Annotated in this window: 54 protein-coding genes; 29 read left to right on the forward strand and 25 right to left on the reverse strand. The window is 63.8% G+C overall.

Going from position 1 to position 48,862, the window contains the following annotated elements; translation table 11 throughout:
- Positions 1-1,122 (reverse strand): NAD(P)/FAD-dependent oxidoreductase (locus LB568_RS30790; RefSeq protein ID WP_224732147.1); only part of this gene is annotated, 1,122 nt, incomplete at its 3' end.
- Between the two features lie 502 nt (positions 1,123-1,624).
- On the opposite strand from LB568_RS30790, the gene LB568_RS30795 reads away from it, so the two are divergent.
- Complete coding sequence (locus LB568_RS30795; protein ID WP_224732148.1) at positions 1,625-2,011, forward strand: DUF2794 domain-containing protein; 387 nt, start codon at positions 1,625-1,627, stop codon at positions 2,009-2,011.
- Positions 2,012-2,159: 148 nt separating this feature from the next.
- On the opposite strand, the gene LB568_RS30800 is transcribed toward LB568_RS30795, so the two are convergent.
- The 4 genes from LB568_RS30800 to LB568_RS30815 all read right to left on the reverse strand — a co-directional run bounded on the left by LB568_RS30800 (position 2,160) and on the right by LB568_RS30815 (position 7,099).
- Positions 2,160-2,735, reverse strand: coding sequence for a GNAT family N-acetyltransferase (locus LB568_RS30800; RefSeq protein ID WP_224732149.1), 576 nt, complete (start codon positions 2,733-2,735; stop codon positions 2,160-2,162).
- 118 nt (positions 2,736-2,853) lie between these two features.
- Positions 2,854-3,627: a Bax inhibitor-1/YccA family protein gene (locus LB568_RS30805; protein ID WP_023768411.1), complete on the reverse strand. Its 774-nt coding sequence runs from the start codon at positions 3,625-3,627 to the stop codon at positions 2,854-2,856.
- Between the two features lie 227 nt (positions 3,628-3,854).
- Positions 3,855-6,404, reverse strand: a complete 2,550-nt coding sequence (locus LB568_RS30810; RefSeq protein WP_224732150.1) for an ABC transporter permease — start codon at positions 6,402-6,404, stop codon at positions 3,855-3,857.
- A complete protein-coding gene (locus LB568_RS30815; RefSeq protein ID WP_224732151.1) occupies positions 6,404-7,099 on the reverse strand; it encodes an ABC transporter ATP-binding protein in 696 nt (231 codons plus the stop codon). The genes LB568_RS30810 and LB568_RS30815 overlap by 1 nt, the downstream gene beginning before the upstream one ends.
- An 88-nt stretch (positions 7,100-7,187) precedes the next feature.
- Between LB568_RS30815 and LB568_RS30820 the strand changes: the two genes are divergently transcribed.
- Positions 7,188-7,832, forward strand: coding sequence for an arylesterase (locus LB568_RS30820; RefSeq protein ID WP_224732152.1), 645 nt, complete (start codon positions 7,188-7,190; stop codon positions 7,830-7,832).
- A 130-nt stretch (positions 7,833-7,962) separates the two neighbouring features.
- A complete protein-coding gene (thpR, locus tag LB568_RS30825) occupies positions 7,963-8,559 on the forward strand; it encodes an RNA 2',3'-cyclic phosphodiesterase (RefSeq protein ID WP_013892219.1) in 597 nt (198 codons plus the stop codon).
- Here thpR and LB568_RS30830 read toward each other — a convergent pair.
- Positions 8,463-8,981: a low molecular weight protein-tyrosine-phosphatase gene (locus LB568_RS30830; protein WP_140572214.1), complete on the reverse strand. Its 519-nt coding sequence runs from the start codon at positions 8,979-8,981 to the stop codon at positions 8,463-8,465. The genes thpR and LB568_RS30830 overlap by 97 nt on opposite strands.
- A gap of 106 nt (positions 8,982-9,087) precedes the next feature.
- On the opposite strand from LB568_RS30830, the gene LB568_RS30835 reads away from it, so the two are divergent.
- The 3 genes from LB568_RS30835 to LB568_RS30845 all read left to right on the forward strand — a co-directional run bounded on the left by LB568_RS30835 (position 9,088) and on the right by LB568_RS30845 (position 10,662).
- Positions 9,088-9,384 carry a 4a-hydroxytetrahydrobiopterin dehydratase gene (locus LB568_RS30835; RefSeq protein WP_140572215.1) on the forward strand — a complete coding sequence of 99 codons (297 nt, stop codon included), beginning with the start codon at positions 9,088-9,090 and terminating at the stop codon, positions 9,382-9,384.
- 138 nt (positions 9,385-9,522) lie between these two features.
- A complete protein-coding gene (locus tag LB568_RS30840) occupies positions 9,523-9,885 on the forward strand; it encodes a YkvA family protein (RefSeq protein WP_023778919.1) in 363 nt (120 codons plus the stop codon).
- A 273-nt stretch (positions 9,886-10,158) separates the two neighbouring features.
- Entirely contained in the window at positions 10,159-10,662 is a 504-nt protein-coding gene (locus LB568_RS30845) for an invasion associated locus B family protein (RefSeq protein WP_013892215.1), read from the forward strand.
- Positions 10,663-10,732: 70 nt separating this feature from the next.
- Here LB568_RS30845 and LB568_RS30850 read toward each other — a convergent pair whose 3' ends face one another.
- The 3 genes from LB568_RS30850 to LB568_RS30860 all read right to left on the reverse strand — a co-directional run bounded on the left by LB568_RS30850 (position 10,733) and on the right by LB568_RS30860 (position 12,838).
- Positions 10,733-12,085 carry a chloride channel protein gene (locus LB568_RS30850; protein WP_224732153.1) on the reverse strand — a complete coding sequence of 451 codons (1,353 nt, stop codon included), beginning with the start codon at positions 12,083-12,085 and terminating at the stop codon, positions 10,733-10,735.
- A 201-nt stretch (positions 12,086-12,286) separates the two neighbouring features.
- Positions 12,287-12,586, reverse strand: a complete 300-nt coding sequence (locus LB568_RS30855) for a hypothetical protein (protein ID WP_013892213.1) — start codon at positions 12,584-12,586, stop codon at positions 12,287-12,289.
- Positions 12,587-12,625: 39 nt separating this feature from the next.
- Positions 12,626-12,838 (reverse strand): hypothetical protein, encoded by a 213-nt coding sequence (locus LB568_RS30860; RefSeq protein WP_140572218.1) that lies wholly within the window; start codon positions 12,836-12,838, stop codon positions 12,626-12,628.
- Positions 12,839-12,935: 97 nt separating this feature from the next.
- Between LB568_RS30860 and rlmN the strand changes: the two genes are divergently transcribed.
- The 4 genes from rlmN to LB568_RS30880 all read left to right on the forward strand — a co-directional run bounded on the left by rlmN (position 12,936) and on the right by LB568_RS30880 (position 15,817).
- The gene (rlmN, locus tag LB568_RS30865) at positions 12,936-14,171 is read left to right on the forward strand and encodes a 23S rRNA (adenine(2503)-C(2))-methyltransferase RlmN (protein WP_041164530.1); all 1,236 of its coding nucleotides are present in this window, start codon (positions 12,936-12,938) and stop codon (positions 14,169-14,171) included.
- Positions 14,168-14,614 (forward strand): hypothetical protein, encoded by a 447-nt coding sequence (locus tag LB568_RS30870; protein WP_140572219.1) that lies wholly within the window; start codon positions 14,168-14,170, stop codon positions 14,612-14,614. The genes rlmN and LB568_RS30870 overlap by 4 nt, the downstream gene beginning before the upstream one ends.
- Positions 14,614-15,102, forward strand: coding sequence for a hypothetical protein (locus tag LB568_RS30875; RefSeq protein ID WP_140572220.1), 489 nt, complete (start codon positions 14,614-14,616; stop codon positions 15,100-15,102). The genes LB568_RS30870 and LB568_RS30875 overlap by 1 nt, the downstream gene beginning before the upstream one ends.
- A 157-nt stretch (positions 15,103-15,259) precedes the next feature.
- Entirely contained in the window at positions 15,260-15,817 is a 558-nt protein-coding gene (locus tag LB568_RS30880; RefSeq protein ID WP_181176805.1) for a GNAT family N-acetyltransferase, read from the forward strand.
- Between the two features lie 7 nt (positions 15,818-15,824).
- Here LB568_RS30880 and LB568_RS30885 read toward each other — a convergent pair whose 3' ends face one another.
- Both LB568_RS30885 and LB568_RS30890 read right to left on the reverse strand, forming a co-directional pair.
- Entirely contained in the window at positions 15,825-16,505 is a 681-nt protein-coding gene (locus LB568_RS30885) for an outer membrane protein (RefSeq protein ID WP_140572222.1), read from the reverse strand.
- Positions 16,506-16,604: 99 nt separating this feature from the next.
- Positions 16,605-17,246 carry a LysE family translocator gene (locus tag LB568_RS30890; protein ID WP_023778925.1) on the reverse strand — a complete coding sequence of 214 codons (642 nt, stop codon included), beginning with the start codon at positions 17,244-17,246 and terminating at the stop codon, positions 16,605-16,607.
- Positions 17,247-17,562: 316 nt separating this feature from the next.
- On the opposite strand from LB568_RS30890, the gene LB568_RS30895 reads away from it, so the two are divergent.
- The gene (locus tag LB568_RS30895) at positions 17,563-18,786 is read left to right on the forward strand and encodes an argininosuccinate synthase (protein ID WP_140572223.1); all 1,224 of its coding nucleotides are present in this window, start codon (positions 17,563-17,565) and stop codon (positions 18,784-18,786) included.
- A gap of 5 nt (positions 18,787-18,791) precedes the next feature.
- On the forward strand, positions 18,792-19,313 hold the full coding sequence (locus LB568_RS30900) for a hypothetical protein (RefSeq protein WP_224732154.1): 522 nt from the start codon (positions 18,792-18,794) through the stop codon (positions 19,311-19,313).
- Between the two features lie 86 nt (positions 19,314-19,399).
- Here the strand turns inward: LB568_RS30900 and LB568_RS30905 are convergent, their stop codons facing one another.
- Entirely contained in the window at positions 19,400-20,197 is a 798-nt protein-coding gene (locus LB568_RS30905) for a lytic transglycosylase domain-containing protein (RefSeq protein ID WP_013892205.1), read from the reverse strand.
- A 298-nt stretch (positions 20,198-20,495) separates the two neighbouring features.
- On the opposite strand from LB568_RS30905, the gene LB568_RS30910 reads away from it, so the two are divergent.
- The 6 genes from LB568_RS30910 to LB568_RS30935 all read left to right on the forward strand — a co-directional run bounded on the left by LB568_RS30910 (position 20,496) and on the right by LB568_RS30935 (position 26,198).
- Entirely contained in the window at positions 20,496-21,593 is a 1,098-nt protein-coding gene (locus LB568_RS30910; protein ID WP_224732155.1) for a putative zinc-binding metallopeptidase, read from the forward strand.
- Between the two features lie 63 nt (positions 21,594-21,656).
- Positions 21,657-22,259, forward strand: a complete 603-nt coding sequence (locus LB568_RS30915; protein ID WP_013892203.1) for a DUF1236 domain-containing protein — start codon at positions 21,657-21,659, stop codon at positions 22,257-22,259.
- A gap of 471 nt (positions 22,260-22,730) precedes the next feature.
- Positions 22,731-24,335 carry a signal recognition particle protein gene (gene ffh, locus LB568_RS30920; protein ID WP_023768384.1) on the forward strand — a complete coding sequence of 535 codons (1,605 nt, stop codon included), beginning with the start codon at positions 22,731-22,733 and terminating at the stop codon, positions 24,333-24,335.
- Positions 24,336-24,342: 7 nt separating this feature from the next.
- Complete coding sequence (locus tag LB568_RS30925) at positions 24,343-24,684, forward strand: chorismate mutase (protein WP_023768383.1); 342 nt, start codon at positions 24,343-24,345, stop codon at positions 24,682-24,684.
- Positions 24,685-24,752: 68 nt separating this feature from the next.
- Positions 24,753-25,154, forward strand: a complete 402-nt coding sequence (gene rpsP, locus LB568_RS30930) for a 30S ribosomal protein S16 (protein WP_010912392.1) — start codon at positions 24,753-24,755, stop codon at positions 25,152-25,154.
- A 198-nt stretch (positions 25,155-25,352) separates the two neighbouring features.
- Positions 25,353-26,198 carry an acyl-CoA thioester hydrolase/BAAT C-terminal domain-containing protein gene (locus tag LB568_RS30935; RefSeq protein WP_224732156.1) on the forward strand — a complete coding sequence of 282 codons (846 nt, stop codon included), beginning with the start codon at positions 25,353-25,355 and terminating at the stop codon, positions 26,196-26,198.
- A gap of 149 nt (positions 26,199-26,347) precedes the next feature.
- Here the strand turns inward: LB568_RS30935 and LB568_RS30940 are convergent, their stop codons facing one another.
- Positions 26,348-26,611 carry a YMGG-like glycine zipper-containing protein gene (locus tag LB568_RS30940; RefSeq protein ID WP_013892198.1) on the reverse strand — a complete coding sequence of 88 codons (264 nt, stop codon included), beginning with the start codon at positions 26,609-26,611 and terminating at the stop codon, positions 26,348-26,350.
- A 307-nt stretch (positions 26,612-26,918) separates the two neighbouring features.
- Between LB568_RS30940 and LB568_RS30945 the strand changes: the two genes are divergently transcribed.
- Positions 26,919-27,326, forward strand: coding sequence for an ACT domain-containing protein (locus tag LB568_RS30945; protein ID WP_224732157.1), 408 nt, complete (start codon positions 26,919-26,921; stop codon positions 27,324-27,326).
- 210 nt (positions 27,327-27,536) lie between these two features.
- Here LB568_RS30945 and LB568_RS30950 read toward each other — a convergent pair whose 3' ends face one another.
- Complete coding sequence (locus LB568_RS30950; protein ID WP_013892196.1) at positions 27,537-28,571, reverse strand: aspartate-semialdehyde dehydrogenase; 1,035 nt, start codon at positions 28,569-28,571, stop codon at positions 27,537-27,539.
- 579 nt (positions 28,572-29,150) lie between these two features.
- Here LB568_RS30950 and LB568_RS30955 point away from each other — a divergent pair.
- The gene (locus LB568_RS30955) at positions 29,151-31,013 is read left to right on the forward strand and encodes a DEAD/DEAH box helicase (RefSeq protein WP_224732158.1); all 1,863 of its coding nucleotides are present in this window, start codon (positions 29,151-29,153) and stop codon (positions 31,011-31,013) included.
- A gap of 332 nt (positions 31,014-31,345) precedes the next feature.
- Positions 31,346-32,230, forward strand: a complete 885-nt coding sequence (locus LB568_RS30960; protein WP_031250732.1) for an AraC family transcriptional regulator — start codon at positions 31,346-31,348, stop codon at positions 32,228-32,230.
- Between the two features lie 80 nt (positions 32,231-32,310).
- Here the strand turns inward: LB568_RS30960 and LB568_RS30965 are convergent, their stop codons facing one another.
- Positions 32,311-32,877, reverse strand: coding sequence for a DUF3291 domain-containing protein (locus LB568_RS30965; protein WP_224732159.1), 567 nt, complete (start codon positions 32,875-32,877; stop codon positions 32,311-32,313).
- Positions 32,878-32,959: 82 nt separating this feature from the next.
- Positions 32,960-34,408 carry a glycosyltransferase gene (locus LB568_RS30970; RefSeq protein WP_224732160.1) on the reverse strand — a complete coding sequence of 483 codons (1,449 nt, stop codon included), beginning with the start codon at positions 34,406-34,408 and terminating at the stop codon, positions 32,960-32,962.
- Between the two features lie 140 nt (positions 34,409-34,548).
- Between LB568_RS30970 and LB568_RS30975 the strand changes: the two genes are divergently transcribed.
- The 4 genes from LB568_RS30975 to LB568_RS30990 all read left to right on the forward strand — a co-directional run bounded on the left by LB568_RS30975 (position 34,549) and on the right by LB568_RS30990 (position 36,987).
- Positions 34,549-35,253: a DUF805 domain-containing protein gene (locus tag LB568_RS30975; protein ID WP_224732161.1), complete on the forward strand. Its 705-nt coding sequence runs from the start codon at positions 34,549-34,551 to the stop codon at positions 35,251-35,253.
- Positions 35,254-35,323: 70 nt separating this feature from the next.
- Positions 35,324-35,986, forward strand: coding sequence for a DUF805 domain-containing protein (locus tag LB568_RS30980; protein ID WP_224732162.1), 663 nt, complete (start codon positions 35,324-35,326; stop codon positions 35,984-35,986).
- 124 nt (positions 35,987-36,110) lie between these two features.
- On the forward strand, positions 36,111-36,539 hold the full coding sequence (locus LB568_RS30985) for a polyketide cyclase (RefSeq protein ID WP_224732163.1): 429 nt from the start codon (positions 36,111-36,113) through the stop codon (positions 36,537-36,539).
- On the forward strand, positions 36,532-36,987 hold the full coding sequence (locus LB568_RS30990; protein WP_412033938.1) for a MarR family winged helix-turn-helix transcriptional regulator: 456 nt from the start codon (positions 36,532-36,534) through the stop codon (positions 36,985-36,987). Before LB568_RS30985 ends, LB568_RS30990 begins: the two co-directional genes overlap by 8 nt.
- 16 nt (positions 36,988-37,003) lie before the next feature.
- Here the strand turns inward: LB568_RS30990 and leuB are convergent, their stop codons facing one another.
- From leuB to leuD, 5 genes are all read right to left on the reverse strand, one after another.
- Complete coding sequence (gene leuB / locus LB568_RS30995; protein ID WP_013892187.1) at positions 37,004-38,107, reverse strand: 3-isopropylmalate dehydrogenase; 1,104 nt, start codon at positions 38,105-38,107, stop codon at positions 37,004-37,006.
- A 306-nt stretch (positions 38,108-38,413) separates the two neighbouring features.
- Positions 38,414-38,764, reverse strand: a complete 351-nt coding sequence (locus LB568_RS31000) for a VOC family protein (RefSeq protein WP_224732165.1) — start codon at positions 38,762-38,764, stop codon at positions 38,414-38,416.
- A 118-nt stretch (positions 38,765-38,882) separates the two neighbouring features.
- Positions 38,883-39,266: a RidA family protein gene (locus LB568_RS31005; RefSeq protein ID WP_013892185.1), complete on the reverse strand. Its 384-nt coding sequence runs from the start codon at positions 39,264-39,266 to the stop codon at positions 38,883-38,885.
- Between the two features lie 308 nt (positions 39,267-39,574).
- Positions 39,575-40,456: a hypothetical protein gene (locus LB568_RS31010; RefSeq protein ID WP_263497335.1), complete on the reverse strand. Its 882-nt coding sequence runs from the start codon at positions 40,454-40,456 to the stop codon at positions 39,575-39,577.
- Between the two features lie 195 nt (positions 40,457-40,651).
- Entirely contained in the window at positions 40,652-41,257 is a 606-nt protein-coding gene (gene leuD, locus LB568_RS31015; RefSeq protein WP_127856909.1) for a 3-isopropylmalate dehydratase small subunit, read from the reverse strand.
- Between the two features lie 156 nt (positions 41,258-41,413).
- Between leuD and LB568_RS31020 the strand changes: the two genes are divergently transcribed.
- The 4 genes from LB568_RS31020 (at position 41,414) to LB568_RS31035 (ending at position 43,289) form a co-directional block, all read left to right on the forward strand.
- A complete protein-coding gene (locus LB568_RS31020) occupies positions 41,414-41,839 on the forward strand; it encodes a GNAT family N-acetyltransferase (protein ID WP_224732166.1) in 426 nt (141 codons plus the stop codon).
- 86 nt (positions 41,840-41,925) lie between these two features.
- Positions 41,926-42,243, forward strand: coding sequence for an ArsR/SmtB family transcription factor (locus tag LB568_RS31025; protein ID WP_224732167.1), 318 nt, complete (start codon positions 41,926-41,928; stop codon positions 42,241-42,243).
- Positions 42,243-42,689 (forward strand): SRPBCC family protein, encoded by a 447-nt coding sequence (locus tag LB568_RS31030; RefSeq protein WP_181176807.1) that lies wholly within the window; start codon positions 42,243-42,245, stop codon positions 42,687-42,689. The genes LB568_RS31025 and LB568_RS31030 overlap by 1 nt, the downstream gene beginning before the upstream one ends.
- Positions 42,690-42,704: 15 nt before the next feature.
- On the forward strand, positions 42,705-43,289 hold the full coding sequence (locus LB568_RS31035) for an SRPBCC family protein (RefSeq protein WP_224732168.1): 585 nt from the start codon (positions 42,705-42,707) through the stop codon (positions 43,287-43,289).
- A 144-nt stretch (positions 43,290-43,433) separates the two neighbouring features.
- On the opposite strand, the gene LB568_RS31040 is transcribed toward LB568_RS31035, so the two are convergent.
- From LB568_RS31040 to LB568_RS31055, 4 genes are all read right to left on the reverse strand, one after another.
- Entirely contained in the window at positions 43,434-44,600 is a 1,167-nt protein-coding gene (locus LB568_RS31040) for an NAD(P)/FAD-dependent oxidoreductase (protein ID WP_224732169.1), read from the reverse strand.
- A 74-nt stretch (positions 44,601-44,674) separates the two neighbouring features.
- On the reverse strand, positions 44,675-46,276 hold the full coding sequence (locus LB568_RS31045; RefSeq protein WP_224732170.1) for an ATP-binding protein: 1,602 nt from the start codon (positions 46,274-46,276) through the stop codon (positions 44,675-44,677).
- Positions 46,267-46,959: a response regulator transcription factor gene (locus LB568_RS31050; RefSeq protein ID WP_224732171.1), complete on the reverse strand. Its 693-nt coding sequence runs from the start codon at positions 46,957-46,959 to the stop codon at positions 46,267-46,269. The genes LB568_RS31045 and LB568_RS31050 overlap by 10 nt, the downstream gene beginning before the upstream one ends.
- 3 nt (positions 46,960-46,962) lie before the next feature.
- Positions 46,963-48,507, reverse strand: coding sequence for a DUF4173 domain-containing protein (locus tag LB568_RS31055; RefSeq protein WP_224732172.1), 1,545 nt, complete (start codon positions 48,505-48,507; stop codon positions 46,963-46,965).
- Between the last annotated feature and the right edge of the window lie 355 nt (positions 48,508-48,862).

Below are 48,862 nucleotides of genomic sequence, written 5' to 3' on the forward strand. Positions count from 1 at the left end.
CCAGCCGATGCCGGGCTCGCGATCGAAGCCGCAGGTGGGGCACCAGTCGCGCGGCACGCCGAGCGTCCCCCACCAGGCGTGGTCGAGGCGCACCCCCTTGGTCTGCGGCAACAGCCTGGTCAGGATCTCGTGCAACTGGTCGATGGTCGCCTGCTGGGTCTGGCCGCGCATGTCGGTGCGCGAGCCGAAACGGTAGGGCACGCCACGGCCTCCCATGGCGATCCGGCCTTCGCGCGTGCGCTGCGCATAGCAATAGGTGTGCGCGGCATCACCCAGCACCTCGTAGCCGCTCCAGCCGATCGTATCCCACAGCTTTTGCGGCAGCGGCTCGGTCACCACGATGGCGCTGTTCAACGGCAGCCAGAGGCGCTTGAGGCCGGAAATGCCGGCCGTGAACCCTTCCGTGGCACGCACGATCTTTTCGGCGCGCACGATGCCGCGATCGGTGGTCACCTTGCCTTTTTCGATCGCCAGAACCTGCGTCTGCTCATAGATCGGAACGCCTGATCGCACGACCGCCGCCGCCAGGCCCTGCACCAGCTTGGCCGGTTGCACGCGGGCGACGTTGCGGACGACGAAGCCGCCCAGCACCTTGTCGATGGCGATGCGCTCGCGCGCCTCCCCGGCGTCGAGGAAGGCCAGCCTCTCCGGTGGCATGTCCCAGTGCAGGAGCTCATCGTATTCCGCCCTGGCGCGCTGCAGCTGCGCGGTGTTGGTGGCCACGGTGATGTTGTCGACGCGGCGGATATCGGCATCGATACCCTCGGCCTGCGTCACCGAGATCACTTCGTCGACGGTGCCGAACATGGCGCGCTGCATGTCGATGACAGCGCCCCGCGACGAGGACGCCGCATATTTCTCGCGTGACCAGCTGAACCCGCCCGACAGCCAGCCGCCATTGCGGCCCGAGGCGCCGAAGCCTGCGAACTCCTTCTCGACGATGGCGATGCGCAGCGAGGGCTGCGCCTTCTTCAGGTAATAGGCCGTCCACAAGCCGGTGTAGCCGGCGCCGACGATGCAGATATCGGCCTCGATGTCGCCGGGCAGCGCAGGGCGATAGGCCGGGACGCCGCCTATATCGGCATACCAGAACGACACGTCGCCATTGTGCTTGGCTTGCATGGGGATGCTCTCGAATGGTTCAGGTGAGCGTGACAGGATTCGAGGCTGCGGTCGCGCCAATCATGACGTGGGTTGGCAAACAAGCTCTCGGTCGAGGGAAAGCCGCCGTCGCGGCGATGCGGGCATGAAAAAACCGACGTCAGCTTGCTTCTGACGTCGGTCATTTAGGTTTTGGGATCGTCGCACCCGGTTTTTCCAAGGAAAAACCGAGGTTGGTTCGATCCGACGCAGACCCGTGGGCGGGGGGCTTGGGGTTTACGAGCCGGTGCCGGACCGAACCGTCTCAGGCAACGCCGGTAAATTCGTCGGACATTGGGGCATGAGCGCGGATAAAAAAAGGCAGAAATGTGGCGAAGCATCACCAATTCCAACATGCGGTTCGCAAATGTGACTGGACGTGACCGAAACGGCGCGTCGCTGGCGCTGCTTCGCCGGCTCTTGCAATTCGATGGCGAAGGGGCCAACTTTGGTTGGCAAAGATTCATTTTCGAAGGATCGAGGCATGACCGATGACAGCGGCGGGATGGGGGATGGGGACGCATCCGCAATATTGATCCCGCTGCACGACGCGCGACGCGAACGCCTCGACCAGCCGGTGCGCTTCGAGCGCCGTGAACTCGACCAGATCCTCAGGCTCTACGGACGCATGGTCGCCGCCAATGAATGGCGCGACTACGCCATCGACCATCTCACGGACCGCGCCGTGTTTTCCGTCTTCCGCCGCGCCAGCGAAGTGCCGCTTTTCCAGATCGTCAAGGACCCGAAACTGGCGCGCAAGCAGGGCGCCTTCGCCGTCATCGCAGCCGGTGGCCGCATCCTCAAGCGAGGCCAGGAACTTGGCCGCGTGCTTGGCGTCTTCGACAGCAAGCTGAAGGTTGTAGAGGCCTGAGGCGGGATTTGGGGAATTGAGGAATTGAGGAATTGAGGAATTGAGGAATTGAGGAATTGAGGAATTGAGGAATTGAGGAGAAACAGATTCGGCGACTGATGTAACTGCCACCTTCTTTTGTTCTCCAGTTCTCCAGTTCCCCAATTCCTCAGTTCCCCCTGCCCTCGCGAAATCTCCGCTCCGGCAGCGAGCCCGGATCCGGCGGGAGCGATGCACCGCCATTCAGCGTCAGTTGCATGAACACCGTGTCGAGCCAGCGGCCGTGCTTGTAGCCGGAGCCCTCGAGGCGGCCCGAATGGCGGAAGCCGAGCCTTTCATGCAACTTGACCGAGGCGCTGTCGGGACGGCCGTCGCCGATGACCGCGATGATCTGGCGGAAGCCCGCCACCTCCACCGCCGCGATCAGGCTTTGCATCAGTCTGAGGCCGACGCCCTGGCCCTTGGCGTCAGGGGCGACATAGACCGAATCCTCGACGATGAAGCGATAGGCCGGGCGCGGGCGGAAGGCGCCGGCATAGGCATAGCCGAGCACGACGCCATCCTTTTCAGCCACCAGATAGGGGAAGCCGCCAGCCGTCAGCGTGTCGAATCGCTTGCCCATTTCGGCGCGGCCGGGCGGCTCCAGTTCGTAGCTCGCCGTGCCGTTCGTCACCGCGTCGGCATAGATTTCGGTGATGGTGTCGAGGTCGGCCGAGGTCGCCGTCCGTATCACGATACTGCTCATTCTTTATGCAAGCCTTTCATTTGCCTTCGATAACAGCAAAGACCGGCGCAAAAGAAAAGGGCGGCCGTTGGGCCGCCCTTTCCAAACTCGATGGTCCAGTCAGGCCATGACGCGTGCCTTAGCGGCGGTCGCCCATGAACTGCAGCAGGAACATGAACAGGTTGATGAAGTCGAGATAGAGCCTCAGCGCGCCCATGATGGCCTTGCGGCCGGCGACATCGGAAGCATCACCCTCGAAATACATCTCCTTGATCTTCTGCGTGTCATAGGCGGTGAGGCCGGCGAAAATCAGCACGCCGATCGCCGAAACGGCGAAGGACAGCGCCGACGACTGCAGGAAGATGTTGATCACCATCGCGATGATCAGGCCGAACACGCCCATGATCAGGAACGAGCCCATCGCGGTCAGGTCGCGCTTGGTCGTGTAGCCGTAGAGCGACAGCGCGCCGAAGCCGGCGGCGGTGGCAAAGAAGGTCTGCGCGATGCTTGCCGTGGTGTAGACCAGGAAGATCGACGACAGCGACAGGCCGACGAGGCCGGCATAGACCCAGAACGTCGTCTGCGCCGCCGAAACGCTCATCGATTGGACGCGGAACGACAGGAACATCACCGCGGCCAGCGGGGCTAGAATCACCACCCAGCGCAACGGCGAGCCGAAGATCGCGTAGCCGAAGGAGGTCAGCATTTCACCGCTCGGCAGCGTTGCGACAGCCGAGGCCGGATCGGTGGTGGTGGCCAGCATGATCGTGCCGACAGCGGCAAGGCCGGTGATGAGGAGGCCAAGCCCCATCAGATTGTAGACCTTGACCATGTAGGCGCGCAGGCCCTGATCGATATCGACGCCGGCGCCGGGCACGGCGCGCGTCTGATAATTGCGAATGGGTTCAGCCATTGTAGTCCTCTATTGCTTCTGCCCCGTCCGGTGTCAGGTCCACCCGGACCCAGGCGCCGCTGGCGGGGCTCCAGCATGCCTGTGGCGAAATATGATGGTTATTCGCGTCGAGAACAAGACCGTAACCGGATGTAACGGTTCGTGAGAGGCCGAAATGCCGATTCCCGGGCTTTCTGGCCGGCATCCTTACCAAGATTTAACCTGGGATAGCCGTTCCGGCCCTGAATTTACAGGTTGCGCAGCACTGGTGCCGCCTTGTGGCCGAGCACCCGCCAGGTGCCGGCAAGACCGATGCCGACCGTGATCACCAGCGCGAAGACGATGGTTGCGACCGCCACTTCCGGCATGAAATGCGATGGCAGGGTCATGATGCGGGCGACGATGTACCAGGCTGCGATGCCCCCGGCCGCCAGCGCGAAGAGTGCCGTGGCCAGTCCGATCAGCATGTACTCAAGCGAGAATGCCGTTATCAGCGTTCTCCTGGTCGCGCCAAGCGTCTTCAGCACCACCGCGTCATGGATGCGCGCCCGGTTGCCGGCGGCAAGCGCGCCGGCCAGCACCAGCACCGAGGCGATCAGCGCCACGCCGGCCGCGGCGCGGATCGCCGTGCCGAGCTGGCCGACCAGCCGGTTGACGACATCGAGCGCATCCTTGACGCGCACCGTCGTCACCGCCGGAAAGGCGCGGGTGACGGCATTGAGGATGCGCGCATCGTCGGCCGTCGTGGCGCTCTTTTCGGTCAGCGTCGCCATCCACCCATGCGGGGCTCCAGTGAATGTGTTGGGCGAGAACACCATGACGAAATTGATGCCCATCGTCTCCCATTCGACCTGGCGAAAACTGGCGATCCTGGCCGTGACGTTGCGGCCGAGAACATTGACGGTGACGGTGTCGCCGAGCTTCAGCCCGATTTCCTTGCCCTCCTGCGCCGAAAACGAGACCAGCGGCTCGCCGGAATAATTGTCCGGCCACCATTTGCCCTCGGTCAGCGTCGCGTTTTCAGGCTGTTTCGCATCATAGGTCAGGCCGCGATCGCCTTTCAGCACCCAGGCGCCTTCGGCCGGCACCTTGACCTTGTCGACATCGACGCCGTTCAGCGCCATCACCCGGCCGCGCAACATCGGCACCTTGGCCAGCGTGCCCAGCGGCGCCTCCTTGCCGATCAGGGCGGAGAACGCATCGACATCACTGCCCTGGATGTCGACGAAGAAGAAGTTCGGCGCCCGCTCGGGCAGGTTGCCGGATATCTGCCGCCGCAGATTGCCGTCGATCAGCGCCAGCGTCACCAATAGCGTCAGCCCGAGCCCCAGCGACAGCACCACCGAGGGAGTCAAGGCGCCGGGCCGGTGGATGTTGCCGACGGCAAGCCGGAGCGCCACGGAGCGCACACGCGGGCTCTTCCTCGCCGCCCACTGCACCAGCGCGCCGACGAGGCGCAGCACCAGGAAGGCGAAGATCGTGGCCCCGACAAAGATCGAGGCGATGCGCTGGTCGCCCGAGAACAGGATCGCCAACGCCGCCAGGAACAGCGCTATGCCAAGCGCCGAAGCGACGTAGACGAGGCGCGGCTGGCCGCGGCCTTCCAGCCCCATCTCCCGGAACAGCGCGGTCGCCGGCACGTCGCGGGCGCGGCCGAGCGGCAGCAGCGCGAAGGCCAGCGTCACCAGCAGCCCGAACAGCGCCGCGATGCCGAGCGCGCCGGGATAGAAGCCGCCTTGCGCCGGCACCGGAATGACGGACTGCAGGGCAGCGCTTGCCGCGAACGGCATCAGCGCCCCGATGACAAGGCCGAGCACGATGCCAAGGGCCGCGATGATCAGGATCTGCACCAGATAGACGGTAAAGACGAAGCCGCCGGAAGCGCCAAGGCTCTTGAAGGTGGCGATGACGCCGCGCTTGCCGTCGAGATAGGCGCGCACCGCATTGGCGACGCCGACGCCGCCGACCACCAGCGCCGTCAGCCCGACCAGCGTCAGAAACTGCGAGAACCGTTCGATGTTGGCCGACAGCGCCGGCGCGGCATTGCCGCGCGTCCGGATCGACCAGCCGGCCTCGGGAAAATCCTTGGCCGCCTGGTCCTGGATGGCTTTCAGCCGCGCCTCGTCGGCGTCAGCGGGCAACCGGATCCTGTAGGCGTTCTCGACCAGGCTGCCCGGCTGCACCAGCCCGGTGGCGGCCAGCGCCTCGGTCGAGATCATCAACCGCGGCGCGAAGCCGAAACCGTCGGACACGGCATCGGGCTCGCTGACCAGCCTGGCGCGCAGTTCGAACGTGGCGGTGCCGAGCTTCAGCCGGTCGCCGAGCTTGACATGCAGCCGTTCGAACAAAAGATCGGGCGCGGCCGCACCGAAAACGCCGAATTGCCTGCCGAACAATTCCTGTTCCGTCAGCGCCGGCTCGGTTTCCAGCGCGCCGTAGAGAGGGTAGGCATCGTCGACGGCCTTGGCCTCGACCAGCGCCTGGTCGGACCCGTCGGCCAGACGCGCCATCGAGCGCATGCTGGCGGTGCGCGAGACCGGACCCAGCCCGTCGAGGAAGCCGCGTTCGGCCGGGCTGGCGTCACGCTGGTTGATCTGGAAGCGAAGGTCGCCGCCAAGCAGCGTCTGGCCTTGGCTGGCGACGCCGGCACTGATCGAGCGCGCCACCGAATTGACGCCGCCGATCGCCGCGACGCCAAGCGCGATGCAGGCGAGGAAGATCAGGAAGCCGGAAAGGCCGCCGCGCATTTCGCGCAGCGAGAAGCGGACGGCAAGCTTTAGCGTCCGCGCCATCGGCATCAGGCGATCACCTTGACCGGCCCAGGCGTCTCGATCAGGCCGGAGCGCATCGAGACCTGGCGCGAGCAGCGCGCCGCAAGAGCCGGATCATGGGTGACCAGCACCAGCGTCATGCCGCGTTCGGCCGCCTTGGCGAACAGGAGATCGGCGATCTGCCGCCCCGTCGCCTGGTCGAGATTGCCGGTCGGCTCGTCGGCGATGAGGATGCGCGGCGACGGCGCCAGCGCCCGGGCGATCGCCACGCGCTGCTGTTCGCCGCCCGAAAGTTCGCCGGGATAATGGGTGACGCGGTCGCTGAGGCCAACCGCGGCCAGTTCCCGCTCCGCCACCGAAAACGGATCGGCGTGGCCGGCCAGCTCCAGCGGCACCGCGACGTTCTCGAGCGCCGTCATGTTGGGAATAAGATGAAAGGATTGGAACACGATGCCAATGTTTCGGCCACGAAACGAAGCAATCTGGTCCTCGCTTTTGCCGTTGAGCAGCTCGCCGGCGATCCGTACCGTGCCCGAATCGATCCGCTCCAGGCCTGCCAGCACCATCAGCAAGGTCGACTTGCCGGAGCCTGACGGGCCGACGATGCCGGTCGCTTCGCCGCGCGCCACCTCGAGGCTGATGCCCTTCAGCACATGGACGGACGAGGCGCCTTCACCGAGCGTCAGGGATACGTCTTTCAACTCGATGACGGCTTCTGTCAAAATGAAAGCGTCCTATATGGGAGGGGAAGGCTCTGCTTGCCGGAAGCCGTCGCCGGAAGAATTCGTTTGCTCATATGGGGCCTGCCGCATGTCTTTCAAACGCCGCATTGCCGCAGGCCTGATCGTTTTCCTTGCCATTTGCGGCGCCATTTCGTCGGCGCGTGCCGAGCCTTTCAAGATCGTCGGCTTCGGTGACAGCCTGATGGCGGGTTTCCGTCTCGGACCCGACGAGGGGTTTACCGACAAATTGCAGGCAGCTCTTCGTGCCAAGGGCCATGATGTGGCCGTCGCCAATGCCGGCGTTTCGGGCGACACCACCAGCGGCGGCCTGGCGCGGCTCGACTGGTCGGTGCCCGACGGCACGCAACTGGTCATCCTCGAACTTGGCGCCAACGACATGCTGCGCGGCGTCGCGCCCGACATCACCAGGAAGAACCTCGACGAGATGCTGGCCAAGCTGAAAGGGCGCAAGATCGCCGTGCTGCTGGCCGGCATGCGCGCCGCGCCCAATCTCGGCGCCGACTATCAGAATGCCTTCGACGCCATTTTCCCGGGCCTGGCGAAGAAATACGACATCGACCTTTATCCATTCTTCCTCGACGGCGTCGCCGGAGAGCCCGGCATGCAGCTCGAGGATGGCTTGCATCCGAGCGTCAAAGGCATCGACCGGATGGTCGAGCGCATCCTGCCGACGATCGAGAAGGCCATCGCGGCTGCCCCGAAAGCTTCGTAAGGACCGAACCGGAACAACTTCCGCTGCGGAAGCTTAGTTAAGGACCTGCGACCAACAAACCACTTGCTCCATTTGATTATCGATGATTCGCTACGGGTGACAGTTTCGATTCGAGGAAGGGAGGCTTTTCATGCCGCGTCTTTTCACCGCCCTCGAAATTCCGCGTGATGCCGCCCTTTCGCTGTCCCTTTTGAGGGGTGGCCTGCCCGGGGCGCGCTGGATCGATGTCGAAAACTATCATCTGACGCTGCGTTTCATCGGCGATGTCGAGGGCCATGTCGCCGACGAGATCGCTAACGCGCTCGACCGCGTCCACCGCCCGTCCTTCTCGCTGACCCTGACCGGCGTCGGCGCTTTCGGCCAGAAAAAACCGCATGCGGTGTGGGCCGGCGTGTCGGCTTCGCCCGATCTGGCGGCACTTCAGGGGGAAATCGATCGCATCTGCCAGCGGCTCGGCATCCCCGCCGATCCGCGCAAGTTCATGCCGCATGTCACACTTGCCAGGCTGCGCAATTCGAGCCCGCTGGACGTCGCCCAATATCTGTCGGCGCGCGGCAATTTCTCGACCCTGCCGTTCCGCATCGGCCGCTTCGTCTTGATGTCGTCGCGCGATTCGGTCGGCGGCGGACCCTATATCGTCGAGGAAGCCTGGCCGCTGTCGAGCACCGACGCCCGCCCGGCCAGCCGCGTCGCCAGCGCTTCCGACGCCTCGCGGATCATGCGGTAGACCTCGGCGAAAGCGTCCTCACCGTCGTAATAGGGATCCGGCACGTCGCGTGGTTTTCCCTCGGCGAAGTCCAGGAACAGGTGCACCCGGTCGCGCATCACCGCCGGCGCCAGCGCCTTCAGGTCGCGAACATTTGATCGGTCCATGCCCAGGATCAGGTCGAAGCGGTGAAAATCCTGTGGCGTGATCCGGCGTGCCCGCAGCGCGGAAATGTCGATGCCGTGATGCACGGCAATCGCCATAGAGCGCGGATCGGGAGCGGAGCCGATCTCCCAGCCGCTTGTGGCGGCCGAATCGAGCAGGATGTCCCGGCCGAGCCCGCGCTCAGCCAAGGCTGTGCGAAGCACGCCCTCGGCCAGTGGCGACCGGCAGATATTGCCGAGGCAAACGAACAGAATGGATTTTATCGGCTTCGCGCTCATCGATCCGGAATTTCCTTGCGCATGTCGTTATCCCAAAACCGCAACGCACTTTTGGGCGAGATGCATTATGGTGACGACTTCAATCGAGATAGCATGGGAAAAGAACATGGCGAGAGAGAAACTGGACAGGCAAGCCGCTGAAGCAGCGCTGACCGGGCTCGATGGCTGGGCACTGGCCGGGGATGCAGGATCCATCAGCCGCACCTTCACCTTCAAGAATTTCTCCGAGGCCTTTGCCTTCATGACCCGCGTCGCCCTTGCCGCGGAGAAGATGGACCATCATCCCGACTGGTCGAACGTCTACAAGACGGTCGAGGTCACGCTCAACACCCATGATGCCGGCGGCCTGACGGCACTCGACATCGAGTTGGCCAAGAAGATGAACCGCTTTGCCGGCGGCTGAACATTGCCTTTCCATGCCCGCAACCGGGCGCGGATCGCCAAATCCGCACCAGCATCTTGCAGCGGGGTTCGGCTTTCACCACATTTTCGCTCGCGAGGCATGCGCTGGGACGCGCATGAGGCCCGCGAGGAGTGATCGATGGCGCAAGAATCCGGTTTTGATTTCTTCGGCTTTGGCGACAAGCTCGCCGGCGAGGGCGAAGTGCGCGAAAAATTCTGGCGCACGGCCAAGAAGGCCGCGCGGCAGATTCCGTTCATGGAAGACGTCGTCGCTGCCTACTACTGCGCCATGGACAAGAACACGCCGCTGCGCGCCAAGGGCATATTGGTGGCGGCGCTTGGCTATTTCGTGCTGCCGGTCGATCTGATCCCCGACTTCATCTTCGGGCTCGGCTTCACCGACGACATTGCCGTGCTGACCGCCGCGATCACCGCCGTCAGCGCCCACATCACGCCGGCGCATCGACAGGCCGCCAGGGATGCCATCGCCGACAAGGGTTGAGCGTCCAGATGCCAGCCAGGCCTCTGGATACAGGCGTTCGGAGGCCCGGCAAAAAAGTCAAACTCTTGCCGCTTTCGTGGCCTCCAAGTCGCCGAAGGGACGTCGCGCCAACCGCTGACAAGGCGGCGGCGCGAAAATGGCGGCGGTTTCCTAGGGTGAGTGTCCTTTTCTCAAGGGAAGTTCACCGTTTGGTAACCCAGATTAAATCAAAATGAAGCGACGGCAGGACGCCATGCGGCCCGCCTCCGCACCATTTGGAATACGGGAAAAACGATGCGCGGATTGATTGCACTAGTCTCGGGTCTGGCCTTGGTGGCCTTTGCAGCGCCGGCGCTGGCGCAGCAGGCGACCAAGATCGGCCAGCACAATGCCTGGGGCACCTACAGCTACCAGGCGTCGGGCGGCAAGGTCTGCTATGTGCTGACCGTACCGACCGACAAGCAGCCGCCGACGCTCGATCATGGCGACATGTTCTTCTTCGTCAGCCAGCGCCCCGGTCAGCAGGTCTCCTACGAGCCCCAATTCATCGCCGGCTACAATTTCCAGGAAGGCTCCAAGGCCACCGTCACCATCGACAAGAAATCCTTCTCGATGTTCACGCGCGGCAAGTCGGCCTGGGTCGAGAATGCCGCCGAGGAACCGGTGCTGATCGCCGCCATGAAGACCGGCAGCGACATGAAGGTTTCGGCGAAGTCCGGCCGCGGCAACCCGACCTCCTATGTCTTCTCGTTGAAGGGCATCTCGGCGGCGCTGTCGTCGATCGCCAAGTGCAAATAGGCACGAACCATATTTGAACCGGAGGCCGGGCCGCAAAGCCCGGCCTTTTGCTTTTTTCGGACCCTGCGCCTCAATCCTGCGGGGCCGGCGTGGCTTCCGCCCGCCGCCGCCGGATCGCCTCGGCGATGAAGACGCGCGACAGCGCGTGATAGAGCGGCTCGTGCGAGATCATGCGCGCCGTGCCGTAGCCGAGCATCGAGGCCAGCATCAGCGCGATGACATTGTCGTGATTGCCGGTCATTTCCAGGATGATGACGAAAGCCGTCATCGGCGCCTGTACGACGCCGGCGAAATAGCCGGCCATGCCGAGCAGCGCCGCAGCGCCGGTGCTGGCGCCGAGGACGAGGCCGAGCGAACTGCCGATGCCGGCGCCAACCGCCAGCGATGGCGCGAAGATGCCGCCGGGAATGCCCGAGACCATCGACAACAGCCCGGCCAGGAACTTTTCGGCGAAGAAGAACCAGGGCAGCGGCGTGCCCTCGACGGCGCCGCGCGCCTGCACATAGCCGGTGCCGAAGGTCAGTCCGCCCGACGCGATGCCGATCGTCGCCACGGCAAGCCCGCAGACGGCGGCCACCAGCAAGGCGCGCTGCAGGGGTTGCCCTGTGTGCCAGCGCCGGATCCGCCGCGTAATCTTCAGCGCCAGCAGCGAGAACAGCGCGCCGAAGCCGCCGCCGATGACGCCGCAGGCAATCACCAGCGGCCAGTCGGCGGCAAACGCGATCGTCTCCTTCGAGACGCCGAAATAGGTGTAGTTGCCAAGCAGGCCGAGTGAGGCGATGCCGGCCAGGATCACCGCCGTCAGCACCAGCCCGTTGGTGCGCGCCTCATAGGTGCGGCCCATCTCCTCGATGGCGAAGACGATGCCGGCCAGCGGCGTGTTGAAGGCGGCGGCGATACCGGCGGCCGAGCCGGCCAGGATCAGGCCGCGCGCCTGCGCCATGCCGCCCCAGCGTGCCGCCTGCAGCATCAGCGACGCGCCGACCTGCACGGTCGGCCCCTCGCGGCCGATCGAAGCGCCGCAGAACAGGCCGACGATGGTGAGCGCGATCTTGCCCGCCACCAGCCTGAGCGACAGGATGTGGCTGCGGTCGTCGTCGTCGCGCAGGTGCCGGGCGGCGATCGCCTGCGGAATGCCGCTGCCTTGCGAGCCGGGGAAGAAGCTGTGGGCCAGCCAGGCGCACAGTACGAAGCCCAGCGGCGTGAGGATGAGCGGCAGATAGAAACGCCAGCCGCCCTTGCTGCCCGTTATCAGATGGAACAGTTCCTGCGCCCTGTCGGCCAGCACCGCGAACAGGACGCTGATTACGCCGATGCCGACGGCGCCGGCCCAAAACACCAGCCGCGGCTGCCAGACGCGCCGCGAGCCCCACATGGCGCGAGAACGCCGCAACAGGGGATATTTTCGCGAAGGGCCGGCCATGTCTGTCCTCGGATGGAGGCTGAGCCCTAGAGCAATTCCAGGAAAAGTGCGACGCGGTTTTTCCGCCCGGAATTGCGTGAATCAAAAAGATAGAGCGGTTTGCCGTTTCGGTGAAACGGTGAAACGCTCTAGCACAGACATCACGCCGATCAAGCCCGCCGGCGCCGGCGCCGACGGGAGCAGTCGCGACGGATTCAGACCTCACATGGCCATTTTTTCACATTCGGCCTGGGCCTTCTTGGTCGACGTATCGATCATGTAGGCTTTGCCCTTGGCGTCGGTCATCATCATCATGCAATGCTTGATCGGCTTTGCCATCTTCATCATCTCGGCACTCATCTTCGCATCCGGCATCATGGTGCCCATGTGCCCATCCGGCATGATCGCCGTCACCTCCCCGCCTTTCATCATGGTCATTTTGCCCATCGCGTCTTCGGCAAGTGCCTGCGAGGCGAAAAGGCCGACGAGCCCTGCAAGGACGGCGATCTTGATCGAGTTCATTGTGCATACTCCCATTTGTCGAGGGCATGGTTGCCCCTTTCAGACTTCGAAGCCGGCATGGGAATCGTTACGCCAACACGACAATGTGATCGGTCCCAGCGCACCGGAAGCTGCCGCAAGGCCGGCGTAGCGGGCGTTGTCGTGCGTCAAACCGGGTGGTCCGTGAATTCTCGGTTCAGCCCCATGCGTTCGTCCGTCGACCAGAACCTTCACGATCGAGACACCGCCCGGCACGAAGACGTTGTGTGCCATCCGGCATGACTCCGCCCTCAACCTGTGCTATGCGCCGCGCTTCACGTCCGGCACGATGTCTGAACATTGGCCGCAAACCGCTTATATCTGTGAAACCATGACCCTTTCATTCGACCTCACCGCTGAAGGCGCACGTGACGCGTTGCGCGCCCGCGCCTCGTCGGCCGAAAAACCGTCGCTGATCGGCCTGACCCGGGCCGAACTCGGCGAAGCGCTGGTCGCTTCGGGCATCGTGCCGGAACGCCAAGCAAAAATGCGCGCCCAGCAGCTCTGGCACTGGATGTATGTGCGCGGCGTTTCCGACTTCGCCGGCATGTTCAACATCTCCAAGGACCTGCGCGCCGAACTCGACAAGCATTTCACCGTGGCGCGGCCCGAAATCGTCGAGGAGCAGATTTCCGCCGACGGCACCCGCAAATGGCTGTTCCGCTTCCCGCCGCGCGGCGCCGGCCGGCCGGTCGAGATCGAGACCGTCTACATCCCCGAGGAAGGCCGTGGCACGCTCTGCATCTCCTCGCAGGTCGGCTGCACGCTGACCTGCTCGTTCTGCCACACCGGTACGCAGAAGCTTGTCCGCAACCTGACTGCCGAGGAAATCCTGGCGCAATTGCTCACCGCCCGCGACCGGCTCGGCGATTTTCCCGACCGCGATACGCCGGACGGCGCCATCGTGCCGGCCGAGGGCCGCAAAGTGTCCAACATTGTCATGATGGGCATGGGCGAGCCGCTCTACAATTTCGAAGCGGTCAAGAAGGCCCTGCTGATCGCCTCCGACGGCGACGGGCTTTCCTTGTCGAAAAGACGTATCACGCTGTCGACCTCCGGCGTGGTGCCCGAGATCTTCCGCACCGGCGAGGAGATCGGCGTCATGCTGGCAATCTCCCTGCACGCCACCAATGACGATCTGCGCGACCTCCTGGTGCCGATCAACAAGAAGTATCCGCTGAAGGATCTGATCGCCGCCTGCCGCGCCTATCCCGGCCTGTCGAACGCCAGGCGCATCACCTTCGAATATGTGATGCTGAAGGACGTCAACGATTCCATCGAGGACGCCAAGGGCCTGATCAAGCTGCTCAAGGGCATTCCGGCCAAGATCAACCTGATCCCGTTCAATCCGTGGCCAGGCACCAATTACCAGTGCTCGGACTGGGAGACGATCGAGAAATTCGCCGACTACATCAACAATGCCGGCTATGCCTCGCCGATCCGCACGCCGCGCGGCCGCGACATCCTTGCCGCCTGCGGCCAGCTGAAGTCGGAATCGGAGCGCATGCGCAAGGTCGACCGGCTGGCGCTGGAAGCCATGATGATCGCGGGGCACGGCGAGGCGTGAACCGTCTCGTCGCCGGGCTCAAGCGTTTCGCCATCATAGCGGTCGGTTACGTCGCCGCCGTGCTGACCTCCATCCTGGTGCCCGTCCTGCTGATCACGCTTCTGGAAGGGATCGAATACGGCAACTGGTCCCTGGTTTTCACCTTCGACTGGCTGGGATCCTTTCCGCTCGCCGTGTTGACCGTGGCGGTCTGCGCGCTGCTGATCGTCGGTCCTGCCATCGTTCTCGCCGAATGGCGGTCGCTTCAAGGATGGTTCTACTTCGCGGCCACGGGTGCGATCACGTCCATCGCCTTTGGTGTTTTGGTCCCGGGCTCGGCCGGAGGGTTTGTTTTCAATCCTGGCTTTCTCGGCTTCCTGGCCACGGCCGGCACCGCTGCCGGTTGGGTCTACTGGCTACTGGCCGGGCGCGGCTCCGGTCAGCTCAAACAGCGAGATCCGTGATGGGCCGCTTCGTCACCTACATCGTGCGCCTTGCCATTATCCTGTTCGGCTATGCCGTCGCCGCGCTGGCGGCGAGCGCTTTTCTCAACGTCCTGTTCCTGGCATCGCTCGGCTACACGCCGGAACAGGCGCATCCGGCGGTGACGGCTTCGCTGTATTTTTCGATTCCCTTCGTCGCTCTGTTCGTCGCCTATTTCGCTTTCATGCCGGCGGCGGTCGTCGTCCTGGTCGCCGAAATCCTCGGCCGGCGCGACTGGCTGTTCTATGCGCTGGCGGGTGCCGTGGTCGCGGCCGTGTTCCTCGGCATTGTCGACCACATCGGTGACACCACCTTCGCGGTGACCGGCACCAGCGCCATCATGGCGGTGATCGGCAGCGGCATGGTCGGCGGCATCTTCTACTGGCTCGCCGCCGGGCGCTGGGCTGGAAGCTGGTGGCAAACGGCCACGCGAAGCTTTCAGGCGCCTGATCTCGATCGGCGCTCTTGACCCCGACCGCTTGCTTTCGCATGACTAGGCCATGCCAAAAATGCCGCAGCAGGGCGCAAGGTCGCCACTCCCACCGCTTGTTACACCTCTTGCGGCACAGCGACTGAAGCCGGTCTTTGTCGACAGGTGGAGCGACAAAGCTCGCATCCGAACGCTCGTGCCGTCCGAGGTCACGCCTGAGATCGCGGAATGGCTGACCGATCCGGCTGTCATGGAAGGGCTGAACGCGCCGCAGAAAGCCATGGGTCTCGACGCTTTCCGCGCCTATGTCGCGAGCTTCGACAATCTGAAGCGAAACCTGATGGCGATCCTGCGACGGCCCGATGACGTGCCGCTAGGCCTGGCCGTGATGGAGGTCGACCTGAGGCACCGCCTCGGCTCGCTCCATCTGATCATCGGCGATCCGGACAACCGCGGCCGCAACATGGCATTCGAGGCGTCCGTCGTATTGCTCCGGCATTTCTTTCGCGAGCGCAAGCTGGAGAAGGTTACATTCCAGCCACTGGCACGAAATCAAGCGGCCATCGCCGTCTGCGAACGATCCGGATTGCGGCTCGAAGGCACCTTGCGGTCGCACCGCATCGATGGCCGCACCGGCAAACGCATCGACCAGATGCTCTATGCGCTGACGCTCGAAGAGTATGAAGAGCGTACAAAGATGGCCGAGGCGGCCGGATTGACCCGACTCTTCGCCGGACCCGGTCTTCCCGCCTAGCTTACCCTTAGAAGCGATACGCTATACCGAATTTCACCGTGTCGAGAGACGGCCGGAAACTCGCGCCGGCCGTACCGCCCGGCCCCGGCTCGATCTCGTCGAATATGTAGTGGAGATATTCCGCCTTCAGCGACCACTTGTCAGCCAGCGCATATTCGGTGCCGAGACCGAACACGCCACCGAACTTCACGCCGGAGAAGTCCGAGGTCGACGCCGAGGAAAACGGAGGAAACGGAACGAAGACGTTTGAATAGGATGTCGCCTGAAAATGCCCAGCCGCCACGCCACCGGTCACATAAGCCAGCAAACCGTCCGTCACCGCATAGCCGGCGCGGCCGCGCGCGGTCGCAACCCAGTCGACGTCGTAGGTGTAGGTCTCGCCCTTGCCTAGAAGGTCAAGCTGGCCGAATTCCGTGTCGTGCATGCCGATGAAATCGAAATCACCGACTACGCCATAGACGAATTGTCCGCTTTGCCAGTCATGCCCGGCGTAGATGCCGCCGAGATAACCATCCTTGTGGTAGGTGTCGTCGAAGCTGGTCGCGTCGGCATTGAAGCGGACCGAAGAGCCGGCATAGCCGCCCTCGACACCGATATAAGACCCCGACCAGTTGTAAGGCGCGTCCTGCGCGCTGGCCTCGCAGACCAGCCCGATCAAGGCGACAGATGCCAAAAGTATGCTTTTCATTGATTTCCCCAAGTGCCCTAGCGGTTCTTAGGCGAGCGCAACGGAGCCTACAATTGCAACAATGCAACAGCGCCGGTAAATTTGCGGTAACGGGAAAGCCTATTTCGCGTGCGCCGTCAGGATCTTGAGCGCGAAGGCGGAGAACACGCCGGCGAAGAGATAGTCGACCACCCGTGTGACCCGCGGGCTGGCTTTCATCGCCGCCGAGAACTTTTCCGCCGCCAGCACCATCGGCGCCGTCACCGGGACCGACAGCACGATGAACATGAGCCCAAGGAAAAACAGTTTTCCGGGCGCGTTCGGGTCGTGCGCGGAGACGAATTGCGGCAGGAAGGTCATGAAGAACAGGATGATCTTCGGGTTGAGCAGGTTGACGCCGAGCCCCGCCGCCCAGCTGCGCAACAGCGAGATCCGCGGGCCCGTCTTCTTTTCCGGCGAGAAGGCCGAGCCCTTGGCGATCGCCTGCCAGGCCAGGAAGACGAGATAGCCGGCGCCAAAGATCTTCAGCACGAAGAAGGCCATCGGCGAAGCGACGATCAGCGCCGAGATGCCGACCACCACCAGCGTGGTGTGGACCAGCGTGCCACACAGCGCGCCGGCCATCGAGGCAAAGCCGGTGGCCCGCCCCTGGCTCAGCGTGCGCGAGACGAACAGCGTCATGTCGGGCCCAGGCGTGATCGCCAGGATCACGGTGGCGATGGCGAACTGGATCAGCGTGGTGGTGTCTGGAATGAAGGACATGGAAGGCTCCGGGAGAACCTGGAGCCTATACAAGGCGCGTCGCGTCGGCGCCAGATGCCTAGTTAGTGCATCTCCGGCGGGCACCCTCGAGCGGCAAGGGCCTTTTTCTTTTAGGCGGCCGGACGCTTCGGAGCTTCCTCACGTGCATCGATCAGGCTGACGATCCATTCCACATCGCGAAGAGTTTCAGAGACGCCAGCCGCCATGCGCTGGATCAGTAGTCTGGCGCCGCGCATGCTTGCTCGCTTTGCCGTTCCTGCTAAAAGGCGCTCCGACAATGCGTGACGCCCAAGTGTCCGCCATCGACGGAGCAGAAATGTCCAAGACCAAAGACGTCAAGAAGGTCGTGCTCGCCTATTCCGGCGGCCTCGACACATCCATCATCCTGAAATGGCTGCAGACCGAGCTCGGCGCGGAGGTCGTCACCTTCACCGCCGATCTCGGCCAGGGCGGCGAACTGGAGCCGGCGCGCAAGAAAGCCGAGATGATGGGCATCAAGGACATCCGCGTCGTCGACGTGCGCGAGGAATTCGTGTCCGACTTCGTCTTCCCGATGTTCCGCGCCAACACCGTCTATGAAGGCACCTACCTGCTCGGCACCTCGATCGCGCGTCCGCTGATCTCCAAGCACCTCGTCGAGATCGCCAGGGAGACCGGCGCCGATGCGATCGCGCATGGCGCCACCGGCAAGGGCAACGACCAGGTTCGCTTCGAGCTTTCGGCTTACGCGCTGAACCCCGACATCAAGGTCATCGCGCCGTGGCGCGACTGGTCGTTCAAGTCGCGCACCGATCTGATGAACTTTGCCGAACAGCACCAGATCCCCGTGCCGAAGGACAAGAAGGGCGAGGCGCCGTTCTCGGTCGACGCCAACCTGCTGCACTCCTCTTCCGAGGGCAAGGTTCTGGAAGACCCATGGAGCGAGCCGCCGGAATTCGTCCACCAGCGCACCGTTTCGCCGATGGATGCGCCCGACAAGGTCACCGAGATCGAGATCGAGTTCCTGAAGGGCGACCCGATCGCGCTCAACGGCAAGAAATTGTCGCCGGCAACCATGCTGGCGGCGCTCAACGATCTCGGCCGCGACAACGGCATCGGCCGGCTCGACCTGGTAGAGAACCGCTTCGTCGGCATGAAGTCGCGCGGGGTCTATGAGACGCCCGGCGGCGCCATCCTGATCGTCGCGCATCGCGCCATCGAATCGATCACGCTCGACCGGGGTGCTGCCCACCTCAAGGACGAGTTCATGCCGCGCTACGCTGAACTCATCTACAACGGCTTCTGGTTCGCGCCCGAGCGCCTGATGCTGCAGGCGATGATCGACAAGAGCCAGGAAGACGTCGAAGGCACGGTGCGGCTGAAGCTCTACAAGGGCAACGTCATGGTCACCGGCCGCAAGTCCAGAAAGACGCTCTATTCCGACGCGCTGGTCACCTTCGAGGACGACCGCGGCGCCTACGACCAGAAGGACGCCGCCGGCTTCATCCGCCTCAATGCGCTGAGACTGCGCACGCTGGCTGCGCGCAACCGCAATAAGTAAGTCGGATGCGCAGGCTCGGCCAATGCCTGGCGCCGCTGGTTCTTCTCGCGACGCCGGCCATGGCCGAGGATTTCGATCCAGCCTCGCTCGACCTCGCCGCGCTGATAGAATGCAGGGCGGACGTCCCGGCCTACAATGGTTTTGCCTTTTGGTTGGCCGGCGAACCCGGCGCGGCGGACAGGCTTGGCTGGAAGGAGGTTCCGTCAGGCAATCCCTTCCTGCGGCAGTACCAGCTCCCCGCCCCGGTGCATGTCTTCGGGCGCGAGACGGGGACGGTCGTCTTTACCGCGACCGGACCGATGGCGGTGCTCGAGGGCATTGCCGCGCCGGATCTCGCCTGGCAGATCGGCGCCCCGGCGACAGTGTCGAGCCCGGACAAATTCCTTGGCGAGAAGGTCGTGGCCGAAAGCACCGAGGACACCGGCGGCGTGAGCCTTGCCACGCGCATCACGCTCAACGTCTCGACCGTCGAGTCCCATCCCGGCAAGACACTGGCCGGCTGCTCCTATGCGCTTGATGTGAAGTAGCCACCCAGACGCTGAAGCCGTGTTTGCCGCTCCCGTCATCAAAAAGCCCGGCGCGTGGCCGGGCTCTTGTCGAATAGAGATTTCAATCAGTCGGCGTCGATCGCCGTGGCGATTTGGGCGATGGCCTGTTGGTAGACGCTCGCGGAATTCCAGCCGGCAATCGCGCCCATATTCGCGTTCGCGCTCGCGCCGGCTCGCCAGCCGTGGCCTTTGAGGAAGTTGGCGGTGGAAGCGAGCGCCGTGGCCTTGTCACGCAGGTTCCCGCTGCCGACTGCATACTTCAGGACATTTCCGGGCAGGAATTGCGTGTGGCCGACCTCGCCATGCATGGCGCCGACCGATGAGGCGCTCAACGCTCCACGGTCGACCAGCTTCAAGGCCGCAATGGCATGCGGGTGGAAATAGTCCGGGCGGCGGCAATCATAGGCCAGCGTCAAAATGGCGGAGACCGTGTTCTGGTTGCCCATGGAAGCACCGAAGCCGGTTTCCATACCCCAGATGGCGAGCAAAACGCCCGGTGACACGCCGTAGTTCCGCTCGATCTGGTTGAACAGCGCGGCGTTCGACTTCTTCAGCGCACGACCCTTGGAAATGATCGCGGACCCGCCACGGCGCTTCATGAAGGCTTCCACCGAGCCGCTGAAAGCTTTGTGGATTGCACGGTCGGCGGAGATCGTCCTTGTTGCGTAGGTGGCGCCGGCCAGGGCGGCCAGACCCCTTGAGCCGACACCTTCGGCCTTGGCGTCCGCGGCAAAATCCTGTTTCCAGGCCTCGAACCCGGCACCGGTCTTGCCGCAGCTGGGCCCTGCCTGCACGCCCGTTGCCAGCGCAAGTACCGCCACTACAGTGGCCGCTAAAATCCTACCCTTGGCAAGAAATGCCATGTTGTTCTCCTGGTTGCCTGATTCACGTCCCGCGCGAATTTGCCAGCGAAACGCGCTCTTGTCACTGTCTCAGACGCGCTCTTTGTCGCGTCTCGGACCTGCTCTTGTCACTGTCTCTACCGCAATGCTGGCGAATGCCGTGGAATCTGCCTACGATCAAGTGATTATTGTGGCGGGTGCGGCCGAAACCTCGCCGATCCTTCCACCATGTTGCTGAATGGTGTCACGGTCGGGAACGACGCCTGATGATCGGCGTTTGAACGACGTCCTTCCCCCTGATCCGACGATTGAGACCGACATGAAACTCTTCGACTGCCCGCATTGCGGCCACCGTCTCTACTTCGAGAACGCCCGGTGCCTGAATTGCGGGAGTCTCGTGCTCTATGATCCCGGCCATGCGCGCTTTGCGTTGTCGGGCGCCGACGGCGCCTTCCAGTGCACCAACGCCGACGAGTGCGCCTGCAACTGGATGACCGAACCCGGACAGGCTTTTTGCCGTGCCTGCGTGCTGAACCAGCTGATCCCCGATCTCTCGGTCGACGGCAATCGCCGCCGCTGGATCCGGGTCGAGGCGGCCAAGAAGCGCGCCATCTATTCGCTGCTCGCCTTCGGCCTGCCGGTCGCGCCCAAGCAGGCCCCCGCCGACGAGATAGGCCTCGCCTTCGACTTCCTCGCCGATCCGATCGGCGGCGGCCCCGGCGGCGAACGGATCCTCACCGGCCACGACAATGGCCTGATCACGCTCAACGTCGCGGAGGCCGATTCCGCCGAGCGCGAGAAGCGCCGCGTCGAGATGGGTGAGAATTATCGCACGCTGCTCGGCCATTTCCGCCATGAACTCGGCCATTATTACTGGGACCGCCTGATCCGCGACGATCCGCAAAGGCTGGAAGCCTTCCGCGCCTTGTTCGGCGATGAACGCGCCGATTACGAACAGGCGCTGAAGACCTACTATGCCAACGGCGCGCCTCCCGACTGGCAGCAAGACCACATCTCGGCCTACGCCACCTCGCATCCGTGGGAGGACTGGGCCGAAACCTGGGCCCACCATCTGCACATCACCGACACGCTGGAGATGGTCCATGCGCTGAACTTCCCGCTCGGCCGGCTGGAGACGGTGGAGGCCAACGACCTGCCGCAAGGCGACACCGGCGGCGGACTGCAGGCAGCACCTTCGGAACCCGCAAACACGCCCGAGCCCTTCGACAAGATCCTTGCCCGCTGGCTGGTGCTGTCGGAGGCCTCCAATTCGATCAACCGCTGCATGGGCCTGCCCGATCTCTACCCCTTCGTCATTTCGGACGCCACGGCGCGGAAACTGGCCCTGGTTCACGACCTTTTGACCGGCTTGCCGAAAGAACCGGGAACAAATCGTGAGTTGGCGCAAGCGCTTTAGCCGGAACGCATGCGCCGCTGCCCCGTTTTCACCGCCGAGGGACCATGAAAACGGAGAGAAACCATGAAATCCGTATTGTTTCCCGCAGTCGCCGGTATGCTGACCGTGATGTCGGGTTCAGCGCTTGCCGATACCGCCGTCTCGGCGGTCACCGATCTCAACGTTCGCGCCGGCCCCGGCCCGCAATATCCGGTCATCGGCGTGCTCGCCGCCGGCCAGTCGGCAACGCTCAATGGCTGCATCGAGAACAGCAAATGGTGCACCATCGCCGAAGCCGGCGGCCAGGGCTGGGTCTATTCCGACTATGTCACGGCCGATTTCGGCGGCAGCCGGGTGGTGCTGACGCAGCGCCCGCACGGCTCCAGCGTCGCCGTCGTCTCGCCGCCGGAAGACATCGGCGACTACTCGACCGATTATACCGGAGCGATCGTCGCCGGCGAGCCGGTCGATGCCATCCCGCGGCCACCGGCCGAAGTCAGGACCTATGTCAGTACACACCGTCTCGACCCCGTCTATCTGGAAGGCGAGGTGGTGACCGGCGCAACGCTGCCCGACACCGTCGAACTGCGCGAAATTCCGGACTATAACTACCGCTATGTCTATGTGAACGGCCAGCCGACGCTGGTCGATCCGCAGACGCGACGCATCATGTACGTGGTGCGCTGATAAAGACCAGCGGTCGCCGAAGCGGCCGCTGCGACTGCTCCCTTCTCCCCGCCTCTATACGGGGAGAAGGTATCGGCAGGCGGATGAGGGGCAGCGCGGACCTGACGCAATTGTAGCCCTTGCCTTGACTCTTCGGCCGATTTCCTGTCTACACCCCTCGAATTCCGCGACGAGTATCCCTCCGAGCAAGCCGACCAGGACGCCGAAGCCTCTTTGAGGCCAAGTGCTGTAAATCGATCCTGGAGGCCAACATCCGGCAGCGCTGAGCGCCCCCGGGTGCTTTTTGGTTTTGGGCTTTGCTTTTGCTTGGACAGTTGGCGCGAACGCATTACCTCTCGGATCGAACCCGAACCGAGATTGAAGGACGATCGATGTTTGAATCGCTACAGGAGCGCACAAGAGGCGTGGAGGGCCATCGGCCCGACAGGGATTGCTATGAATCCAAGGCGCTCTCGCGCGGCGAGTTGACCAATGTTTGAGTCCCTGCAGGAGCGTCTTGGCTCCATCCTGAACGGCCTGACCGGCCGCGGCGCGCTGTCGGAGGCTGATGTCTCGGCGGCGCTGCGCGAGGTGCGCCGTGCGCTGCTCGAGGCCGACGTGGCGCTCGAAGTGGTGCGCACCTTCACCGACAAGGTGCGCGAGAAGGCCGTCGGCGCCGCCGTGCTGAAGTCGATCAAGCCCGGCCAAATGGTCGTCAAGATCGTCCATGACGAGCTGGTCGACATGCTGGGCGCCGAAGGCGTGGCCATCGACCTCAATGCGCCGGCGCCCGTCGTCGTCATGATGGTCGGCCTGCAGGGCTCCGGCAAGACGACCACTTCGGCCAAGATCGCCAAGCGCCTGACCGAGCGCCAGAACAAGAAAGTCCTGATGGCCTCGCTCGACACGCGGCGGCCCGCCGCGCAAGAGCAGCTGCGCCAGCTCGGCGAGCAGGTCAAGGTGGCGACGCTGCCGGTCATTGCCGGCCAGAACCCGGTCGACATCGCCAAGCGCGCCGTCCAGGCGGCCAAGCTCGGCGGCCATGACGTCGTCATCCTCGACACTGCCGGCCGCACCCATATCGACGAGCCGTTGATGGTCGAGATGGCCGACATCAAGAAGGTGTCGAGCCCGCACGAGATCCTGCTGGTCGCGGATTCGCTGACCGGCCAGGACGCCGTCAACCTGGCGAAAAGCTTCGACGAACGCGTCGGCATCACCGGCCTTGTGCTGACCCGCATGGACGGCGACGGCCGCGGCGGCGCCGCACTTTCGATGCGCGCCGTCACCGGCAAGCCGATCAAGCTGATCGGCACCGGCGAAAAGATGGACGGGCTGGAGGAATTCCACCCCAAGCGCATCGCCGACCGTATCCTCGGCATGGGCGACATCGTCAGCCTGGTCGAGAAGGCCGCCGAGAACATCGACGCCGAGCAGGCGGCGGCGATGGCCAAGAAGATGCAGTCGGGCAAGTTCGACCTGAACGACCTCGCCCAGCAGCTTCAGCAGATGTCGAAGATGGGTGGCATGGGCGGCATCATGGGCATGATGCCGGGCATGGGCAAGATGAAGGACCAGATGGCCGCCGCCGGTCTCGACGACAAGATGTTCGGTCGCCAGCTCGCCATCATCTCCTCGATGACCAAGGCCGAGCGCGCCAATCCCGATATGCTCAAGCACTCGCGCAAGAAGCGCATCGCCGCCGGCTCCGGCACCGACGCGGCCGAGATCAACAAGCTCCTGAAGATGCATCGCGGCATGGCCGACATGATGAAGGCGATGGGCGGCAAGGGCAAAGGCGGCGGCCTGATGCGCGGCATGATGGGTGGCCTTGCCTCCAAGATGGGCCTTGGCGGCATGATGCCCGGCGGCCCCGGGGGGATGATGGGCGGCATGCCCGACCTTTCCAAGATGGACCCCAAGCAGCTTGAAGCCTTGCAGAAGCAGGCGCAGGCCGCGGGCCTTGGCGGCATGAAGGGCCTTCCCGGCGGTCTTCCTGGCGGTAGTGGCCTGCCCGGCCTGCCCGGCGGCATGAAGCTTCCGGGGCTTCCGGGCCTCGGCGGCGGCGGGCTGCCCGGCCTCGGCAAGAAGAAGTGAGGGCGCTATGAACGAAGAAAAAGACATGGCCGACGCACGCACCATCCTGGCCGGCTACCGCGCCTCGATCGACAACATCGATGCCGCCCTCATCCACATGCTGGCCGAGCGCTTCCGCTGCACCAAGGCGGTCGGCGTGCTGAAGGCCGAGCATGGCTTGCCGCCGGCCGATCCGGCGCGCGAGCAGCAGCAGATCGCCCGTCTTCGCCAGCTGGCGCATGACGCACATCTCGACCCCGATTTCGCGGAGAAATTCCTCAACTTCGTCGTCCGCGAAGTGATCCGACACCACGAACAGATCGCCGCTTCGAGCAGCGGCGGGACAAAAAATCCGCTGCCAACGGCGTGACGAAAACCGGCTGAGAAATCTCAGTTGAAATCCAATCAAACGAAATCAGAGCTTTTAGGAGAAAAGAAATGGCACTGAAGATCCGACTGGCCCGTGCGGGCTCGAAGAAGCGTCCTTACTACCACGTTGTCGTCGCCGACGCCCGTTCGCCGCGCGACGGCCGGTTCATCGAGTCGCTCGGCTCGTGGAACCCGCTGCTGCCCAAGGACGGCGAGCGCGTCAAGGTCGACGCCGACCGCGTCAAGCATTGGCTGTCGCACGGCGCCCAGCCGACCGACCGCGTGCTGCGCTTCCTCGACGAGGCCGGCCTTGCCAAGCGCGACGCCCGCTCCAACCCGAAGAAGGCCGAGCCGGGCAAGAAGGCGCAGGAGCGCGCCGCCCTGCTGAAGAAGGCGCAGGAAGACGCCGCGGCCGCCGTCGCGGCTGCTGCCGCCGCTCCGGCCGAGGCGGAAGCCGCCACCGCCGAGTAAAATATTGCTTCATCGCATCGACGAAACGGCGGGCCTGTGCCCGCCGTTTTGCTATTATCCGGCAATGCCACGGTGGCATTCAATGCATGTCGCCCAAAGTGATCTCGGCTTTGGGGGGACGACATGCATAGAAACAAGGACCTGAAGCGCGTCGCATGAATCCGGCTCGACGCGACACGCTTTAGGCCGATGGAGCGGATGGGCGAACGGGCAATCACGGAAGACATCCTGTCCGGTGGCGTTGCCGGAAAGCTGTTGCGATGCGCCGATGCCACGACGGGCGTCGTTGTCTTGAGCGGATCCAGCGGCCGCGTCGACGTCGCTCGCGCGCGGCTGTTTGCCAGGCAAGGGGCGTCGGCGCTCGCTCTCCGCTGGTTTGGCGGCGAAGGCCAGGTTCCCGGCATCTGCGAGGTCCCTCTCGAGACGTTTTTCGCCGCAACCGCCCATCTCGCCGGACTGGGATGCCGGCGCATCGTCTATGTCGGCACGTCCAAGGGTGCCGAAGCATCCTTGCTCGCGGCGGCCCATGATCCGCGCATCGATGCCGTGGTGGCGATCAGCCCGACATCGGTGGTTTGGGGAAACATCGGGCCGGGCCGCGACGGCATCGCCTGGCCTGAACGATCGTCGTGGACCCTGGAGGGGCTTCCATTGCCGTTCGTTCCAACCGACCCGAACTGGAACGCAAGCCATGTCGACGGCCTGGTGTCCTACCGAGAACTCTTCAAGCACTGCCTGACAAATTTCTGGGAGGAAGCGGCCAGGGCCGCCATTCCGGTCGAGGCAATCCCGGCCGAGATCGTGCTGGTCGCGGGCGGCGACGATGCGCTGTGGCCATCGCTGGATTTCGCCGAAGCGATCGTTCAGCGCCGAAAGGATGCCGGAAAGGCCACACGCCTGGTTTCAGCGCCCGACGCTGGCCACCGCATCCTCTTGCCGGGGGAAACCACCTCACGTTCGATATCCCACGCGCATGGCGGCAACGATCGCGCCGATGCGGATCTCGGCCGGGAAGCCTGGGAATACATCCGAAAACTGCTCTGACTCTTTGTTCTGCCGCAATTCCCAAGGGAAAGCGCTATGCGCTTTTCCCCGAAAAACCGTCTCACGCTTTTCCTGGAATTGCTCCGATTTATCCATCTTATGAAAACGGCGGGCCCGGGCCCGCCGTTTTGATCTCAGCCCGGAGGCAATCAATAGCCGCTCGGACAGCGGTCGACATAGACCCGACCATAGCGGTCGCGGTATCGGCACTTGCCGCTTTCGCTGGCATGGCCGATCAGCGCGCCGGCCACGGCACCGACTGCGCCCCCGACAACCGCGCCCTGCACCGGATCGCCCGCAACCGCGGCACCGACCGCGGCACCGCCAAGGCCACCCACGGCAGCGCCTTTTTCCGTCTGCGAACATGCGCCGAGCGCCGTCGCCAACACCAGAATGGTCAAGATTTTCGTCATCTTTTCGTTCCTCTCACACGCGGATCGCCGTCTCGCCGCCTGGTTCTTAACTCTCAGACGGCTAATTTGATCCCGAGGAGAACAAAGATCGCGATGCCGCCGGCTCGACAAGCGGTAGCGTGCCGTGCCGGTCATGCGTCGGTTTCGCGCTTCAGATTGGCGAGGCCGACCCCAAAATCCCCGCCGATCAACGAAATTGGCTATTGGCGAAAGCGGAAGCGACATCCGGGGTGCTGTCCCTCCAGCTTCACATCGCGACTATCGGCATTCATCGCTCGCGGCTATGGATGCATCCGGTGAGGAACAAATGACTGGCGAAACCGACCTGAAGACATTGCTGGCATCGATGACGCCGGAATTGCTGGATGGCATTTATGTCTTCGCCACGCTGGCGCCTGGAATTCCCCAGCCGGAAGGCCTCGAACCGCTCATGATATTCCGCGAGCGCGAGGGCACGACACTGATCGTGCCCGAGGCGGCGGCCCATGCCGCCGGGCTGGCCGCCTCGTTCCGCTGCCGGATGATCACGCTGAACATCCATTCGTCACTGGAAGCAGTCGGCTTCCTCGCCGCCATCACCACGCGGCTGGCAACCGCCGGCATGGGCGTCAATCCGGTCTCGGCTTTCTACCACGATCACCTGTTCGTCCCCGCCGGACGGGCCGAGGAGGCAATGGAGCTGCTGCGGAAACTGGCCAAGGAGAACAGAGTTTAGCGCGGCGGCCATTGGCGCGACTGACGTCGATTGAGAGGAAAGAGGGACAGCGCCCCCCTCTGTCCTGCCGGACATCTCCCCCACGAGGGGGGAGATTGGCTAACGGCCGCAGGCCGAGCCCGCGACCGCGGGCCGCCGGTCGTCCGGCGCCCTCGCGGAGGGCCAGCCGCGCAAGCGGCGGTGCGGCCCGTGAGCGATAACAAAGACCCGTCAGGCCGCCTTCTTCTTCGGCTGGATCAGGCCGCGCTCGACCAGCAGCTCGGCGATCTGCACCGCGTTGAGCGCCGCGCCCTTGCGCAAATTGTCGGAGACGATCCACATCGACAGGCCGTTGTCGACGGTCGAATCCTCGCGGATGCGCGAGATGAAGGTGGCGTCTTCGCCGGCCGATTCCAGCGGCGTGATGTAGCCGCCGTCCTCGCGCTTGTCCAAAACCTGGCAGCCGGGAGCATCGCGCAGGATATCGCGCGCCTCGTCGGCGGTGATCGGCTTCTCGAACTCGATGTTGACCGCTTCCGAATGGCCGATGAACACCGGCACGCGCACGCAGGTCGCCGTCAGCTTGATCTTGGGGTCGAGCATCTTCTTGGTCTCGGCCACCATCTTCCACTCTTCCTTCGTGAAGCCGTCGTCGAGGAAGACGTCGATATGCGGGATGACGTTGAAGGCGATGCGCTTGGTGAACTTCTTGACGTCGACCTGGTCGGCGACAAATACCGCGCGCGTCTGCGTGAACAGCTCGTCCATGCCTTCCTTGCCGGCACCGGACACCGATTGGTAGGTCGCGACGACGACGCGCTTGATGGTGGCGGCATCGTGCAGCGGCTTCAACGCCACGACCAGCTGCGCCGTCGAGCAGTTCGGGTTGGCGATGATGTTCTTGCGCGTGAACAGCGAGATCGCGTCCGGGTTTACTTCCGGCACGATCAGCGGCACGTCCTGGTCGTAGCGGAAAGCCGACGAATTATCGATGACCACGCAGCCCTGCTTGCCGATCTTCGGCGACCATTCCTTGGAGACGTTGCCGCCGGCTGACATGATGCAGATGTCGGTGTCGGAAAAATCATACTGGTCGAGCGTCCTGACCTTCAGCGTGCGGTCGCCGAACGACACTTCCGTGCCCTGGCTGCGCCGCGAGGCGAGCGCCACCACTTCGCTTACCGGAAAGCCGCGCTCTTCCAGTATGTTGAGCATTTCCCGACCCACATTGCCCGTGGCGCCGACGACTGCAACCTTGAAACTCATCGAAATCTCCTGTCCCTCTCCGCTTGGTTTTTGGAGAAAACCCGCCGGCCAATGCGGGTTCCGTCCCCCGGGCCGGACCCGGGAGAGGGTGGTTAGGCCAAGGGAATCACACCGTTTTGGTGGTGGTTTTGGCCATGGTTTTAGGGGAGCGGTAAGACGCGCGAACGCGCCCAGCCAGATGATTGTGGCCAGGGAGGTCGAATGCAATAAAAGCCATCAAAAGGCCGCGCATCGAAATGATCCCGTTCAGTGGCGGCTTTTACGCGGTTTGGTAAAAGAGTCAATTGCGTGTGCTGCTCTGCCTTCTCCCCCTGTGGGAGAAGGTGGATCGGCGCGACAGCGCCGAGACGGATGAGGGGTGCTCCAGCGGAGTGAGGCGTTGGTGTTCCCTGGAGCACCCCTCATCCGTCGCCTTCGGCGACACCTTCTCCCACAAGGGGAGAAGGAAGGCCGGTGCCGCTTGCCCTGTACAAGAGCGGCGGCAGGAAGTACGAACGGCCAAGATTGTTTGGCTGGCGATGCCGGCCCCGGCTCGTGCTCCCATGATGAGCGCAGAACCCCGAATTCCGAAAGAGCAAGATGTCCAACTTCGAAGCACTTGTTCCCGCGCTTGCAAAGGCGCTGGAAAAACGCGGCTATTCCGACCTGACCCCGGTTCAGAAGGCCGTCCTGGAGCTCGGCCAGGCCGATGCGCTGGTCTCGGCGCAGACCGGCTCCGGCAAGACCGTCGCCTTCGGCCTTGCCATGGCGCCGACGCTGCTCGACGGTGCGGACCGCTTTGCCCCAGCCACAGCGCCGCTGGCACTGGCCGTCGCGCCGACGCGCGAACTGGCGCTGCAGGTGACGCGCGAACTGGAATGGCTCTATGAGCTGACCGGCGCCACGGTGGCGTCCTGCGTCGGCGGCATGGACATGCGCACAGAGCGGCGCGCGCTGGAGCGCGGCGCCCACATCGTCGTCGGCACGCCCGGCCGGCTGCGCGACCACATAACCCGAAACTCGCTCGACATGTCGGCGCTGAAAGCCGTCGTGCTCGACGAGGCCGACGAGATGCTCGATCTCGGTTTTCGCGAGGATCTCGAATTCATCCTCGACGCAGCCCCCGCCGAGCGCCGCACGTTGATGTTCTCGGCCACCGTGCCGCGCTCGATCGCCACGCTCGCCCAGGGCTATCAGCGCGACGCCGTGCGCATCTCGGCCGCCGGTGAGGAAAAACAGCATCTCGACATCGAGTACCGGGCGCTCAGCGTCGCCCCGGCCGACCGCGAGAACGCTATCATCAACGTACTGCGTTTTTATGAGGCGAAGAACGCGCTGGTGTTCTGCAACACGCGCGCCGCCGTCAATCATCTCACCGCGCGCTTCAACAACCGCAACTTTTCGGTCGTGGCGCTGTCGGGCGAGCTCAGCCAGAACGAGCGCAGCCATGCGCTGCAGGCGATGCGCGACGGCCGCGCCAAGGTCTGCATCGCCACCGATGTCGCGGCGCGCGGCATCGACCTGCCCAATCTCGAACTGGTCATCCACGCCGACCTGCCGACCAACCCGGAAACGCTGCTGCACCGCAGCGGCCGCACCGGGCGCGCGGGGCGCAAGGGCGTCAGCGCGCTGATCGTGCCGGGCAGCGCCCGCCGGCGCACCGAACGCCTGCTGCAGAGCGCCAAGCTGACCGCGACATGGGCAAGCCCGCCATCGGCCGACGACGTGATGCGGCGCGACGACGAGCGCATCCTTGCCGATCCGGCCTTCGACGAGCCGGTCAAGGACGACGAGCGCGCCTTCATCGACGCGCTTCTCAGCCAGCATGGCGCCGAGCAGGTGGCCGCCGCCTTCGTGCGCCAGTGCCGCGCCAGCCGCTCGGCGCCCGAGGATCTGATGGATGTGGCACCCTTCACGCCCTCGCGTGAAAGACCGGCGGGCGAAGGTTTCGCGCGCCGCGACGAAGCGCCCAGCCGGCGCGACGATTTCGGCGCCAGCGTCTGGTTTTCGCTGTCGATCGGACGCCGGCAGAATGCCGAGCCGCGCTGGCTGATCCCGATGCTGTGCCGTACCGGCAGCATCTCGAAGCGCGAGATCGGCGCCATCAAGATGCAGCCGGAAGAGACCTTCGTGCAGATCGCCGCCGACTGGGCCGATCGTTTCCTGACGGCGATCGGTCCCGACCGCAAACTGCAGGGCAACATCGTGGTCAAGCGGCTGGACGGCACACCGGACCTGTCGCGGGCCGGCTACCAGCCGCCAAGCCCCGACAAGAAGCCGCATCGCGGCAAGGCGCCGTTCGACCCCAACGCACCGAAGCGCAAATTCGAGAAGCGCGCACCGGCAGCCGAACGCCCCGCCGCCGCGCATGAGGCGAAGCCGGGGGCGAAGAAGCCGGGCAAGCCGAAATTCGACAATGCCGGCCCGCCGAAGCACAAGAAGGCGAAGAAGCGGCCAGGTTGAGCATGATGCCGAAAAGTATGTGAAACGGGTTCCCGTCCGGAATCGCATCAAAGCCAAGAGATAGAGTGGGTTGCCGTTTCCGTGAAACGGTGAACCGCACTCGCGCTGTCATTTGGATGTCGCCGCCTTGTGCTGCCGCGATGGCATCCATCATGCGGCCTCCGCCTTTCACCAGCGCACAACGCGATTGTGGCTGATCGTGCGCGAGCCGTAGCGCGCTGGCAGACCGCGCCATGGCGTCCAGGCCCTGTTGATCCATGCCAAAATCGCAAGATCGGTCGAGCGCGACATATCCGGAAAGGCCTAGTTGGTGTCGCCACGGAGGAAGAGCGTTGAAGGCAGCACTTGAAAACTACCAAGCCCGAATGCAGCGGGTGCTGGACCACATCGACCAGCATCTGGATGACGATCTGGGCCTGGAGGCGTTGAGCGGTGTCGCGGCGTTCTCGAAATACCATTTCCATCGGCAGTTCACGTCCACCTTCGGGTTGTCCGTGCATCGCTATGTCCAGCTCGCCCGCATGAAGCGCGCTTCATACAGGCTTGCCGAAAGTGACACCCAAAGCGTCACCGATATCGCGATGGATGCCGGCTACGACGCGCCGGATGCCTTCGCACGCGCCTTTCGGCAACGGTTCGGACAATCGCCCTCGTCGTTCCGGAAATCTCCCGACTGGGGGTCGTGGCTTATGGCCTTCGGGCCCCTCGAAAAAGCAAGGAACACGCTCATGCAGATAATTTTTGATCACACCGACGTGACGATCCGCGATGTGCCCCCGACGCCGGTGGCGATCATGGAGCATCGCGGAGACCGGGCGACGCTCCAGGACACCATCCAGCGGTTCATCGCCTGGCGTAAGGCCGCGGGCTTGTCGCCCGAGACAAGCCCGACCTTCAACGTCTTTCGTTCCGAAAGGGAACCTGCGGTTCCGGCTGACTATAGCATGGACATCTGTGCCGGGACCGACCAACCGATCGAGGCGAATGACGCGCAGATGAAGGCTGGCGTGATCCCGGGCGGACGCTGTGCGGTGCTGCGCTACCCCGGCAATACCAACAATCTCGAACCCGCAGCACTTTACCTTTATCGTGAGTGGCTTCCTGCCAGCGGCGAGGAAGCACGCGACTTTCCAATCTATTGTCAACGACATCTGTCCCACTTCCCGGAGGGGCCGCTACGCGAAGTGGTCGTTGAACTCTTTCTGCCTCTGAAATAGCTCGGCAGGGCAAGCGGCCTGTCCCTTCCGATGGCAAGAAACGGACAGGCCGCTGTCACTCCCATCTCGGCCATTCCGCATTATGAGTTCACGATCTGGATCATTTGCTGGCGTTCTTCATTCAAGCGCATGTTTTGCTTGACCACCTGGCTGTCGACTGTCGTCGAGCGGCCGTCTTCATCGAAACATGTCTTGAAATCGAAGGCAAAAGCGCTGGCCTTGTGGTCGTGAAGAAATTCGTGCCTGACCACGGCTTCCGTCCAGGTGGGCGTATAATCCCGCTCGACCCACCACAGCACATAGGGCGGCCAGGCGGGTTTGAGAAACCATTCTCGTCCGCGCCTCATCGCCTCCCTATGAATTCCGGCATAGGAGAATGCCATCGGCGATGCCAGGTCTTTCCACAGCGACAACGTCGATGGCGACCAACCGTCTCCACGTTCACTATAGAAGCGCGGAAAGACCTGCACGCCCCAGCTTTCGGGGCCGGGCTCTTCATCATAACCCGATCTGGCGATGAACCCTTCGCTCGTCTCGGCAATCAGAAAATTGCGATCGTTGCGGTCATGAAAGCCCTGGTTCACGGGATCACTGGCTGGAGCACGGAATATGCCGAAAGTATACAGGGCAAGTCTTTTGGTCTTCATTTTACCTCCGCCAAACAGCCCTGTTGCACTCGTTTTTCTCCATTGTTCCAGGCCAGTAACGGATCGAACCCGGCCGGTTCGGTCAGGCGTTCGAAGCCCGGGAGACCGACGCATGCAGACCGGCCTTGATGGCGGCCCAGCTTGCCGATGCAGGCGTCGGGCGGTGCTGCTTGGCGATGCGCTCGGCCAGCGACGAACGCCAGGCGTGGTCCTCCGCCATCCTGCGGGTGGCGGCATACCAGCCTTGCACATCTTCGGAATCGATCGCCGGCATCAGCCCGCCGGTCGCTTCGATCAGCGACGGCGCCGTCGACACGATGACCGGAACGCCGAAATCGAGGCATTCCGAGGCGCCGTAGCCCCAGCCCTCTATATGTGAGGGAAAGACGCCGAACGTGGCGCTGCGATAATACTGGATCAGCTGCTCGTCGCTGACCAGCCCGGTGAAGGTGATCGACTGGAGCAGTTCGGGATGCGCCTTGAGAAAGGCGCGCAGCGGCTCGATCATCCAGCCCCAGCGCCCGGCGCAGACAAGCCTTGGCAGCTTGACCCCTTCTTCCAGCGCCTGCTGCCAGATCCGAGCCAGCAGGATGTGGTTCTTGCGCACTTCGATGGTCGAGCAGTAGATCACGAATGGTTCGCTGGTCTCGATCCGCGACGTCGCGCCCATGCGCGATGCCGTCTCGTGCAGGATCGAGGGCATCGGAAAGCGGTACACGACCGGCGCGGCGATGCCGGCCTTGCGCATGTGGTCGGTCAGCGTGACGCCGACCGCGTCGGAGGCGCAGAATGCCGGCGCGCCCAAACGCACGAGCTGTTCGAGATAAGACCCGAAACGGCGCTCGCCGACGCCCGCGCCAAGCAGGTCGGGGCGCAATGTCGGGATAAGATCGTGGCACAGGAAGGCAAGCCTGCCGGCGGCACCAGAGACTGCGGACCGGTCCTCCTGGGTCAGGATGTGATGGCTGATCAGTACAAGGCCCGGCTCCGCCTCGGCGGTCTGACTCGCCGCGTCAGGCCGTGCTCCCATCCAGATCCGCGCCTGCTGGTAGAGACGGCAAATGCGGATCAGCAGCCTCGTTGCCTGGTAGACAATTCCCTTGCGGCCATTGGTCACCGTTTTGGCCAGATGACGGTCCGCTTCGCGCTTGCCCCACGGATGCCGCCTCACCGCTTCGAAAGCCTGCGCCAGTGCCGTGCGTTTTCCCGGCCACCGTTTGCGCCGATGCGATGAAATCTCGCCCGCCGCGACATGATCCTGTTCGAAGGGCGCAAGCGGCCGGAAGCGGCCTTGCCCGGGCCTGAACGCCACCACCTCGACGCCAGGGTCGGGATCGGCCAGCGCCGCGTTGATGAGAAAGCTTTCCACCCGTGGAATGCCGGCCAGCCCCTTGCCGGGTGGCCAGAACATCAGGCCGGTGGCGTCGATCGCCAATACCGGGGGGACCAATACAGAGGGGTCCGGCCTCGCAGGCCTCTCGGCCTCGCCATCTTCGGTCGCGACACTGGCATCGGGGCACTCGGCTGTCATTGTCTGCTTTGGGCGAGGATGGCTGCTTCTGATGTCTTATGCTTCATTTGCCGCTGATATGGTAGCCATGGCGCATGGCTTGCCCATGGGCGCGGCCCCATGCGACACCTTGGCAGGGACATTGGCGACAGGGGTGGCGCATGCGCGGCGAAGTTCTTCACTATGACGAGGATCAGGGCTTCGGCTTCATCACCGGAGCCGACGGCAACCGCTACACCTTCACCCGCGAGAACCTGCGCCGGCAAACCGCGCTAACCATGGGGACGGCGGTCGAGTTCCAGCCGGGCGGCGGCCAGGCGCGCGATGTTTTTTCGATCGCCGCCGCAAGCCCTGTTGCCGACGCCGCTTTGAGCGCCGCACCGGCTCATGCTGCCGCAGCACCCGCAGCCGCCCCATCGCAGGCACGGCATTTCGGCCGTTCCTCCGAGCCGGCCGAACCCAGCGACCTCTGGGGTTATTTCTGGCGGGGCCTGACCCAGAACTATTTCAATTTCGCCGGCCGCGCCCGCCGCAAGGAATATTGGGGCTATTGCCTGTTCTGGACGATCGCGTTGCTGGTGGTCGTCGGCATCGGCGTCTTCGCCGATTTCGAGATGGGCAATTTCGATAACGCCGAAATCCCGGCGGTGACGGTCGGGCTCTTTGGCGTTTTCCTGCTGGCCACGTTCTTGCCCGGTCTCGGTATGATCGTGCGCCGCCTGCACGACCTCGGCCTGACCGGCTGGCTCTGCCTGCTGATCCTCATCCCGACCTTCGGCAGCCTGATCATCCTGGTCTTCGCCCTGATCCCGACGCAGGGACGCGAAAACCAATGGGGACCGGTGCCGGCGGGTGTCAGCACATAGCTTGGCGTGCATATTGCAATCATGAACAACCTTGGGTAGTATGCGCATCGCAGCATGGCGGGAGCAAGGTATGCGTGGCGCGGTCTATCACTACGACCAGGACCAGGATTTCGGTTACATCAAAGGGGTCGACGGTAAGCGCTATATGTTTGCCCGTAATGATCTGAACCACGGTGTGGCCCTCGTGAGAGGCACTCTCGTCGAGTTCCAGCCGGATGACGGGGCGGCCCACAATATAGTCGCCGTTGCCTCAACCACGCCCTCGTCAGGCACCGGTCAACCACCTGAGCCTAGCCGGTTTGCCGAAAAGCGGCCTGCCGGCTCTACAGGACTGTGGGCCTATTTCAGGCAGACGGTGAGCGTGAATTATCTTAATTTCAACGGACGCGCACGCCGCAAGGAATTCTGGGCCTTTTGGCTGTGCTTTATCCTGGTGCAGTTAGCACTTGTTGGCTTCGGGATACTGGTGAATCTGGCCATTAATGGCTTTGGCATCAACGCGGGCCGGAGCTCGATAGGGTTTATACCCGCTCTTATCTTCACATTGGCATTCGGCCTGTCGTGGATCGCGCTTGTCGTCCGGCGTCTTCACGACATCGGCCTGAGTGGCTGGCTTGTCTTGATCTGCTTCATCCCGGTCATCGGCGAAGCGGCTTTTCTGGTCTTCGGACTTATACCGTCTCAGGGGGGCGAAAACCCTTGGGGGCCGGTGCCGGCAGGCGTCAGGGTCTAGAAGACCAGTCCCGATAAAAAAGAAACTTTCCCGCTCGAAGAACAAAGTCGTCGCGCTGAAGATTCTTCTTGCAATTTAATCCGCGCACAGATAGTCTGTGCACAGATTGAATGGAGGCAAGACAATGTGGACCAATGAATACACCGCCATTTCCCCTCTCCCGGCGCAAGCCATCTGGAACGCACTGAAGGCGTTGCACGAGGGCCGTCTCGCCTATGAAGGGTCCGACACCTTCGTGCTGCACGGGCCGTTCGCCAAGGGTACCCGCGTCTCCGTGACGCCGGTGGGGCAGGACACGTTCGAATCGACCATCGTCGATCTCGTCGACAACGTCACCTATGCCGACGAGACGTCGTTTGGTGACACGAAACTGCTGTTCCGGCATACGTTGGTCCCGGTCGCGGGCGGCACGCAAGTCACCCACCGGCTTGAGATTTCCGGCCCCTCGGCCGCCGAGGTTGGACCCGAGCTTGGGCCGCAGATCAGCGGCGATTTCGACACCTCGATGGCTAGGCTTTTCGAGCAGGCAGAGGAGCTGGCAAGCCGTGGCTGATGGGCAGGATTTGAACACACGCTTCAGCGGACCATCGGAGAGCCCCGGCTTGTTGCTCTGGCGAACCACCATGCGCTGGCAGCGCATCATGACGGCGGCGCTGGCACCGCTCGACCTGACACATGTCCAGTTCGTGTTGCTGGCCTCGGCGATGTGGCTCGGCCGCAATGGCGAGCCGCCCAACCAGGTTCAGCTCGCCGCCCAGGCCGGCACCGAGGTGAAGATGACTTCGGATGTCGTCGCCCGGCTCGAGGCAAAGGAATTGATCGTGCGGGAGGCCGACCCCAGGGATTCCCGCGCCAAGGTGATCCGCATCACCCCAGCCGGAGCCGCCGCTGCCCAGCGCGCCATCATCGCTGTCGAGGCCGCCGACGTGGCCTTTTTCGAGCCGGTGGACGAAGCTCAGCTCGTTACTATGCTGCGGCAGCTGGCCGGCGATATTCGTTGAGGCAGGGCCCTGCGGCTTAAGCCAGGAACTTGGCGATGATCGCGTCGCCCATCTCGACGGTCCCGACCTCGGTCATGCCCGGCGAGAAGATATCCTTGGTGCGCAGACCCTGGTCGAGCACGGCGGCGATCGCGCCTTCCAGCCTGTCGGCTTCATCGACCATGCCGAAAGAATAGCGCAGGCACATGGCGAAGGAAGCGATCATGGCGATCGGGTTGGCGATGCCCTTGCCGGCAATGTCCGGAGCCGAGCCATGCACCGGCTCGTAGAGCGCCTTGCGCTTCTTGGTCTTGGCGTCGGGCGCGCCGAGTGAGGCCGACGGCAGCATGCCGATCGAGCCGGTCAGCATGGCGGCGATGTCGGACAGCATGTCGCCGAACAGATTGTCGGTGACGATGACGTCGAACTGCTTGGGCCAGCGCACCAGCTGCATGCCGCCGGCATCGGCCAGCATGTGGTCGAGCTTGACGTCGGAATAGCGCGCCTTATGGGTCTGGGTGACAACCTCGTTCCACAGCACGCCCGACTTCATGACGTTGCGCTTTTCCATCGAGGTGACGTGGTTCTTGCGCGTGCGCGCCAGCTCGAAGGCGACGCCCGAAATGCGTTCGATCTCGAACGTATCGTAGACCTGGGTGTCGATGCCGCGCTTCTGGCCGTTGCCGAGGTCGATGATCTGCTTGGGCTCGCCGAAATAGACGCCGCCGGTCAATTCACGCACGATCAGGATGTCGAGGCCTTCGACCACTTCCTGCTTGAGCGAGGAGGATGCCGCCAGCGCCGGATAGCAGATGGCCGGGCGCAGGTTGGCGAACAGCTCCATGTCCTTGCGCAGCCGCAGCAGGCCGGCTTCGGGGCGCACCTCGTAGGGCACGGCATCCCATTTCGGCCCGCCAACGGCGCCGAACAGCACCGCATCCGCCGCCATGGCCTTTGCCATATCGGCATCCGAAATCGCGGCACCATGCGCATCATAGGCGCAACCGCCGACCAGGCCTTCGTCGGTGGCGAAGTCGCTGCCGAGCTTTTCATTCATGGCAGCGATCAGTTTCTTGACCTCGGCCATGGCCTCGGGGCCGATGCCGTCGCCGGGGAGCAGGAAAAGATGCTTCGTTGCCATGAAAACCGTCCCAGAAAGATTTGAACCGGCGCTTTGCTAAACGCCAAGCGGGCTGGGCGCAAGCAGGAACGCAGCGATCAAGGACAACCTCGTTAGTTTGCGATCCTTCACGCCCCCCTCTGCCCTGCCGGGCATCTCCCCCTCAAGGGGGGAGATTGGATGTCACCTCGGCCTTCGCCAATCTCCTATGCCGAAAGCGAGGCGAGACGGCGAGGCTGCCAATCTCCCCCCTTGAGGGGGAGATGTCCGGCAGGACAAAGGGGGGCGCTGTCCCGCCGCCATCTCGCAAATTGCAGCGCCTGGCCTTCACCGATGCGAGAGAATATTCACCAGCTGGCCGAAGGGATCGCGCACATAGAAGCGGCGCACGCCCCAGGGCTCGTCGGCCGGCCCGTATTCGATGGCAAAGCCTGCCGTCTTCATGCCTTCGAGCGCCGCCTCGACATCGTCGACCTCGATCGAGAGATCCGGCACCGGCGTGCCGGAGCCGCCTTGGGCCATGAAGGAGACCTGCACCTGCATCTCCGCCTCGGAACCGTAGGTGGCGATCCAGCCAAGGTCCATCAGGACGTCGAGGCCGAGCACGTCCTGATAGAAGCACTTCGCAGCCGCGATGTCTTGCGTGGCAATATTGGCGACGATGCGCCGGACCTTCATGGCCTTGGCCTCAACTACCTGGAGCAATTCCAGGAAAAGTGTGAACGGTTTTCCGTCCGGAATTGCGTCAAAACAAAGAGATAGAGCGGTTCGCCGTTTCGTGAAACGGTGAACTGCTCTAGGCCGAGCGCCGCAGCGCCGTCACCTCGATCTCGATCTTCATCTCCGGCTTGTTGAGCTGGCAGACGATCATCGTCGCCGCCGGCCGGATGTCGCCGAACGTCTCGCCCAGGATCGGGAACACCACGTCCACGAAAGCCTGGTCGGTGATGTAGTAATGCGCCCGCACCACATCGGCCATGGCAAAACCGCCGTCCTCCAGCGCCTTGCCGATCGTCGCCAGGCAATTACGCGTCTGCGCCTCGACGCTGTCCGGCATCGTCATGGTGGCATAGTCGTACCCGGTCGTGCCGGACACGAAGCACCAGTCGCCCTGCACCACCGCGCGCGAATAGCCTGCGGTTTTTTCGAACGGCGAGCCGGTGGAGATGAGTTTGCGCATGGTGAGGCCTCGCGGATGTTAGTGGCATTTTGCAGGGAAAGGGCTGGGGTGACCATGGGCCAAAGCAGGTGGATCAGCGGTGCAAACGCTTGTTGACGTCAGCGGGACAGCCACCCCCTCTGGCCTGCCGGCCATCTCCTCCGCAAGGAGGGAGATTGGCAGCTTTGGCGGACCGCCATTCTTTCAATGTTGAAGATTAGCGAAAGTCGTGGTGACGGCCGATCTCCCCCCTTGCGGGGGAGATGCCCGGCAGGGCAGAGGGGGGTGTGAAGGATCGCGGCGAAATGGTTTTGTTCACCGCCACATCCCTAATTCGCTTCGCCCAGCGCCTTGTCCAGCGCCGCCTTCACATCGGCCGGCCAGGTCTTCACGTCAGGCCAAGCGTTCGGCTGGCCATTGTCGCCGCGGCGGGCGAAGTAGAGCTTGTGCTGGGCCGGGTCGACGGCCATGAAGCCGTCATTGCCGCCGCAATCATGCGGCACGCAGCCGCTGGCGTAGAAGGCGCCGGACGCGGTCTTTTCCGTGCCGCCGCCGACCAGCAAGCTGGTCGCCATATCGGGCATGTCCTTGCCGAGCAGCGTCTCGGCTTGCTTGTAGACGGCCTCGTTGTGGAAGGCGTCGATGATGTTCTGGTACTTTTCCGGATCGATGTCTTTCCAGTCCGTGCCAGGTTCGGGCATGTAGGTCAGATTGCCTGAAATCGTCAGCCCGTCCGTCGGCGACCATTGCAAAGCCGGCTTCTGATCGCCCGGCAGCAGATAGGGCACGAAATAGATGGCGTTGTCGGACACCGCCGAGGGCGGCGCGCCGCACTCGTCCTGCTCGACCTTCGTGCTCTGGATGGCGCCGCCTTCCGGCTTCCAGACGATCACCGTCGCCGGCCCGCATTGATTGCCGCCGTCGCCGACATCGAACAGCGCCACCTTGACGCCGCCGACCTCGACTATTCTGTCGAAGAAGACGTCGTAGTTACTGGCCAGCTGCTTGCCGTCATAGGCGAGCACCTTCTCGCCATCTTGCTCCGGCTGCGTGATGGTCAACTGGCCGCCCTCGAACGGCACCGGTGCTTGGCTGTCGTCATCGGCAGCATCGGCGGCGCCCGTCCCCTGGTCGGTGGCCGGCTTTTCGGCCGACGGCGCCGGTTGCGCGGCCGGTGTCTCAGTCTGGGCAAACGCGCTCGCGGCGGGCATCAGCAACAAGGCCAACCCGCAAACGCCGGCGAGAGCAATTCCCCTGGGAATTGCGTCGAAACAAGGAGGTAGAGCGGTTCGGCGTTTCCGGGAAACGGTGAACCGCTCAAGAAGCGAACGTGTCATGACTGTCCTCCCCTCAGTCGCCGCAAACCCGGCCTGGGCGGCCGGGTTATATCTTCAGCAGGGTACCGCTCAGGCCCAGGGGCGCTGTTCGGCGTTCTTCTTCTCGAACGAGGCGATGGCGCCGGCCTTCTCCATGGTCAGGCCGATATCGTCGAGGCCGTTCAAGAGGCAGTGGCGCTTGAAATCGTCGAGGTCGAAGGTGACGACGCCGCCGTCCGGGCCACGGATTTCCTTGGCTTCGAGATCGATCGACAGCGTCGCATTGGAGCCGCGCGAGGCATCGTCCATCAGCTTCTCCAGATCTTCCGGGCTGACGGTGATCGGCAGGATGCCGTTCTTGAAGCAGTTGTTGTAGAAGATGTCGGCGAACGAGGTCGAGATCACGCAACGGATGCCGAAATCGAGCAGCGCCCACGGGGCGTGCTCGCGCGACGAGCCGCAGCCGAAATTGTCGCCGGCGACCAGGATCTGCGCCTTGCGGTACGCCGGCTTGTTGAGCACGAAATCCGGGTTTTCCGAGCCGTCGTCCTTGTAGCGCATTTCGGCGAACAGGCCGGTGCCGAGCCCGGTGCGCTTGATCGTCTTGAGATAATCCTTCGGGATGATCATGTCGGTGTCGACATTGACGATCGGCATCGGCGCGGCGACGCCGGTGAGCTTGGTGAATTTTTCCATGGCTTTGGCCCGTTTTTTCGTTGCGGGGGAATTTGCTGAGGCACGGTTTACACAAAGCCGCGGGCAAATAAAAGGCAATCGTTTATATGTGGAAGCCCACGCCGGCCGCGCAAAAACGGCTTCGAATTCGCCGGCCGATGATGCAGTCTGGCGGTCATGGCTCAAAGCCCCCTCGTCCTTTACGCGTGCGAAGCAGCGCTCGACATCGCCGAATTCCGCCGCGTGCTGGTGGAATCCGGCCTTGGCGAGACACGGCCGATCGATGACACCGCCAGACTGCAAGCCATGCTGTCAGGTGCCAATCTGGTGCTGACCGCGCGTCTCGACGTGGAGGGCAAGCCGCTGGTCGGCGTTGTCAGGGCCGTCACCGATTTCTCCTGGGTCTGTTACATATCGGAGCTCGCCGTCTCCCGGTCGGCACAGGGGCTCGGCATCGGCAAGGGCCTGATGGACGAGGCACGGCGGCAGCTCGGGCCAACCGTCGGCATCAGCCTGATCTCGTTACCCGACGCCGTCGGCTTCTACGAGCGCATCGGCATGAAGCGCATGCCCGATGCTTTCTGGTTCTCCCGCAAGCGCTGACTTCTTCTCCGCTGACCGCATCCAGACGTCAGATGGCGCGCGGTCTTGCGGCTTGACATGCAACCAAATGGTTGCATATTAGAGCCATGAGCATGGATGCCGTTTTTCGCGCCCTGGCCGACCCGACACGCCGGCAATTGCTGGACAGCCTCCATGCCAGGAACGGGCAGACCTTGAATACGCTGTGCGCGGAAATGGCCATGACACGCCAGGCAGTGACCAAGCACCTGGCGATCCTGGAAGAGGCAAACCTCGTCTCCACCATCCGTCGGGGCCGTGAGAAGGAGCACTACCTCAACCCGGTTCCGATCAACGAGATCGCCGAGCGCTGGATCGGCAAATTCGAGAGGGGGCGGCTGGCCGCCCTCAGCGACTTGAAGAAACGCCTCGAAAGGGAAGACTGATGAGCAACAGCTTTGTTTATGTGACCTACATCCGCACCACGCCTGAGAAGCTTTGGCAGGCGCTGACCGACCCGGAGTTCAACCGGCAGTTCTTCCTCTGCTCTTATCAGGAGAGCGAGTGGAAAGTCGGCTCAAGCTGGAAGCTGATATTCCCGGACGGCCGCGTCGCCGACAGCGGCGAGATCCTCGAGATCGACCCGCCCAAGCGCCTGGTCATCAAATGGCGAAACGAATGGATGCCGGAAGTGAAGGCCGACGGCTACACGCGCTGCACCTTCACCATCGAGCAGGACGGCGAGTTGATGAAGCTTGCTGTCACCCATGAGGCGGATGGGCCGCATAGCCTGATCGGCAACGTCGCCAAAGGCTGGCCGCTGGTGTTGGCCAGCCTGAAGAGCCTGCTCGAAACCGGCAAGGGTTTTGAGCGTCCGCCCTCCAAGTTATAAAGGATCGTTCCGGTTATGAACGAATTTCGGACGGAGGCATCCATGACGTATGTTCCCATGGTGCATAGCATAACCAATGGCGAGACGATCATGGCATCGGCCGACATTGGCGCAGCCCCGGAACGCATCTTTCGTGCCCTGGTGACGGATGAGATCGAGCAATGGTGGGGGTCTTCCGGTACTTATCGTATGATCGATTGGTCGGCCGACCTTCGCGTCGGCGGCCGCTGGACGGTAGTCGTCAGGACGGCCGACGGCAGAAGCCGGCCGGCCGGCGGCGAATTCCTCGACATCGAGGCGCCGCGCCGGATCGTGCAGACGCGGGCCTATGCGTGGGACCACCCGACACTTGGCCGGCGAGAGACCAAAGTGGCGTATCTGCTGGAACCGATCGCGATCGGCACCCGCATTACGATCTGCCATGGCGGCTTTGCCGGCTTAAGTGAAGCGGCGGCTGAACATGCCGAGGGCTGGGCACGGGTGCTGAGCTGGCTGCAGGCATATTTGGATGCGGGAAACCGGGTGGCGGCTTGGACGCGCCTCTTTCCTTCTCCCCCTGCGGGAGAAGGTGGATCGGCGCGTCAGCGCCGAGACAGATGAGGGGTCCAGCGGAGTGAGAGGTTGACGGGTTCTGTTCCCAGACCACCAACCTTGATGAGGGTACCGCCAAGCTGGAACACCCCTCATCCGACCTCGCTTCGCGAGGCCACCTTCTCCCGCAAGGGGAGAAGGAAGAAGCGCGCCTCAAATCACATTCAATTCCCGGAACGCCCGACCCTCCGCCACGCGCTCATAGCCAAACGCCGAGCAATCCACCGTCCGGTAATCGCCATGCACGATCAGCTCAGCCAGCGCCTTGCCGACCGCCGGCGCCTGCTGCAGGCCGTGGCCTGAGAACCCATTGGCGAAGATGAAATTGCCGACCTCGGGATGCGGGCCGATCACCGCGTTCTGGTCGAGCGTGTTATAGTCGTAGTGGCCGGCCCAGGCGCGGGTCGACTTGATTGCCTCGAAGGCTGGAATGCGGGCCGCCAGCACGGGCCAGATCACCTCTTCGAACAGCGGCCAGTCGACCTCGAAATCGCCGGGGGCGGCCGGGCCGTCATCCTCTTCCGGTTCGGCGCCGCCGGTGAGGTAGACCGAGCCTTCCGGGCGGACATAGATGCCGGAGGGATCGACCAGCAGCGGCATGTCGGCATACTTCTCGCGCGCCTCGAAAACGAAGACGTTGCGCTTGCGCGGCTCGACCGGCAGTGCCAACCCGGCCATCGCAGCGACCTTGCCGGCATTCGGCCCGGCGGCGTTGACGACGATGCCGGCCTCCAGCGCCTGGTCGTTGTCGAGCCTGACGCCGGTGACGCGGTTGCCGTCGCGCGCGATGCCGGTGACATCGGCGGTGATGAAATCGATCTTCTTGTCGCGCAGCGCCTTGCGGAACAGCGTCAGCATCGCATGCGCGTCGAACCAGCCTTCGCCGGTGCGGCCATAGGCGCCGGCGGAAATGCCTTCGGTCGACAGCCAGGCGAAGCGCCGCGTCAGCTGCTCGGCGTCCTCCAACACGATGTCGGCGCCCTCGGCGATCTGCGCCTCGTGATTGGCCTTCAGGATCGGCAGCCCGGCTTCTCCGGCAAGGATGAGATAACCGCCCTCGCGGAAACCGATATCGGCATCAGTGCCAAACTCTTCCTTCAGCCGCCGAAACAGTTTCAGCGTGAACTGCGACAGCCGGATGTTTTCCGGGATCGAGAATTGCTGGCGGATCGAGGCCATGGACAGCGTCGTTGCCGCCTGCGCGAATTGCGGATCGCGCTCGATCAGCGCGATCGAGCCGGAAAACCCTTCCTCGCGCAGGTAATAGGCGATCGAGGACCCGACGATGGCCCCGCCGATGATGACGATGTCGTAGCGCACGCTTTATGCCTCTCCAAGCCTAGAGCATGATCCCGAAAAGTGGCGCCGGTTTTCGGAAAAGATCATGCTCACTCTCATACTACCGGCAGAATGATCTCGAAGCGCGTGCCGGGCTCGCTGTCAACCAGCCGGATCATACCATCATGCGCTTTCAGGAGGGCCAGCACGATGCCGAGGCCCATGCCGGTGCCGCCGGTAGAGCGCCGCGTGGTGAAGAACGGTTCGAAGATGCGCGCCCGGTTGCTCGGCGAAATGCCGGCGCCGTCATCCCCGACCAGCACCGTCGCCTTGCCGCCGGCGCTTGCGGCGATGATCGAAACCTGCGTCGCGCCGTGCCGGGCCGAATTATCGATGAGATTGCCCAGCACGATCGCCGCGTTCTCCGCCGATATGCGCAAGGCCAGATCGCCGCCGACTTCGACGCGAACCGCCAGCCTGGTGTCGACCGGGAGCAGGGCGAGCGCTGCATCGATCGAGGTGCTTTGGCCGCTGGGCGCGAGATTTTCCGCCCGTGCCAGGTCGAGCAGCTTCCGCACCAGCAGGTTGAGCCGACCGGCATCGGTGACGATGTTGTCGGAAAAGCGCCGGCGCTCGGCATCGTCCATCGCCGAGCCGGAATCGCGCAGCAGCTCGGCCGCGCCCTGGATCGCCGTCAGCGGCGATTTGAGTTCATGCGAGACATGGGTGGCGAACGTCTGGATCGAGTCCGATCGCGCCTGCAGTTTTTCAGCCATGTCGAGGAAGGCGGCGGAAAGCTCGGCCATCTCGTATGTGCCGTGGTGGTCGAGCGGCCGGATCGCGTCGCGGTCGCCGGCGGCGATGCGTTCGGTGCGGTCGATCAGCGCATAGATCGGCCGGCTGACGGTACGCAGGAAGACCAGGCCGATGAGCAGCGTGCCGCCGAGGATGGCGATCGCCGCCAGGGTCACCTTGCCGCGCTCGCCATAGAGATGCTTGACGATGTTGTTGGGCGTCCGCGACACATAGACCACGCCGGCGACCTTGCCATCGACGGCCACTGGCAAAGCGACGAAGACACGCACCTTGGTGCCGCGGCTGACCGAATAGAGCGGCGGCGTCGGCTGGTCGGGAATGCGCAGCCGGAGCGCGCTGGCATAGCGGCCGCCAAGCGCGGCGCGCACCTCTTCGACCGCGCCGAGCGACTGCCCGACCTCGCCGCGACCGGCGATGACGACACCCCGGGGGTCGAGCAGCCGGAAACCGGCCAGCGTGGTTTTCTGCGTGGCGTCGAGAATGCCCGACAGCCGCGTTCCGATCGTGGCGAAAGCGGGATCGGCGATTGCGGGCGTCGCCGCCGGCCGGGTCGGAAGCACATAATCCGAGGCGAGATCGAGGCGCGGCTCGATCGGCAGGTAGGGGCCGTCGGGATTGGTGCTTCGGCTTGAGATCCCATTTGTCCCAAGTGTCGGCGCGCCAAGCTTTTCCGGCGCAATGCCGGCGTCGCGAACGTCCTGCGCGTAGATGGCGGCGATGGCCGCACCTTGCGCGATCAGTTCCGCCTCGGTCTGGCGGATCAGCTGGTTCTCGTAGAGCCGGAAGAAGAACAGGCCGACCAGCGGCAGCGCCATCACCATCACCAGGATGGCGACGACGACGGTGGCAAGCCGTGGCCGCCATTTACGGCCGATCCATTTGCGCGAAGTGGTCAGCCGCATCGGCCGAGCCGGAAGCCGACGCCATGCACCGTCTCGATGGCGTCAAGGCAACCCGCCGCCGCCAGCTTGGCGCGGATGTTGCGGATATGGCTGTCGACGGTGCGATCGGCGACATGGACCTTGCCGGCATAGGCATTGGCCATCACCGCGTCGCGGTCGAGCACATGCGCCGGCCGCGCCAGAAACCCTTTCAGGATCGAGAATTCTATACCCGTCAGAGACAGCGGCTTGCCATCGAAGGCGGCGCCGTGGCTGGCCGGCACCAGAATAAGCTTACCATGCGCGAACTGCCTGTCGTCGGCCGGTTCGGGCGCCGCCGGGCGGGCGCGCCGCAGGATGACGTTGACGCGGGCGACCAGTTCGCGCGGGGAAAACGGCTTCGTCACATAATCGTCGCCACCCATTTCGAGCCCGAGGATGCGGTCGATCTCCTCGTCCCGCGCGGACAGGAACAGCACCGGCACATCGGATGTGTGCCTGAGCCGCCGGCAGACCTCCAGCCCGTCCATCTCCGGCATGCCGATGTCGAGCACGACCAGGTCGGGTGTGTGCCGTTCGATCGCTCGCAGAGCGGCCGCACCGTCGGAAACGGCAGCCGTCTTCATGCCGGCTTTTTCCAACGCAAAGCAGATCACCTCGCGGATATGCGGGTCATCGTCGGCGACGAGGATGTGATGCGGCATGGATCAGCGGTCCCGCGCGGTAGGTTGCGAGGGCTGAGGAAGCACGAGCGACCCCTTGCTGTCGAGATCGCGCAGCAGGCGCCAGTCTCGAAAGCTCCAGGCCCGCCAGTTGTTCTGGACGCTGCGATACCAGCTTTCGTCGCTGTCGCGCACACGCTCCAGCTCGCGGACAGCGCCGGCGGCAGGCGTCTTGTCCTGGTGATCGAAGAACCGGTCGAGCGCCGGAAACGCGCCCGGGCCAAGCGAGCGGAGATACCAGGCGTCGAGGGGAATGCCCTGGCCGGTCATTTCAAGGGAATGGTCGACATTGTAATTGGCGATCGTTGCCGCGAAGTTGATGAAGCAACAGCCATAAAGCGCCAAGGATAACGTCAGAAGATTGGCGGCGAATAGCCATTCGTTGGATTTTTGCAGGGCGATGCGGGCGATGATCAGCGCAAGGCCCGCCGCCACCAGACCCATCCAGACGAAAGCCGCGATGCGCCAGTAGGTCAGCGCATAGATGCCGACATAGAGGTCAAGCCGCAGGATCGACGAGATGACCAGCATGATGTTCTGCGCCACCCAGGCATAGACCAGCCGGCGGATGACCGGATCGGCCGAGGTCGCGCTGCCGGGCCGCAGCGCCGCGAGGACGAAACCGGCGGCGAGCAGCGCGGTTACGATAAGCGGATAGGCGCCGCGATGCGCATAGGCGGCGTAGCTCAAGCCGTCGGGAAGGCCCACCCCGCCCCACAGATAGGTGAAGTCGAGCCCGGTCTGCAGCGCGAACAGCACGTTGAAGACAACAAGCGCGCGCAGGATGGCCGCCTTGCCGAAAACGATGTCCTCGATGACGTGAATTTGCGGATTGGTCGCCGGCTGAGCAGTCGGGACATGGTTTGGCCGGAAGACGCGCTGACGAAATCGCGGCAGGCGTGGCCGCAAAAAGGCCCAGACGCCGGCGAGCACGAAGAGCCAGAAGGCAATGCGCGCCAGCTGGATGAGATCGAGCAGCTTCAGAAGGTCGATCAGCGACAGCCAGTAGCCGATGACCGGATTGGCGGTGCCGAACAGCGCCAGGAAGACGGCGCCCAGTGTCAGCGGCATCACCCAGACGGCGATCGCCGCCAGCCGGACGCGGCGCCGGCCGAACCGGCGCGCTGCCCTGCGCCAGCGGATGAAATCGCCAACGAACCGGAACGGCGCCGCGAGCCAAAACAGGGCGATCTGCCGGGCAATGCGGGCGACGCCGTGCCGCAGGCGTCCGCTCAGCGAAAGCGCGAACACAGCCAGGGCCGCAAGCGCGATCGAGACGGACAAGGCGCTGGCATTTTCGGCGAGCGGCAGCAGCGCGACCAGCAGCGCGGCGGGCTTCAGCCAGACCCTGCTATCGCTGAAGGCCGCGGGATGCACGGCCACGACCGCGGCGGCGATCAGGATGGCGAACAGCAAAACCGTGATGCCGACCGGCTGGCCGTAGAACAGGAAATCCGCCAGCACGACCAGCAGCACGGCAATGCCGAAGCGGCTGCAATAGCCTGGTGCCGCTGTGAAAAACGACGTCATGATCTGACCTTCTTGGCAGCATCTGGCCTGATCGCATCCGGCCGCATTGGCGGCAGGCTCTTGCGGACAAAGGGAATGAGCATGGCGGTGGGATCCGCGCGCGGCGGATCGGCCAGCCACCATCCGTCGCTGCGCAACCGGTAGGGCAGACGGGGGCTTGCTCGCTTTTGCATGCCGCCTGTCTCGCAGGCCGACGGGGAAACCGTGCGGCGGATGCAAGGAGGTTTCCCGCAGTCGCGTGCAGTTTTCGTGCAGAGGCCGCGCCTGAGGGTGCCGCTCCAGCCAGGCTCCTTTCCTCTCCCTCCGGAGGGGGGAGAGGTGGCTCGGCGAAGCCGAGACGGAGTGGGGGAACCAC

The organism is Mesorhizobium sp. B263B2A, from assembly GCF_020165775.1.
Lineage (GTDB): Bacteria > Pseudomonadota > Alphaproteobacteria > Rhizobiales > Rhizobiaceae > Mesorhizobium > Mesorhizobium opportunistum.

Bases quoted from the DNA above. Each gene is read 5' to 3' on its own strand.
- LB568_RS30905 (WP_013892205.1), bottom strand. From the start codon at position 20,197: ATGGCATTTCTTGCCAAGGGTAGGATTTTAGCGGCCACTGTAGTGGCG.
- LB568_RS30895 (WP_140572223.1), top strand. From the start codon at position 17,563: ATGTCCAAGACCAAAGACGTCAAGAAGGTCGTGCTCGCCTATTCCGGC.
- LB568_RS30875 (WP_140572220.1), top strand. From the start codon at position 14,614: ATGGGCCGCTTCGTCACCTACATCGTGCGCCTTGCCATTATCCTGTTC.
- LB568_RS30835 (WP_140572215.1), top strand. From the start codon at position 9,088: ATGGCGAGAGAGAAACTGGACAGGCAAGCCGCTGAAGCAGCGCTGACC.
- LB568_RS30855 (WP_013892213.1), bottom strand. From the start codon at position 12,586: ATGAACTCGATCAAGATCGCCGTCCTTGCAGGGCTCGTCGGCCTTTTC.
- LB568_RS30935 (WP_224732156.1), top strand. From the start codon at position 25,353: ATGGGCGAACGGGCAATCACGGAAGACATCCTGTCCGGTGGCGTTGCC.
- leuD (WP_127856909.1), bottom strand. From the start codon at position 41,257: ATGGAAAAATTCACCAAGCTCACCGGCGTCGCCGCGCCGATGCCGATC.
- thpR (WP_013892219.1), top strand. From the start codon at position 7,963: ATGCCGCGTCTTTTCACCGCCCTCGAAATTCCGCGTGATGCCGCCCTT.
- LB568_RS30925 (WP_023768383.1), top strand. From the start codon at position 24,343: ATGAACGAAGAAAAAGACATGGCCGACGCACGCACCATCCTGGCCGGC.
- LB568_RS30840 (WP_023778919.1), top strand. From the start codon at position 9,523: ATGGCGCAAGAATCCGGTTTTGATTTCTTCGGCTTTGGCGACAAGCTC.
- ffh (WP_023768384.1), top strand. From the start codon at position 22,731: ATGTTTGAGTCCCTGCAGGAGCGTCTTGGCTCCATCCTGAACGGCCTG.
- LB568_RS31050 (WP_224732171.1), bottom strand. From the start codon at position 46,959: ATGCCGCATCACATCCTCGTCGCCGACGATGACCCGCATATCCGCGAG.
- rlmN (WP_041164530.1), top strand. From the start codon at position 12,936: ATGACCCTTTCATTCGACCTCACCGCTGAAGGCGCACGTGACGCGTTG.
- LB568_RS30805 (WP_023768411.1), bottom strand. From the start codon at position 3,627: ATGGCTGAACCCATTCGCAATTATCAGACGCGCGCCGTGCCCGGCGCC.
- LB568_RS30975 (WP_224732161.1), top strand. From the start codon at position 34,549: ATGCGCGGCGAAGTTCTTCACTATGACGAGGATCAGGGCTTCGGCTTC.
- LB568_RS30860 (WP_140572218.1), bottom strand. From the start codon at position 12,838: ATGGCACACAACGTCTTCGTGCCGGGCGGTGTCTCGATCGTGAAGGTT.
- LB568_RS31005 (WP_013892185.1), bottom strand. From the start codon at position 39,266: ATGCGCAAACTCATCTCCACCGGCTCGCCGTTCGAAAAAACCGCAGGC.
- LB568_RS30830 (WP_140572214.1), bottom strand. From the start codon at position 8,981: ATGAGCGCGAAGCCGATAAAATCCATTCTGTTCGTTTGCCTCGGCAAT.
- LB568_RS31000 (WP_224732165.1), bottom strand. From the start codon at position 38,764: ATGAAGGTCCGGCGCATCGTCGCCAATATTGCCACGCAAGACATCGCG.
- LB568_RS31055 (WP_224732172.1), bottom strand. From the start codon at position 48,507: ATGACGTCGTTTTTCACAGCGGCACCAGGCTATTGCAGCCGCTTCGGC.
- LB568_RS30985 (WP_224732163.1), top strand. From the start codon at position 36,111: ATGTGGACCAATGAATACACCGCCATTTCCCCTCTCCCGGCGCAAGCC.
- LB568_RS30980 (WP_224732162.1), top strand. From the start codon at position 35,324: ATGCGTGGCGCGGTCTATCACTACGACCAGGACCAGGATTTCGGTTAC.
- LB568_RS31035 (WP_224732168.1), top strand. From the start codon at position 42,705: ATGAACGAATTTCGGACGGAGGCATCCATGACGTATGTTCCCATGGTG.
- LB568_RS30885 (WP_140572222.1), bottom strand. From the start codon at position 16,505: ATGAAAAGCATACTTTTGGCATCTGTCGCCTTGATCGGGCTGGTCTGC.
- LB568_RS30890 (WP_023778925.1), bottom strand. From the start codon at position 17,246: ATGTCCTTCATTCCAGACACCACCACGCTGATCCAGTTCGCCATCGCC.
- LB568_RS31030 (WP_181176807.1), top strand. From the start codon at position 42,243: ATGAGCAACAGCTTTGTTTATGTGACCTACATCCGCACCACGCCTGAG.
- LB568_RS30965 (WP_224732159.1), bottom strand. From the start codon at position 32,877: ATGAAGACCAAAAGACTTGCCCTGTATACTTTCGGCATATTCCGTGCT.
- LB568_RS30955 (WP_224732158.1), top strand. From the start codon at position 29,151: ATGTCCAACTTCGAAGCACTTGTTCCCGCGCTTGCAAAGGCGCTGGAA.
- LB568_RS30845 (WP_013892215.1), top strand. From the start codon at position 10,159: ATGCGCGGATTGATTGCACTAGTCTCGGGTCTGGCCTTGGTGGCCTTT.
- LB568_RS30820 (WP_224732152.1), top strand. From the start codon at position 7,188: ATGTCTTTCAAACGCCGCATTGCCGCAGGCCTGATCGTTTTCCTTGCC.
- LB568_RS31025 (WP_224732167.1), top strand. From the start codon at position 41,926: ATGAGCATGGATGCCGTTTTTCGCGCCCTGGCCGACCCGACACGCCGG.
- LB568_RS30800 (WP_224732149.1), bottom strand. From the start codon at position 2,735: ATGAGCAGTATCGTGATACGGACGGCGACCTCGGCCGACCTCGACACC.
- LB568_RS31010 (WP_263497335.1), bottom strand. From the start codon at position 40,456: ATGCCCGCCGCGAGCGCGTTTGCCCAGACTGAGACACCGGCCGCGCAA.
- LB568_RS30900 (WP_224732154.1), top strand. From the start codon at position 18,792: ATGCGCAGGCTCGGCCAATGCCTGGCGCCGCTGGTTCTTCTCGCGACG.
- LB568_RS30910 (WP_224732155.1), top strand. From the start codon at position 20,496: ATGAAACTCTTCGACTGCCCGCATTGCGGCCACCGTCTCTACTTCGAG.
- LB568_RS30945 (WP_224732157.1), top strand. From the start codon at position 26,919: ATGACTGGCGAAACCGACCTGAAGACATTGCTGGCATCGATGACGCCG.
- rpsP (WP_010912392.1), top strand. From the start codon at position 24,753: ATGGCACTGAAGATCCGACTGGCCCGTGCGGGCTCGAAGAAGCGTCCT.
- LB568_RS31045 (WP_224732170.1), bottom strand. From the start codon at position 46,276: ATGCGGCTGACCACTTCGCGCAAATGGATCGGCCGTAAATGGCGGCCA.
- LB568_RS30795 (WP_224732148.1), top strand. From the start codon at position 1,625: ATGACCGATGACAGCGGCGGGATGGGGGATGGGGACGCATCCGCAATA.
- LB568_RS30915 (WP_013892203.1), top strand. From the start codon at position 21,657: ATGAAATCCGTATTGTTTCCCGCAGTCGCCGGTATGCTGACCGTGATG.
- LB568_RS30850 (WP_224732153.1), bottom strand. From the start codon at position 12,085: ATGGCCGGCCCTTCGCGAAAATATCCCCTGTTGCGGCGTTCTCGCGCC.
- LB568_RS30970 (WP_224732160.1), bottom strand. From the start codon at position 34,408: ATGACAGCCGAGTGCCCCGATGCCAGTGTCGCGACCGAAGATGGCGAG.
- leuB (WP_013892187.1), bottom strand. From the start codon at position 38,107: ATGGCAACGAAGCATCTTTTCCTGCTCCCCGGCGACGGCATCGGCCCC.
- LB568_RS31020 (WP_224732166.1), top strand. From the start codon at position 41,414: ATGGCTCAAAGCCCCCTCGTCCTTTACGCGTGCGAAGCAGCGCTCGAC.
- LB568_RS30940 (WP_013892198.1), bottom strand. From the start codon at position 26,611: ATGACGAAAATCTTGACCATTCTGGTGTTGGCGACGGCGCTCGGCGCA.
- LB568_RS30950 (WP_013892196.1), bottom strand. From the start codon at position 28,571: ATGAGTTTCAAGGTTGCAGTCGTCGGCGCCACGGGCAATGTGGGTCGG.
- LB568_RS30810 (WP_224732150.1), bottom strand. From the start codon at position 6,404: ATGCCGATGGCGCGGACGCTAAAGCTTGCCGTCCGCTTCTCGCTGCGC.